Genomic DNA, 56,014 nt, shown 5'->3' with positions numbered 1-56,014 from the left:
GGGCCCGTTCCACCTGGCCGAACGGACGCCCGGCATCTGGTTCAGCGCATCGACGCACAGTCCCGAATCGTCCGCGAGAGTGACCAGACCGCTGCGCTCGGCACCGGCATGCGCCTTGATCAACGCGTTGCCCTCGAACGTCCACTCGGTTTCGGGCGGTTCGGGATAGGGATCCACGTCGGCCAGGCTGAGAATCTCGATGCCGAGCCCCTGCTCGGCGGTGATCCGGCGCAATTCCTTCAGCTTCTTGGCGTTATTGGTAGCCAGCAGCACTTGTGCGCCCGCCAAGCCGTTGCCCAGCACGTTCATCGAGTCACCGGCTGAGCGAGAGCCTCCGCCTGCATCCTGGTGAGATCAGCGCAGCCGGCCTGACCGAGATCGAGCAACTGATTGAGCAGATCGCGGTCAAAGGGCGCGCCCTCGGCCGTTCCCTGTACTTCGATGAATTCGCCGGTTCCCGAGCAGACGATATTCATGTCGACATCTGCGTGGGAGTCTTCCTCGTAACAAAGATCCAACATGGGCACTCCCCGCACCACGCCGACGCTGATCGCCGAGACCGAACCGGTCAACGGCTCCCCTGCCAGCAGTTTGCGGTCGCGCAACCACGACACCGCATCGCTCAGCGCCACATAGGCTCCGGTGATGGACGCGGTGCGGGTGCCGCCATCGGCCTGCAGCACATCGCAGTCGATGACGATGGTGTTCTCACCGAGCGCCTTGTAATCGATGATGCCGCGCAGCGATCGGCCGATCAGCCGGCTGATCTCATGGGTACGGCCACCGACGCGTCCCTTGCGCGATTCGCGATCACTACGGGTGTTGGTCGCCCTGGGCAGCATCTCATACTCGCTGGTCACCCAGCCGAGACCCGAACCCTTACGCCAGCGCGGCACTCCCTCGGTCACCGAAGCGGCCACCAGCACCCTGGTGCGTCCGAAACTCACCAGCACCGATCCCTCGGCATGGTCGAGCCAGCCCCGCTGAAATGTCACCGGCCGCATATCGGCCAATCCACGTCCATCAATTCGATCGCTCACGATCGTCAAACCTACCTGCTCGCTACGACAAGAAGCAGACGGTGCCAGGAACCGCTGATTCCCGGCACCGTCTGCCGTCCTTGTGATGTCCGGCGTCCCGTAATGCAGCCCGGGACGCGGGACTATCGCTCTGCTGCCTCAACCACGATCAAGCGTCGTCCACCACGATCACGTACAACCGGCGCGGCCCGTGCACTCCATCGACACGCGACAGCTCGATGTCGCTGGTCGCCGATCCGCCTGAGATCCAGGTCAACGGGTGCCCGGCATGCACGGCAGGCTTCACGACCTGCATCGCCTCGGGCACATCCGATACCACCTGGTTTGCCCGAACAACACACACATGGCCGTCGGGCACCAATGAGATCGCCCGGCGCCCCTGGTCCTCGACATGGGTCAGCACGATGGTTCCGGTGTCGGCAACCCCGCTGGCGGCCGCAGTCACCACGGCCTCGGTTCGGTTGAGCTCCTGGTGACTGAGCTGCGGATCATCAACCCTGGCGTCGATACCGGCATCGGTGATCGCCTTGACCCAGGTCTTGTCCAGCCCGGCAGGCACCACGGCACTGTGCTCGGCGCCGATTGCCTTCAGCCCCTCAACGACAGCCTTGGCAACCTGGGATTCCTTTACCCGCACCACGGTGGCCGAATAGTCGATGACCTTTTGGACGAAGGTGCCGACCACATCGTCCATCGCAATGCCCGTGCCGTACTCCCAATCGATGGGCACATCGGTCTCGGGATTCTTGTCGGTGATGTCTGCGGTCGCCCGGCGGATCCTGGCGAGGATCTCGGTACGCGCGGCATCATCTCGCACGCTGCTCTTCATCACTTGGCCTCCTTCCGGTTCTTCTTCCACCAGCTACGGAAGGTGTCAGTCGGCGGCGCTGGAACGTCGCGGTATCTCAGCCAGCGTTCGGCCACCGGCACCGGAATCGGCCCGAGCGGCTTACCCCGCAACAACCCGCCGGCACCCCGAGTGGCCGCCTGCACCGTCTCGAAGCGGCGAGCGTCTCCGAAGAGCCAACCCGCGGTCTTCATCAGGTTCCGTTCAACGGTTCCTTCGGCATCGGCACCGAATCGGTCGGCCTTCTCGGCCTCGGCCACCCTGTTGCGCAGGTGCAGGATGATGTCGGTGAACGGAATCTTCACCGGACACACCTCGTTGCACGCGCCGCACAGCGAGCAGGCATACGGCATGCCGCGGTCGACCGGATCGTCCACGCCGCGCAACTGCGGGGTGAGGGTGATGCCGATCGGCCCCGGATAGACCGAACCGTAGGCATGCCCGCCGGCCCGCTCATACACCGGGCAGGTGTTGATGCACGATGCGCAGCGGATGCAGCGCAGCACCTCGCGTCCGACCTTGTCGGCGAGCACATCGGTGCGGCCGTTGTCCATGAAGATGACGTGCTGCTCTTGCGGGCCGTCGCCATCGGTGACCCCACTCCACACCGAGTTGTACGGATTCATTCGCTCACCGGTCGCCGACCTCGGCAACAGCTTGAGGAAGACCTCAAGGTCGTCGAAGCTCGGCAGGATCTTCTCGATGCCGACCATCGAGATCAGAGTCTCGGGCAAGGTGAGGCACATCCGGCCATTGCCCTCGGACTCGACGATCACCAGCGAGCCGGTGTCGGCGCAGATGAAGTTGCCGCCCGAAACGGCCACCTTTGCCCGCAAGAACTTCTCGCGCAGGTGAAGCCTGGCCGCGTCGGCCAACTCCGGTGGGTTGGACGAGACATCGGTAGGCGCGGGCCGGCCATAGTTCTTCATCTCGCGCAGGAAGATCTCGCGGATCTCTGCCCGGTTACGGTGAATGGCCGGCACCACGATGTGGGAGGGACGATCATGGCCGAGCTGGACGATCAGTTCCGCCAGATCGGTCTCCCATGCTGCGATGCCCTGCTCTTCCAGGTACTCGTTGAGGTCGGTCTCCTGGGTGGTGATCGACTTGATCTTCACCACCTCATCGACGCCCTTGGCTTGGGCGATTTCGGCGACGATCTGGTTGGCCTCCTGGGCGTCCCGGGCCCAATGCACCTGGACGCCGTTGGCGGTGAGGTTCTTCTCCGCCTCTTGAAGGTAGTAATCCAAGTGCCTGGACACCCGGTTCTTGATGGCCGTGGCAGCCTCGCGCAGATCCTCCCAGTCGGGCGATTCTGAGACCCGCAGCGCTCGTTTGTTGCGGATCGTCGTGGTGGCATTGCGCATGTTCTTGCGCTGGACGCTCAACTCGAGCTCTGTCTTGACCGCCTTCTGAAACTTCGGCATTCCCAAGAAGGTGCCGGGCTTGTCCGGCGCCGGGGTCAACCGCGCGACTCCGTGATTGCCCTCGGTGATCCGACGAAGCTCGGTGCTGGTGGTTGAGGTTTCTGCTCCCACAGTTGTGCTCATCGCTCAGTCCTCCTCGGTGCTCGCCAAGATCTCGGCCAAGTGAATGGCCTTGACCCCGGAGTTCTGCCGAGACAACACCCCGCCGATGTTCATCAGACAGGAGTTGTCACCGGCCACCACGTACTCGGCGTCCGTCTCGCGAATGTGCCGCGCCTTGTCGTTGGCCATCGCCGCGCTCATATCCGAGTTCTTGATGCAGAAGGTGCCACCGAACCCGCAGCACTGCTCTTCGGCGGGCAGCGGCACCATCGTCATGCCACGCACCTTGCTCAGCAGCCGGTAGGGCTTGTCGCCGAGCTTCAGCATGCGACGACCGTGGCAGGAGGGATGATAAGTGACCCGGTGCGGGAAATATGCTCCGAGGTCGTCCACCCCCAGCACATCGATCAAAAACTCCGGCAGATCGTAGATCTGGGTGCTGACCCGATCGACGTCCCTGATCAACCCGGGGTCACCGGTATGGCGAGCGAGCATGGGATGCTGCTCGCGAACAGCACCGGTGCATGATCCCGACGGAGCCACCACATAATCATAACCGGCGAACGCCTTGACATACTGCTTGACGCTCGGGATCGACTCGTCGAAGTACCCGCTGTTCGTGGTCATCTGACCGCAACAGGTCTGCGCCCGGGGAAACTCGACCGTGCAGCCGAGTTTCTCCAGGATCGTGACGACGGCCTGCCCCGTCTGGGGGAACATGACGTCGTTGATGCAGGTGATGAACAGCCCGACGGTTTTACCCAGTCCTGGTTGAGAAGCCACCGCGGTGGCATGAGCCGTAGTAGTTGTCATGACTTTTACCTCCAGTAGTTGTCAATCTCAGGGCAGGATCCAGGACAGCACAGGCGTGGACATTAGACCGGCGAGAATGCACATCAGCACCAGCAGCAGCACCGAGTACTTGAGCACCTTGCGCAAGATAACCGACTCGCTGCCGATCAGGCCGATCGCGGTGGCCGCTACGGTCAGCGACTGCGGGGAGATCATCTTGCCCACCACGCCGCCAGCGGCACCGGTGCCGACCAGCAGATGCCGCATCCCCTCCACGCCCAGCGCGCTCCCCTGGCCGATCTGCTGAGCGACCGTCGATTGCAGATTGGAGAAGAGAATATTGGCCGAGGTGTCCGAGCCCGTGACGTAGGTTCCGATGTAACCGAGCATTGGAGCAAGGAATGGATAGATCGCGCCGGCGCCAGCGATGAACAGACCCAGAGCCAGCGTCTGGCCGGAGTCTCCCATCACGTAGGCGAGCGCGACGACCATGCCGATGGTGAGGGCCGAGAACTTCATCTTCTTGATGTTGACCCACAGTTCTTTCAGGATTGCCCCGATCGACAGCTTGTAGATCAATCCGACCAGGATCGCGACGATGGCCAGCAGGAAACCGGGCTGAGACAACCAAGGCCAGGTGTAAACCTGATGACCGGCCGGATCGCCCGAAGCCGTCAAGAGGTTGCCGGAAAGCAGCGGCCAGTTCATCTTGACGTCGGCACTGCCGAGGAAGGCCTTGACCGGTGGAAGCGCAGCGATAGCGAAGATGACGATGACCAGCACATAAGGCACCAGGGCCATCACGATCCGGGGCGCGGTCAGCGTGGAGGTGTCGACCTTCTCGGCCTTAACGGGATCGGTCTCGATCGACGCATCAACCGGAATGCCGATGCGCTGCGCAGCGGCTTCACCACCGACGGGCTTCCAGAACTTGAGGAACAGCATCGCCAGAACGACCGTGATGATCGCGGCGAAGATCTCTGTCAGGTTGTACAGCGGTGTGGACGCCACAATCCACTTGGTGGCACCGAAGACGATGCCGCAGAACAGGCCAAACGGCCAGACCTGTTTGACACCCTTCGACCCGTCCATGATCTGCAACATCAAGAATGGGACGACGATGCAGAGCATCGCGCAGATCCGAGCGCTCACCGGAGCGACATCAAGCGGATCCAGTCCGGCGGTCTTCGCGGCTTGCAACACAGGGAGCCCAACGGCACCGAACGCGACCGGCACAGTGTTGGCCACCAGGGCGGTGAGAGCAGCACGCAACTTGCCGAACCCGATTCCGATCAACATTGCCGCAGCGATCGCGACCGGCGCACCGAATCCGGCGAGCGCTTCCAGCAGGCCGCCGAAGCAAAAGGCGATGAGGATACCCAGCACTCGCGGATCGTCGCTGATAAGGAAGAACGTCTTGCGCAGATCGTCGAATCGCCCTGAGATAACGGTGATTTGATACATCCATATTGCCGCTACCAGGATCCACACGATCGGGAAGATGCCGTAGAGGAACCCTTGGGCACTACTGGCCAAGGCCAGCGCGGGTGACATCTTGAACGCCAGAATTGCCACCAGCAAAGCGACAGCCCAGGAGAAGATGGCTGCCCAGTAGGCCTTCCAGCGCAGGGCACCCAGTGTGATCAGCATTGCCAGCACTGGAAGGAAGGCGACCAAGGCGGATAGCCACTGGTGCCCCAAAGGGTTGGTGTCAGGCGTAAATACTTCAAGGAAGACCATCGAAACTCCGTCGTTTCCGCCACTCGATAACGATTAGAAGACTCGGCACGGCCAAATCCCCCTGGCGTAGAAGGATTGGTCTTACCAAACCGTCACGTTAAATTGCTGAGCCTTGGAGCGTCAAGTGAGCACGAGGCCGTCGCACCCCAAGTAGGGCTAGGCTCGCCTAAGCTCAGACTGAGCCACGCGGGCGTCAGATCCCCAATGACCAGCGCAGGCGACCCGGGCGGCTATGTGATCAACGATTTCTTCGTGCAATATCCGCTTGCCTCCGCAAAGCTGAGCGGCCGATGATGGCCAAGTGAAAGCGTACGAAGTAGTCCGTCAGCAACTGGAGCGGCAGATCCTCACCGGAGAGCTGTCCGTCGGCTCGTTGCTTCCTGCCGAGCGGGAGATGGCGACCGAATTCGGGGTCAGCCGGGCAGCGGTCCGGGAGGCGCTGCGGGCGATGTCGGCTCAAGGCCTCATCACTTCTCATGTGGGCGCGGGCCCCAACTCCGGCACCCGCATCACCGCGCAGAATGGCCCGGCACTTGGCCATCTACTTCAATTGCACGTTGCTCTGTCGCAATTCCCCATCGACGACGTGGTCGAGGCCAGAATCATGCTGGAGCGCTACTCCGCCAAGCTCGCCGCCGACAACGCCACCCCCGAGAAGCTCACCGGCCTGGATCAGCTGCTGACCAAGATGGAGGCGGAGTTCATGGAGCTGGAGGAGTTCAATGAACTCGACACCCAGTACCACATCGCGATATCTCAACTGGCGGATAATCAACTCATCACCACTCTCACCACCGCGGTAAGGCAAGCCTTGGCTCTACCAATCCGTAAGGCCAGCCAGAATCTTCCCGATTACCAGAGTTTCCGGCGTGACTTGAACAAACAGCACAGAAGGGTGTTCTGCGCCATTGCCGAAAACGACCGTGAAGGTGCCGCTAAGTTGATCGAAGAGCACATCAGAACCGCCTATGCGATCCTGCCGATGGGTGGCAGTGGCGACTGAATGAGGTATGGTCCTACCATATTACGACAAAGGAGTCCAGCACCTATGTCTGTCATCAGTTCACGAACACACTTGACCGAAGCACCCCAAAAGTACGTTGACGAGCTCGCCGCCGCACTCGGCGATGGCGTCGAAGTCACCACCCGGGCACTCGATCGCTTCGCCGTCGCGGTCGACGCCTCGCACTACCTGTCCACACCTCAGGCTTTGGCCCGGCCACGCACCGCGGGCCAGGTCGGCATGGCCATGGCGATCGCCGTGCGCGCCGGCTGGCCGCTCAGCCTGCGCGGAGGCGGCACCAGTCTGTCGGGTCAGTCCTTCTCCACCGGGCTCACCGTCGATGTGCGCCGGCACTTCCGCGACATGGAGGTGCTCGACCACGGGGCGCGGGTGCGCGTCCAACCCGGATTGACGGTCCGCCAGGTCAACGCGCGCCTCGCCAAATACCACACCAAACTCGGTCCTGATCCGGCCAGCGAGATCGCCTGCACGATCGGCGGCATGATCGCCAACAACTCGTCCGGCATGACCTGCGGCACCACCGCCAATACCTATCGGACCCTCGAATCCATGGTGATCGTGCTGCCCTCGGGCACCGTCATCGACACTGCGAGTCCACGCGCAAACGAGATCCTCGCCCTTCAAGAGCCACAGCTCTTCGAGGTACTGGGGCAGCTTCATGATCAGCTCGGGCGTCCCGAAATGCGCACCGATTTGCAGCGCCGCTACGCGATGAAGAACACCATGGGCTATGGCCTCAACTCGTTCATCGACTTCGAGGAACCGGTGAAGATCCTCGAGCACCTGATGATCGGCAGCGAGGGGACGCTCGGATTCGTCGCCGAAGCCACGCTCAGAACGGTGCCGATTCATTCGAAGACCGCGACAGGCTTCTTGCTGTTCAATTCGTTGGACGCCGCCACGCAGGCCCTGCCGACCATCGTCGACAGCGGAGCCGATGTGGTCGAGCTGATTGATTCGGCAGCCATCCTCGCGATGGGCGAAGAAGCCGCTCCGGTGCTTCCGAAGAGTTTCCAGGTCGGCTCCGAAGCCATCCTGCTGGTCGAATACCAGGGCGATTCGGACGACGAGCTCGCCGAGCGATCGGCCGTCGGCAAGGACAGGTTCTCCTCCTTCGATCTGTACGCGGCACCGGAACTCACTCAGGACGCCGGACGCCGCGAGCAGATGTGGTCGCTGCGCAAGGGTCTCTACACCAAGGTGGCGCGCAATCGTCCGAAGGGCACCGCCGCGCTGCTCGAAGACATTGCCGTGCCGATCATGGATCTGGGCAAGGTCTGCAGCGACCTGCAGATGCTCTTCGACAAGCACAATTACGAAGGCGGCGTGATCTTCGGCCACGCCAAGGACGGCAACATCCACTTCCTGGTCACCGAGGACTTCGACGGCCCGGTCTCCATGAAGCGCTACGAAGAGTTCACCGAGGACATGGTCTCACTGGTGCTCGCCAAGCAGGGCACGCTGAAGGCCGAGCACGGCACCGGACGCATCATGGCCCCGTTCGTGCACCGGCAATACGGTGACGAACTCTACGACGCGATGTGGCAGGTCAAGAAGGCGTGCGACCCGGCACACGTCCTCAATCCGGACGCAGTTCTCACCGAGGACCCGAAGCTGCATCTGTCGAACATCAAGCACACCGCTCCGGTTCGTCCGATTCTCGACGATTGCGTGGAATGCGGATACTGCGAGCCGGTGTGCCCCAGCCAGCATCTCACCACCACCCCACGTCAGCGGATCGTCATTCAGCGGGCCATCGCGCACGCCGAAGACGAGCATGACGAGGCCCTGGTCGCCGAGCTGAAGCGTGATGAACGCTATTCGGTGATCGACACCTGCGCGGTCGACGGCATGTGCCAGACGGCCTGCCCGGTGCAGATCAACACCGGCCAACTGATCCGTGATCTCAGGGCAGAGCTTGCACCGACCTGGCTGGACGCCACGTGGCACGGTGCCGCCAAGGTCTGGGGTCCGTTCTTGAGGGTCGCGTCTGCGGGCATGACGGTGGTCGATCATGTGCCGAATGCACCGGTGCGGGCGGTTACCGGGGCCATTCGCAAGGTGGTCGGCGAAGACGTCATGTACACGCTTTCGGACGACCTGCCGGGCGGCGGCCCTGCCAGGCACCCGCATCATGCACCGCATCCGCAGATCGTGTTCATGCCTGCCTGCGTGGGCACCATGTTCGGCACCGGTGCGAGCTGCGGCAAGGGATCGTCGGACGCCTTCCGGCGGCTGTGTGAGCTGGCCGGTATCCGGGTCGAGATCCCCGACGAGATCGAATCGCTGTGCTGCGCCACCCCATGGAAGTCGAAAGGCATGAAACGCGGCGGCAACCTGATGGGCGAGCGGTTGGCCACGGCGTTGGGCAAGGCCAGTAACAACTGGGAGTTGCCGATCGTCTGCGACGCAGCCTCCTGCACGGAGGGCATGGCGGTCGCGCTGGAGCATCAGGGCGTGACCAACGCGAAGATCGTCGACGCCGTCCAGTTCACGGCCGAACACATTGCGCCCAAGCTGCCGCAGTTACCCAAGGAGCATCTGGCGGTGCTGCATCCGACCTGCTCCAGCACTCACCTGGGTCTCAACGACGCGCTGATCATGCTGGCCGGGCTGGTTGCCGACGAGGTCATGGTGCCGAACAGCTGGCGATGCTGTGCTTTCGCCGGCGACCGTGGCATGCTGCACCCCGAGCTGACGGCCACCTCGACCAAGGACGAGGCGGCGGAGGCGAAGGCCGCGAACGCCGACCTCTATATCTCGCTCAACCGCACCTGCGAGATCGGGATGACCAGGGCAACCGGCAAGACCTACACGCACGTGCTGGAGGAGCTCGCGAATCGGGCCGCCCCGACGCGGGTCTGAATCGTGTCGTGGCGCGCAGGGGCCGGCCGGTGTCTGCCTCTGCGCGCCAGGTTGCGGCCGGCCGGGGTTGCCGACGCGAACCGAGAAAACAAAGGATAGGTTCGCTTTCCGGCAACCTTCCCCGTCCGCTCTGCCGAATTGCTCGATGAGCAGATCAGCCGAAGGTGCTACACCGTGACGCCGAGATCAATCTGTTCGACATCGCGAACGAAACCACCCATCAGTCGCCGGCCCAGGCCTTCGAACTCGGCTGGATCGCCGGTGGTGGTGAAGCGGCGAACCGCCTGGTTATTGTCGCTGCGCAGCAGGCCCTTGCGTTTCAGTGTGCCGAATGTCGAGCGGGCGCATTCGTCCGCACTACTGACGAGTGCTACATCGTCGCCCATGATGAAGCTGATTACACCCGACAACAGCGGATAGTGCGTGCAGCCGAGGATGAGTGTGTCGACCTGCTGGTGCTTCAGCGGTTCGAGATACCCGGTCGCGACCTCGATCAATGAATCGCCGGTGGTGATGCCTGCCTCGACGTAGGGCACGAACTTGGGACACACCTGGGTGATGACATTCACCGGGGAGGCCGCAAGTGCGTCGTTGTAGCTGCGGGAGTTGGCGGTGGCCGCGGTGCAGATCACACCGATTCGGCCGTTGCGGGTGATGCCGGCGGCCTTGCGGGCCGCGGGCAGAATGACCTCGATGATCGGGAGGTCGGGATAGCGTTCCCGGGCGTCGCGAAGGGCAGCGGACGAACCGGTGTTGCAGGCGATCACCAGGGCTTTGACGCCCTGACCGATCAACCAGTCGAGGCTTTGCAGAGTGAATTCCCGCACCTGGGCGAGCGGACGCGGGCCATAGGGGGTGCGGGCGGTGTCTCCCAGATAGAGAATGTCCTCGCTGGGCAACAGATCGACGATGGCCCGGGCGACGGTGAGTCCACCGAAACCCGAATCGAAGATGCCAATGGGCGCACAGGACTCGTCATTCACGACGGCAAGTTTACTTACTCCTGAGCCGCCAATAGAGATTCCTGCACCCAGCCGAGCCATTCATAGATGGAGAAGGTCCAGCTGCGCGGGTCGTCGTCCGGCAGTTCATTGATAGCGTCGGCGTCGTCGGCATCGCGGATACCCAGCCGCACCGCGAGGGCCAACCGCAGATTCGTCAAGGTCTTCAGCCATCCTGCCGAGTGGGTCGTGCACACGGCACAGCGTCCCTCGTCCTGGATCTCTTCGAGATCGGCGAGCATGACACGTGCCGCGTCCACCTTGTCGTCGAGTTGCACGGTGCGGGTGAACCGCTGAAAGTCGAAGCCCGCTTGGGGATCGTCCGGATAGGGGTTCGGGAACAGGCGTTGAATCACCGGATCGGAGGAGGCTTCGAAGCTGAAGTCGTCCTCGGTTGTCATTTCGCGTTCGAGGCGGGCAAAAAGTTCATCTTCCTCATCGGGGGTGCTCGAGGTCTCCGGTTCGTCCGGCAGCCAGCTGGTGCCCGGCCCGCCGGCCGGCGCCGTGGAATCCAGCAAGAGTTCAATGAGCTGACCGATCAATCCACTCAACAAGCTGATCTCGGCAGGCTCGAACTGGCAGACCATTTCATCGTCGACTCTGCGGAAAGCCAGCATCATTCTGCCTTGTCCAAGGTCGCCCACAGGCCATAGCTGTGCATGGCCTGCACATCGCGCTCCATACAGTCGCGCCCCCCTGAGCTGACGATCGCGCGCCCTTCCATATGAACCTGCATCATCAGACGTTCAGAGCGGTCCCGGGGGTAATGAAAATAGGTCGAGAAGACATGGGTCACGTAGCTCATCAAGTTCACCGGATCATCCCACACGATGGTGACCCAGGGCTGGAGGGTCTGAGTTTCTTCGGACACGAGCTCCTCGACGGCTGTGCCGCCCACCGTTGCCGCGGATGTCGATTCGCCTGCCATGAGCCCATTCTTCCCCATCCAGCCAAGGCGACAAGGCCTACAGCCGGATTACCTGCCGACTGCCGGGACGCTCCGATGCGTGCGTGTCTGATCCCCGCTACCGGCCGAAGAGAGGTACGGCCGGGTAGTGGCGGTTCGGGCGGGAATGGTTCGCGCCACCAACGCGGGTTCGACGATCCACACCACGAGTCGAGTGCCCGGCGAGACGAGCCGGGGCATAGGCTCGATCCATGACCTCGACAGCATTGCTGACCGACATGTACGAGCTGACCATGATCAAGGCAGCGATGCATGCCGGAGTGGCTTTTCGCCGCTGCACCTTTGACCTCTTTCCCCGCAGGTTGCCCACCGGACGCAGCTATGGTGTGGTGGCCGGCACCGGCCGGGCACTCGAGGGTTTGAAAGATTTCCGGTTCGGACCCGATGAGATCGCTTTCTTGACCGAGCGTGGGGTTGCGGACGACATGCTCGCCGAGTGGCTCGCCGACTATCGATTCTCCGGGACGATCCGCGGCTACCGCGAAGGCGAATTGTTCTTCTCAGGCTCGCCCGTGATGGTGGTCGAGGGAAGCTTCGCCGAGGTCGTCGTGTTGGAGACCTTGCTGCTGTCGATCTTCAACCACGATTCCGCCGTGGCCTCGGCCGCCTCCCGGATGACCTTGGCCGCCGAAGGGCGTCCGATCATCGAGATGGGTGGACGCCGTACTCACGAGTGGGCCGCGGTCGCGTCGGCCCGTGCGGCCTGGATCGCCGGGTTCGGGCCGAGTTCGGATCTGGAGGCGGGCCGCAGCTGGGGAATCCCGGTCAGCGGCACGGCAGCGCACGCCTTCACGATGCTCTTCGACTCCGAAGAAGAGGCGTTCGAAGCGCAACTGGAGACGATGGGCGAAGACACCACGCTGCTGGTCGACACCTACGACGTGGACGAGGCCATCCGCAAGGCAGTCGAGCTCACCGATGGACGCATCGGTGCCATCCGTATCGACTCCGGCGATCTGACCGTCGAGGTGCGCCGGGTCCGCAAGCTGCTCGATTCGCTGGGAGCCACCAAGACCCGGATCATCGTCACCAATGACCTGGACGAATACCAGATCGCGGCGTTGCGTGGCGCTCCGGTGGACGGCTTCGGAGTCGGGACGTCGGTGGTGACCGGCTCGGGGCATCCGACCTGCGGCATGGTCTACAAGATGGTCAGCCGGGCCAACTCGGACGACCCCGATGCCGAGCAGCATCCGGTGGCGAAGAAGTCGCAGAACAAGGGGACGATCGGTGGCCGCAAGACCGTGATGCGCCAGATCGACGAGCACGGTGTGGCCGTCGCCGAGGTCATCGGCGTGGATGTCGCGCCGCGGGCCGACAGCAATGACCGGATGGTGATGGACGATCTGGTGCGTGACGGCGAGATCGTCGGCACCGAGCCGCTTTCGGCGGCCCGCGACCGGCACGCGAAATCACGCGCCGAGTTGCCGCTGTCGGGCCAAAAGATCAGCCGCGCCGAGCAGGCCATCCCGACCGTCTACGTCAGCCAACGAGGCGAGAGCCAAGAGAACATCTACCTGATCGGCGAAGCGCCTGCCAATCTTTAGGATCGCGACGGAGTTGCTGAACTACCCTCGGCTTGATTCGGATTGTTAGGCGGACGATGCGCGCTCTTCGCCATGAGCCCTCGCAAGTACGCAGCGACAATAGCCTCCTCGTTGACGGGTGCTGCACGAATCACTCGCTGCATCAGGAGGCCATCAACGAGGCCAGCAAAATCGTGGGCATTCGTACTCGGCTGACTCACACCGAGAAGCCGCAGCATAACCGTAGCCGTATCGATAAAGGTAGCGCGGACCGTAGGGCGTGTGCTCAGCGCCGCGTGTAATTCCGGATCGCTGCGGCACTCCAGCAGGAGAAGAAGCCGAGCACGATGGTCTTCGGCACGACGCATAGTGGTTTCGAGCCCGGCGACCACTATCGAGGCTGCCGCCTGGGGAGTCAGATCCTGAGGAATCGTCTGCGCCGCGAGGTCATCGGTAACGCGATTCGCCAGGCGATCGATGATCAAGCTGATGAGATCTCGGCGGGAGCGTGCGTAGTAGGACGTCGACCCTGGCGCCAGCTCGAGTTCGCGATCGATATTCAAGTGGGTGAGCGCACGCGCACCTCGCGTAGCCAGGATTCGGATGCCCGCTTCTGCGATCTGCGCCCGGCGATCTGCCACGTGTTACCCCTTCTCGCACCATCAACCTCTCTACGAGTATAGAGTGACGTCATGACCTCTACGGCCATAGAGGACGAGAGCCGCGGACAGATGGTCGTTTGGCTCGAAGAAATCACCGCTGGTGACACGGCAAGGGTGGGCGGCAAAGGGGCAAACTTGGGTGAGTGCGCGCGGGCAGGACTACCTGTGCCGCCGGGCTTCTGCGTCACCGCTGCCGCCTACGCCGAAGCAACCGCCTCCGTCACGAGCCAGCTCGTCGCAGATGCATCGCAAGGTGCTGCATCAGCCGCTCGGCAACGAGTCTTGGCCCTTTCCCTTCCGGAGTCTATGCAGGCGGCAATCTGCGCGGCCTACGCCAACCTTGGCGGGGTACCGGTAGCGGTCCGGTCCTCTGCCACGGCGGAAGACCTGGCAGACGCGAGCTTCGCAGGCCAACAAGATACCTACCTCGGCGTAAGCGGGGCCGATGCGGTTCTGGACGCGGTACGTCGTTGCTGGGGTTCACTGTGGACTGACCGCGCAGTCGAGTACCGTCGGCAGCAAGGCGTCGCGGATGATGGTCTTGCGCTAGCAGTAGTGGTTCAAGCGATGGTGGCTTCAGATACGGCCGGGGTACTGTTCACCCGAAATCCGGTCACGGGCGATGAGACTTCGATGCTGGCGAGTTCCGCTTACGGGCTGGGTGAGTCAGTAGTAGCGGCGCTCGTAACGCCAGATACCTTCACTCTCTCTCGCACTCCATCCGGTGTCGTCTCTCGAGAGATCGGATCGAAGCTGACTCGTATTGATGTGGCCGCTGATGGCGGAACGACACATCTGAGGTACCTATCAATGATCAGGCCAGGCAGAGCCTCCGGGATGATCAACTTCAACGCCTCGTCGAGCTAGGTAAAAGGGTCGAGTCTCACTATGGGAGCGGGCAAGACATTGAATGGGCCTTCGTAGGAGACGAACTGTATCTCCTCCAGGCCCGTCCGATCACCACTAACGCAGAAATCACCGAAGGGCACGCCCCTGCCAACGGACGGCTGGAACGTGCCTTACGCGATGACTTAATCGAACACTTTCCCGCGCCGTTTCCCCTGGATCTTTACGCAGTTCACCGAGTGCAAGACGCCATCCAGGACCTCATGGCAACCGCTGGTCTTAACGCCGTCAGCGCCTCATCACTTACTCAAGGCGATGACGAGGGAATTATCCGGATCACGATCACGAAGCCCCGTCCCACAATGGCGATCGTCACGCACCTACCAACCTTATTCATCAGCGGAATGAGACATGATCCGTCCAGATGGCCCAGCGAAGAAGGTCTCTACTGCCGCCAACTCGACGAACTAGCACACAAGGCCAGCGAACGCGGTTCAGCTAGCGATAGGGACGTAGTCGCGCTGGTGCGAGACGCCGTGGCACACGCAGCGACGATCACCGCCGAGCGATTCGTACGCTACAACGCCCCAATGATCGTTAATCGGGCACTTGCTTCCGGAATCATGAAGCTCACGCACCATAGGAGCCAGATAACTCCGGAAGACCTTTATGCGGGAGTCCCGTACAAGACCGCCGAGATCACGTCCGCGATCAACGAACTCGCCGCTACCGCCCGTGAGACGGGTGTCGCCTCATTGGTCACCGAAGCAGCACAAGGGGCCGTTGATGACGCTCTTTCATCCTCGCAGCCAGGTCGCGACTTTTTGACCCTGACCGATCAGTTCTTGTCCAGCTATGGTGCCCGAACGGCCCGCCTTTACCTTCCTTTCTCCAACCGGTCCTGGCGCGAAGACCGCGAAGCTTTCTATGCATTGCTAGCCGCAACCCTTCGAGGGACCCCTCACGACCAGAGTTACACCGCTAACGCTGCTGAACGCATCGAGAACCAGCTTCCACGAGTTCTGCGCCGCCGGTGGCGAATCAACACCGCACGATTACAAGCACAGCACATCGGTCGCGAAGGTACCCTATATCTGATTGAAGAATTTTTCTGTACGGCCCGTACCGGCATTGATGAGATCGCCGATCGGCTCGTTTCTCGCCAGCAACTTGACCGGACTGACGACATTCGTTTTCTCTACCTCGAGGAGATCGAAACCGCCCTCAGAGACAAGAAGGATCGACTGCAATCGATTGTCGTACGTCGACGCCGCAAGCGTGGTGCAGCAGAGGCTGTCTGGTGGGACCGCGGACAGGTCATTGAGAATAGGGATGTTCTACGAGGGCTCCCAGCGAGCAGCGGACGCGCGGCCGGAACGGCTCGGGCGATTCGCTCACCCGATGAATTCCACCGCCTGCAGCCTGGGGACATACTGATCTGCCCTTATACTGATCCCACTTGGACGCCGCTGTTTACCCTGGCAGCAGCCGTGGTCGCTGATTCCGGCGGACCCTTATCACACGCTGCCATCGTCGCCCGCGAATACGGCATACCCGCAGTCCTCGGGACCGGGAACGCGACCAGCCTCCCCGACGGCGCGCAGCTCATGGTGGACGGTACCAACGGCACCGTCACGATCGACGATCGCCACGACTCATGAATAGCCCAAGCCAAGACTGGAGTTCGTCTCGGAAAAGGCTCTGTGCGTTGACCGTGCTGCTCGCCACTGCGGCATCGAGTCTTATGCAGACTTTTCTGACAGTGAGCCTGCCCACCGCCACCGGAGAACTCGATGCCGTGGCCTGGTATCGGAGAACTCGATGCCGTGGCCTGGTATGGCTGGGTCTCTGGCAGCTATCTGATTTCTTCTACGCTGTTCATCCCCCCTTGGGCGATCTTGTCTGACCGCGTGGGACCTCGCGTGGTACACGTCACGGGCATGCTCGTCTGGGCGCTCGGCACCGCAGCTGTTTCGCTCGCGACTTCTGTCCCTATGCTCCTCGCGGCTCGCGCAGCCCAAGGTATAGGTGCGGCAGCTGTGGTACCGGCTGGCTTTGCAGCGGTTACCGCCGTTTACCGTGATCATTACGGCAGACTCATTGGCATCATGGGCGCGGTACAAGCCACCGTGACCTTGGCAGGCGGCCCCCTCGGGGGCTGGCTCGGCACGTGGTTTGGGTGGCGCCATTCCCTGCTATTGGCTGCCGCATTAGCCGTTCCGCCGATTCTGCTCGGCCTGTTTACCCTCCCAAATAAAAGCACGATCGGGTCTCCATCAACCGAGCCACCTCGTCTACTCCGAGCCCCCGCAGTTCGACGCGCCGTTGCCCAGACGATGCTGCTCGCTGCCCTAGCTTTCGGAGTGTCCAACTACCTACCGCTATTACTCCAAGCTCACTTCCAACTCGACCTCGGCCGAACTGCCCTTCTTGCGACTCCCGCCCTCCTCGGTGTCGCTGTGGGATCAGCTATCGGAGGCCTCGTCTCGGAGCGACACGACACAACCGGCATAGCGTGGGCGATTGTTCTCATCGGTTTACTCCTGGCTTGGACGCCCCTCGTCGCGGCCGCGACTATCGGGAGCGCAATGGCAGCCGCAGGCGTGGGAATCGGACTTCCTTCACAACTCATCGCTGTCGAGCAGATAGCAATATCAGCGCACGCATCCAAAGCAGGCGGCATCATCCAGGCCTCACGCAACATCGGTGGGGCAATCGGTGTCGCCTTCCTCGGTATACCTCTCCAGCTGAACGCAGCTCCTGAAGTTGGGGCCCGATACGCCTTCAGTTTGATGCTCGGCACGGCAATCCTTGCCTCAACGGTTACGGCAATTTTGCGCCGCCATAAGTCATGAGACTACGCACGAGTTCTTACCATTGCAGCGCTGGTTAATCCCATCCGGCTAGGCGATATTCACGAGAACGCGTGTCTGCCGGCCAACGTAAGCAAAGTCCAGCCGGAACACGAGAGTGCTTGATCGGCACGTGGGACCTTCTCCGTCTGGTACTGCAGTGGTCTGACTCCCCGGGCCACTGCAGTACCTGAGTCACTTCCGTATCTATCGATCAGGGGCTACTTCCACAGCTGATAGAAATGGTGCACCGGGCCGTGCCCGTGACCGATGCGCAGCTCGTCCGCGTGTTCGAGGGCCCCGGTGATCCACTCCTTGGCGGCTTCCGCGGTGGACGGCCAGTCGAGGTTGCGGGGACGCAGGGCCGCCAGCGCTGAGCTGAGTGTGCAACCGGTGCCGTGAGTGTTGTTGGTGTGGACGACGTGGGTCGAAATCTCGTGAATTCCGTCGGGGCCGGCCAGCACATCGGTGGCGCGGTCGGTCAAATGATGTCCGCCTTTGACCAGCACCCAGTCGGAGCCAAGTTCCCGCAGCCTGGACGCCTGGGCATGCATCTGGTCGAGGTCGGTCGCCTCGGGCTCGCCCAGCAGGACCGCGGCCTCGGGCAGGTTCGGGGTGATGATCTCGGCCTTGGCTACCAGCCTGCGGATGGCGGCGACCGCGTCGTCGTCCAGCAGCCGGTCACCGGAGGTGGCGACCATCACCGGATCGAGCACGACCGGCACGCTGAGTTCGCCGAGCAACCGGCCGACCTCGTCCGCGAGTTCGGCGGTGGCGAGCATGCCGATCTTGACCGCGTCGATGCGCACATCGGCGATCAGCGTTTCGAACTGGGACCGGACGAACTCCACCGGCACGACATGCACGCCCGCGACGCCCTGGGTGTTCTGCGCGGTGAGCGCGGTGATCACGCTGGTGCCGAAGGCGCCGAGCGCCGAGAAGGTCTTCAGGTCGGCCTGGATTCCGGCACCACCGGACGGGTCACTGCCCGCGATCGTCAACGCGACCGCTGGCTCGGCGGCGGCCGTCCAAGCGTCCACGAGTTCGCGGGTAGCGGCGCCGGCGTCGGGCTGCCCGCAGATCGCGCTGATCACCGAGACCCCTGCGAAGCCGGAGCGCCTGACCGCCGCGGTGTCGGCCGCCTTCACTCCTCCGATCACCACGGACGGCCAGGGGCTGCGGTCTGCAAGGGGGATGAGCTTGCGCATTCCTGTGGCCGGCACATGTCCCGGTTTCGATGCGGTCGGACGCACCGGGCCGAGCCCGATGTAGTCCATCGCGTCCCGGGGAATGTTGGCGATGGCCCACTCGAGCTGTTCAGCGGTCTCCACCGTCAATCCGAGAATGGCGTCCGATCCGAGTATCTCGCGAGCCTGAGCCACCGGCATGTCGTGCTGGCCGACATGCGCACCATCAGCACCGGCCGGGCCGACCAGGTGCACCCGGTCGTCCAGCAGCACGGGCACACCGGTGCCGCGCGCCACCTCGACGACCTGGCGGGCAAGGGTGAGAAACTCGTCATCGCTCGCATCGGGGTCGCGCACCTGCACCAGCGTGGCGCCCGCCGCTATCGCCTGCCGGACGGTCTCGGCAACGCCGAGCGACCCGCACTGCGCAGTGTCGGTAACCAGATAGATCGAGAGATCGAGATTGTCGCGCACGCTCACGACAGCTTCACCCGGTCTGCCGCCTGCTCGGGAGTGAGCGCGTCGAGGGCGTCCAGCAGCCCGACCACGAAGCTGCCCGGGCCTTTCGCTTCGGACGCGGAGACCTCCGCGGCGATGTTGAGGTGGGACGTCGCAGCGATCGCGGCGTCCAATGGATTGGTGACCGATGCGTAGGCGGCCATCACCGCGCCCAGCGAACAGCCCACGCCGGTGACCTTGGCCAGCATCGGGCTGCCGTTTGCCAGCTTCACCACGTCGTCGCCGTCGGTAATGACGTCGACCGGCCCGCTGACTGCCACCACACAGCGGTACCGCCTCGCCAACTCTCGGGCGGCGTCGATGGCATCGAGCGTGCTGTCGATGGCCTCGACTCCCCTGCCACCCGAGGTGGTGCCGAGGAATCCCAAGATCTCGGACGCGTTGCCGCGCAGGATGGTGGCGGGGTTCGCCTCCATCATCTTCTTGACTTCGCCCGTGCGCCACAACAAACCTCCGGCGCCGACCGGGTCGAGCACCCAGGGCTTGCCGGCAGCGACCGCCGCCGCCGAGGCCAGCCGCATGCCTTCCATCTGTTCGGCGGACGGGGTCCCGTCGTTGACGAGCACACCGGAGGCGACATGGGTGGCGAAATCTGCCGCCTCTTCGGGGTTGTCGCACATCGCAGGTGAGGCACCGACCGCGTACAAAATATTGGCGGTGAAGTTCATCACCACCTGGTTGGTCAGGCATTGCACGAGCGGCGTCTGCGTCCGCAACGCGCTGATGCTCTCATTGAGAGCCGAAACATGAGAACTGAGGGTCATCGCTGACGTCCCTTCGCTAGCACTACCTAGATCAGGTAACTACGGGTCTGGTCTCAGCCGGTACCTTCCCCGGCACCCCGCGTCTGAAAATGAGATTAGCACCCTGTATCGGCACAGCCGCGCCCCGAATCGACGGCCGCGCCCGAGATACCTGGCGCGGATGTCGATTTCGAGCGCGTTTGTGTTGGGCACGGCGCGGTTGGCGTCAACTACGACTCAAAATCACATCCAGTCGCCGGTCGCGTGCTCGATCTCGGCACCGATGGTCGTGTCAGCGCCGTGGCCGGTGTGCACGACGGTGTCGGCGGGTAGCACGAACAGCTTCTCCTTGATGGAGCGCTCGATCTGTTCGCGCGAGCTGAACGAGCGTCCGGTTGCCCCAGGGCCGCCTTCGAAGAGGGTGTCTCCGCTGAACAGCACTCCCACGGCGGGCACATAGAAGCAGGTCGACCCCGGCGTATGGCCCGGTGTCACTATTGCCCGGATCTCGGCCCCACCTACGGTGAAGGTGTCGCCGTCGGCGATGTCGTCGTCCCATTCGATGCCCGGCAGGGTGAGGTCCCAGACGGGCTTATCGGCCGGGTTGAGCAAGACCGGGGCGTCAAAGACCGCCGCGAGGTCCGGAACATAGCGGATGTGGTCGTCGTGGGCATGCGTGAGCAGCATGCCGATGCATTCCCGCTCGCCCACCAGATCACGAACCGCGTCGATGCTGTGGGGCGCATCGAAGACAACGCACTGTGTCTCGTCGCCGAGCACCCAGACGTTGTTCTCGACATCGTAAGTTTCGCCATCCAGGCTGAAGGTGCCCTCGGCGATTGCATGATCGACCCGAATGCTCATTGTTGTCCCCTCCTGTTGTCGGCAAATTCGGATGAGGCGGCTGCGCTGCCCGCCTCCGATAGTGGCCTGTCGTGCCCGCGGGATCGGCAATACCGAGATTGCCTGCCACGAGCCCTGCGGTTGCCGAGGGCGGTCACGAGTTCACCACCACCGTTCTCAGCACGTTGCCGTCGTGCAGATTCGACATCGCCCGGTCGGCACCGGCCAGGTCGGTCGTGCCGGTCACGAACCGGTCGAGCGGGAGCCGGCCCTGCAGATAGAGGTCGACCAGGTAGGGGAAGTCGCGCTCGGGCAGGCAGTCGCCATACCACGACGACTTGGTGGCACCCCCGCGCGAAAAAACATCGGCCAGCGGCAATCGCAGTTCGGCGCTCGGCGCGGGCACGCCCACCAGGACCACGCGTCCGGCCAGGTCACGAGCGTAGAAGGCGGTCTCAAAGGTGGCCGGGATGCCGACGGCGTCGATCACCACGTCCGCCCCGAAGCCGCCGGTCAGCTCTTGCACCTTGGCGACGATCTCATCTCGGCCGAGCCCCCTGGAGTCGATCAGATCGGTGGCTCCCAGGTCGCCGGCGGCCTGCAGCTTCTTCGCATCGATATCGATCGCGATGACCTTCGTTGCGCCTGCCAGTACCGCCCCTGCCACGGCGGCACAGCCGACCCCGCCCAGACCGATGACCGCCACGGACTCCCCTCGCTGCACGGCACCGGTGTTCAACGCCGCGCCCAAACCTGCCATCACTCCGCAGCCGAGCAGGCCGGCCACCTCGGGCCTGGCGTCCTCGTTCACCTTGGTGCATTGCAATTCGTGGACGACGGTCTGCTCACAAAAAGCCCCGATTCCCAAGGCCGGAGTGAGTTCGGTGCCGTCGGGCAAGGTCATTTTCACCGATGCGTTGAACGTGTTGAAGCAGTATTGCGGCTGGCCCTTCTTGCAGGCCCGGCATTCGCCACACACCGCGCGCCAGTTCAGCACGACATAGTCGCCGACCCCCACATGGGTCACCTCACTGCCCACCTCGACAACGCGTCCGGCCGCCTCGTGACCGAGCAGGAACGGGTAATCGTCGGTGATATCGCCTTCCCGGTACGCCAGGTCGGTGTGGCAGACGCCGCAGGCCTCGACCCGGACGACGACATCGCGCGCCCCAGGGCCGGGGATGACGATATCGGTCAGCTCGGCGAGCTGCTTCGCCTGCCTGGAAACGACGCCTTTGACGGTACGCGGCATGAATCGGACCTCCTGGTTACGGCTGCTTGCCCACCTGGTTTCGGCTATTCGACCACCATAACGGTGAGCTGCGACAAAAGAACGCATGATCGCCAGACTTCCGGCAGCGCAATCGCCTGAGGCCGAAGTACCGATCCGCCGATCACGTCGCGGGCTTCACAACCTTCGTAGTGACAAAAGCGCGAAGCTACGCGCCGGGCGTCGTGAGTGCCCTCTTCGTATCCGGTGCTCATGAACGAGGAACACCCCTCGGATACCACTCGCCGCAGCGCTCATCGGCGGATTCAGGCTGGCCTAGCGTCCGTCGGAACCGAACGGGCTCGGCACCCAGGAGTATCCGTTCAGCACCGACGCCAGCCGCATCGGACGCTCCATCCGGTACAGATCCTCAAGGGTGATGGGCTCGCCATGCGGTCCCGACAGCGGGATCTGCCAATTGGGGTATTCCCGCCAGGTGCCCGGCTGATTCTGAATCCGATAGTCACCGACCGCGTCCACCAAGGCCACATTGAGCACCTTGGCGTCGGTGATCGTCAGGTAGCGGTACAGCGCAAGAACCTTCGCCTCGGTGTCATCGTCCACATCGTCGGTGAACAGGCCGCGTTCGTCCAGCCGCCCGATCCAAGCTTCTTGCTCGCGCTCGGCGTCGGCCTCTTCTTTCTCGTAGGATTCGGTGAGCAACCCGAGTTCGTGGCGCAGCCGCACATGTTCCTTGTCCAGGTACCCGGCCGTGGGCGGCAGATCATGGGTGGTCACCGAAGCCATCACATATTCACGCCATCTGTCGGCCGGCGCGGGATTGCCGTCTTGATCGTGTTCGAACCACAACACCGAGGTGCCGAGGATGCCACGCTCGGCGAGATAACCGCGCACCCACGGCTCCACCGTGCCGAGGTCTTCGCCGATCACGAATGCTCCGGCCCGCTGGGCCTCCAGCATGATGATGCCGACCAGCGCGTCGTGGTCGTAGCGCACATAGGTGCCTTCTCTGGGCGAGCCGCCCTCAGGGATCCACCACAGCCGGAACATGCCCAGGATGTGATCGATCCGCACTCCGCCCGCGTGGCCGAGAGCTGTCTGCAGCATGCTGCGGAACGGCGCGTAGGCGGTGTCGGCGAGCCGGTCGGGACGCCACGGCGGCTGCCCCCAATCCTGGCCCATCTGGTTGTATCCGTCCGGGGGTGCTCCGACGCTGATGTCTTGCGCGTAGACGTCACGCATCATCCAGGTGTCCGCGGACGCCCCGCTCACCCCGACCGCCAGATCGGTGATGATGCCCACCGACATTCCGGCGTCCTGCGCGGCCTGCTGGGCGTCGCTAAGCTGCGTCCAGGAGATCCACTGCAGCCACTCGTTGAAGGTGATCTCGTCCAGATAGTCGTTGCGTAGTCTCGCCACCCGTGGCGAGCTCGGACGCCGCAGATCCTCATCCCACAGCCGCCAGTCGTTGCCGTAGTGCTCACACAGGACGCACCACAAAACGAAGTCACGAAGCGCACGGCCCTGACGGCGTTTGAAATCGTCGAATGCCATCTGCCGTGCCGAACGCAGCCCCGCCTGGTAGATGATGCGCAATGCTTCGCGCTTGAAGCGCCACGAGGTGTCGCGGTCGATCAACTGCTCGCCGGCCAACTCGGCGTCCAACTTCTGGTGCAGCTCGCTCACCCGGTCGCGGTCTGCCTGACTCAATATCGCGTATTCGGGTATGGCCTCGGGACGCAGATACATGGGGTTGATGAACAGTCTGGAGCTCGGCAGATACGGTGAGACATCCATCGGCGGCACCGGCTGGGCGGCATGCAACGGATTGATCAGCACGTACTCACTGAATTGCTGGGTCGCCGACCACACCGCCAGATCAGACAGGTCCATGAAGTCGCCGATGCCCCACGAGTTCTTCGATCGGACGCTGTACAGCTGCGCGGCGTAACCCCAGATTCTGCGGTCACCCAGATTTGCCGGTAGCCCGAGAAAACGTGGCGTGATGATCAAGGTCGAATCGGACTGCCGATCGTCGGACAGAAGCTCGAGGCGATGGTAGCCGGTCGGCAGATCCGAGGGGATGGCGAAGCTGGCCTCACCGATCAGCACTCCGTCGACATCGCGTGGCTCCACCATGTGATGGCGCTGCCCCAGGTAGCGCACTTCGCCGTTCTCGAGCCGCAGCCTGATCTGTGCCGGATGGCCATGTGCCACATGCGCCTCGACATGGGCCGAGTCGCCCTCGCTGACCACCACCACCGGCGGCAAGCCACGGCGCCAGGGCTTGAGTTCCAGCTCGGCGAGAGCGGCTTCAGCGCTCTCGCCGGTGGCCGCGTCCACCCCCATGGCGGCCATCACCGCGACGATGGTGTGCTCGGATACCGGAGTGTGCCGCCCCTTCCAATCCCAGAAATCGGTGGCAATACCGAGTTTCTCGGCAAGAATCCGCAGGGACGACTCGTGACTCATTCTGCCTAGTCCTTTTGGGTGTGGGCTGGTGTGCACCCACACCCTAACTTATTCCTCAGCGAATCTTGACAACCTGGGTGCGGGCGATCATGTCGTGCAATGCCTGCTTCTTCGTGTTAGCCAACGGAAGCAGAACATTGATGAGGAAAAGGATGCTGATCAGCCCCAATCCGTAATAGGCGACATTGCGCAGCAGAGCGGTACCGATGCTCAGACCGTTGTGCTGCTGGCCCTGGCCGGTGCGGGCCACCCGCAATCCGATGGCCAGCTGCCCCAGCGTGCCGCCCTTCCAGACGAGCATCCCGGTGGCGTAGGCGATGCTGATCGCCACATTGATAAACGAGATCGTCCGCATCGGGCCCGCCAGACCGTATTGCGGATCCGTATAGTCGGGTATCGCCGATGCGCCCGTCTGGGCGGCCAGCACCATGTCTTCGAACCACGCGTTGAAACCGGTTATCAACGTATCGGCGAAGGGCAGCATCACCAAGGCAGCAACGATCGTGAGGATCAAGCTGTCGAGGATTGCCGCGCCGACCCGCGCCCACCAGCCGGCCAGCGGGACACCGTCGGCGGTCGTCGGCCCGTAATAGCCGGCACCCTGATATTGCGAGTAGCCCTGCTGGGGCGGGTAGCTCGGTTGGTATGCCTGCTGATGACCCTGGGCGGGTTGGTAGCTGCCGGCCTGAGGCCCGTAGCCGGTCTGGCCGGTGGCGGTCACGCCTGCGAAGCCTGGCTGCCCGAATCCGGGTGTTGTGGTGACCTGTCCCGTCTGCCCGGGCTGTCCCGGCGTGGCGATCGGACGCATTCTGGTCGTCCACCGCGTACCGTCCCAATAGCGTTCCTGACCCTCATTGGCAGGATCGGGATACCAGTCGGCAGGTGGCAGTTGCTGGGCGGGATCGTATTGCTGGCTCACTCCTCCAGCATCCCACAGGAGCGGGAACGCTCAACAAGCCTCACGCGCCCATTCCTGAATGAGTTGCCTCGCACCGAGGTACGCGGGCTTCAGGCGTCCGGGGCACAGCGACCAGTGGGGTCTACCGGCAGTCGTGCAAAACCTTCCGCGATTGACGGTCGCGTACCCAGCACCGAGCACACACCACAAGCGATCGGCCCCGATCACGGAAGAATTCGCACGCCGACAATGAGCGCCTCACTCAAAAAATCGCCTCGACGAGAAGGGTGAACGCCGAAATCGTGGACAAGGCGAGAACGCCGATCTTGAAACCGCGCCTGCCGATGTGCTTGCGCAGCCGGCGGGCGATCAGCAGTCCGGCCACCGCGGTCGGCGCCATCACCGCACCGACGACCACCGAATTGGTGTGCAGGGTTCCACTCGCCGCGAAGCCGGCGAGTGAGACCGCCGAGCCGAAGAGGAAGGCCGCTGCCAGGGTCGCTCGCACCCGCGCCGGTTCGTCGTGCGACAACACGATGGCGATCGGTGGCCCACCGATGCCCGAGGAGCCTCCGGTCACCCCCGCCAAGAATCCGCTGCCGAACAGGGTTCCGCGGTTACGGGGAATGGCGATGCGAACGGATTCGAGAAGCACCATCACGAGCACCACCACGCCGATCAGCATCTGCAACGCCGAAACCGGCAGTATCAGGACGAGGTAGATGCCCAGCATGGTGGCGGGCACTCTGCCCAGCATGATCCAGCCCAGGGCACGCCAATCCAGCTCACGGCCTTCGTCGATCAAAGTGACCACCGGCATCAGCGATGCTGCCATCACCACCGAAACCGGCACCAGTTCGGGATAGACCAGCGCCAGGATGGGTGAGGCCACCACGCCCATTCCGAAGCCGATCACCCCTTGAATCAGACCTCCGGCCAGCGCGAGCAGAACCGCCACGATGAAGATTCCCACCGGCACATCCATGACTGTGTCAAGTCCTCCTCGACTCATTTCGTTCGGCCTGACCGGACGTGTTCAACACTCTCGCTCCCCGACCAATGGGGCGGCGCACATCCCATTGGAGCACATGTCGGCCGGTGCTGGGCCGCTCACGCCGCAAACCACGACGGGGACGCACAGCAGGCGAAAACCGGCGGACTGGGCTCAGCCCACACCCGACGACTCGTTGCGGACCGGACCGATGCGCAGCGCCACCATCAAGGTCAAGATGCTCGCGATCAGACATAGCGCGTAGAGCGGCCCGAAAGTCGCCGCCGGCGACACCTTCTCGAACAGGGCGGCGAAGATGGTGCCTGCCAGCCCGGTGACCAAGGCGTTGCCGAGGCCCTCTCCGACCTGAAGCGACGAGGTATTGCGTCCGATCAGCCGGGGTTCGCTCAGCTGCATATTGATCAACGAGGTGCTGCTCACCACGAAGCCCATGCCCAGCCCCAGCATCACGAAGCCGACCGCGAAGAGCCACCAGGGCAGCACCAGCCAGGCAGCAACCGTCATCATCACCGTGGCGATGACCAGGCAGAGGCCGCCGAGCTGGACGATCTGATCGCGACGCATTTTCAGTCCGCTCCATGCCTGGACGAACGACCCGAGCGTCCATCCGGTGGCGCCCAGAGCCAGAAAGAACCCGGCGCCGCGCAATGAAAAGCCATAGAGCTGAGTGAGCACCACCGGAATGAAGCTCTCGCCCGCGAAGTAGGCCCCGGCGGCCAGGGTGCGCGTCCACATCGCCGAGGAAAGCCCTCCGGCGAATCGCATGAAACCGGGCGTCATCAACCTGGGCAACGCAACGACGAGGATCATCAGACCGACGGCTCCCAGACCCAGTGCGACGGCGTCCAGTTGTTGGCCCGCGAACTGAATCAACGCCGTGCCGCATGCGGCCAGCAGCGCCGCCCAGACCGGCACCGGGTTGGTCGCTTTGACCGGCTCGTGGCGCAGCTGCGGCAGCCTGGTCAACGGCCGCCACCCCATGGCCGCGACGATCACCAGGAGCGGCACGATGACCAGAAAAGCCCAGTGCCAGCTCCAGGTGGTGGTGATCCACGCGGAGACGGGCGGGCCGACGAAGCTCGGCAGCATCCAACAGAACGACAGGACGCTCATCATCCAGGCCCGCTGCGATTTGCCGTAGGCCTGCGCCACCACGACCATCATGGCCAGATTGAGGGCGCCACCGCCGAAGCCTTGCAGCGCGCGGAAACCGAGCAGCATCGGCATGTTGACCGACATTCCGGCGCCGAGCAAACCGCCGCCGAAAATCGCCATGCCGACCGCCAAGGGCAGCACCGGGCCGATACGGTCGACCAGCCGGCCGGCGAGCACGATCGCGAGCACCTGAGAGATCACGAACGCGGTGAACGCCCACGCGTACAGATCCAACCTGCCAAGGTCCCCGGCTGCGTCCGGCATCGCCGTCAAGGTGCCATATGCCTCAAATGCGACACAGAGAGTGCCGCCGATGATGGCGATGGTGAAGACGAGGGGCGGACTACCGATCTCCTCCGGGGTTGGTTGGCTCACCGATCCATCCTGCCATGGCATTCAAGAATGCAGCTGGTCCGGATCAGCACCGAGAGCAGCGAGAAAGTAGACACAGTTGGACCGGGCGCGGCGATCGCTTTCCCCCGGCTGCCGATGCGATGGAACCTGGTGCGGGCCCAGGCGTTCAAGCCGAGAGCAGAAAGCCGCACGCCCACCACCCGCTGAACCAGGAATCAAAGCGTGTCACACTTGAGGCATGAGTCAATTGGCGCCGGGGTCGGAAACCGTAACCAAGGAACGTGTCGAAGAACGCTATGAAGAAGGCGACGAGGAGCGGTTCAGCCACTATGTGCCGAAAGCCAAGCTGACCGAGGCGCAGGTGATGGGCACTCCGGTGGTCGCCCTGTGTGGAAAGGTGTGGGTGCCCACCCGCAACCCGGAGCGATTTCCCGTCTGCCCGATGTGCAAGGAGATCTGGGAATCGCTGAAGTCCGGCAAGGACAAGGGCAAGGATCGCTGATCGGGCACTCGCCCGCCCGGTCCATGGACGGGCAATACTGCAAAAGGCGCGACCACGCGGTGAACACCATGGTCGCGCCTTTCGTGCGCTGAGGCCCGTATGCAGTCAGGCCAGTACCGATAGTCAGGACGCTGCTTGGGCCGATAGTCGGAAGCCCTGGCCAGCATCAGCAGCTACGAGCCGGGTCAGTACCGGTAGCTGTCCGCCTTGAAGGGCCCCTCGACGGTGATGCCGAGGTAGTCGGCCTGCTTTTGGCTGAGGGTGCTCAGCTCGGCGCCCAAGGCATCCAGATGCAGCCGGGCAACTTCTTCGTCCAGCAGTTTCGGCAGCACGTGCACGCCCAGCGGGTAGGCGTCCCGGTTGCAGAACAGTTCTATCTGCGCGAGCACCTGATTCGCGAATGAGTTGCTCATCACAAAGCTGGGGTGCCCGGTGGCGTTGCCCAGGTTCAGCAGGCGTCCTTCCGATAGGACGAGCACTCCGTGCCCGTCGGGATAACGCCACAGATCAACCTGAGGCTTGATGGTGACCCGCTCGATGCCCGGCCACGATTCCAGCCCGGCCATGTCGATCTCGTTGTCGAAGTGGCCGATATTGCCCACCACCGCCTGGTGCTTCATCTTGGAGATCTGCTCGGCGCTGATCACATCGCAGCATCCGGTAGCGGTGATGAAGAGGTCGGCGCTTTCCACCACATCATCCAGCCGGACGACCTGGTAGCCGTCCATCGCGGCCTGCAGTGCGCAGATCGGGTCGATCTCGGTCACCAGCACCCGGGCGCCCTGGCCGCGCAGCGACTGCGCGCAGCCCTTGCCGACGTCGCCGTATCCGCAGACCACGGCCGTCTTGCCGCCGATCAGCATGTCCGTGCCGCGATTGATGCCGTCGATCAGCGAGTGCCGGATGCCATAGATGTTGTCGAACTTCTGCTTGGTCACCGAATCATTGACGTTGATGGCCGGGAAGCGCAGGGTTCCGGTCGCGGCCATCTGCACCAACCTGTGTACACCGGTGGTGGTCTCCTCGGTCACGCCGAGCAGACCTGCGGCGATGGCTTCCCAGTCCACGTCGGTGGTCGCACGCAGCTGGTTCAACAGGACGCCGAACTCGTGCGAATCCTCCGGGCCGGGCGTGGGCACGTCCGCCCCGAATTCGGCTCCCTTGTGCACCAGCAGGGTCGCGTCGCCACCGTCGTCCAGAATCATGGTGGGCAGTTCGCCGCCGGGCCAGCGGAAGATCTCGGTGGTGCACGCCCAGTAGTCCTCGAGGGTTTCGCCCTTCCAGGCGAAAACCGGGATGTCCGCTGCCGCGATCGCTGCCGCAGCATGATCCTGAGTCGAGAAGATGTTGCAGGACGCCCAGCGCACCTTCGCGCCCAACGCCACCAGGGTCTCGATCAGGACCGCGGTCTGCACCGTCATGTGAATCGAGCCGGCGATCCGCGCCCCGGCGAGTGGCTGTGCAGGGGCGTAGCGTTCCCGAACGGCCATCAGGCCCGGCATCTCATGCTCGGCGAGGGTGATCTCACGGCGGCCGAAGTCGGCCAGATCAATGTCAGCGACGCGATAATCCATGCTGAGCAGTCTAGAGGTTCGTCTCGTGCAAGGCCTATCGCCTCTCGTCCCCCAGAAGGCCTCACCTATTCAGCGACGACCCGCCGAACGTTAAAACACCCCACGAGACACAACAGCTAGCCCTCCAGCCCGATCTCCAGATACACCGCGCCATAGAGGCCCTGCATCAGCAAGGTGATGTACCGGTCGATCTCACTGCCCTGGCCGGCGCTGAGTTCGCAGACTCGTACCCCGGCCGCAACGGCCGCATCGCGTAAGGCATCCCCGGCTCGAGCGCTGGCCTCGTCGGCCTGTTCGTCGTCGAGGATGACCAGCACGCTGCGGCGTTCCTCACCATCGGTGAAGGGGTCGGCAAAGGTGTCGCGGGGCTTGGCGTGGCTCAGCACTTCCATGATCTCGCCGACCCCGGCCGACAGTGCGTGCCTGCCGGACGCCGCCCGGATTGCTTCGGCGAGTCTGCGGCTGGCCCTGGCAGCCAGCACCGACCCACCCCACAGCAGAGGGTCGGCGTCCGCGAGCCCGCAGGCCAGATCCTTCGCCGGATTGGACGAAAAGTCCCGATGCGGGCTCGATGCCTCGGCCACCATGTCCGCCGCTTCGGCCGCACTCTCGGTGGTGACCACGGGCCCCAGACCTGCCTCGTGCAGCCGCGCCAGGACGGCCACTGCCGCCGCCGTCGGATCCGCAGTGCGGGTCAGGACTCTGATCGCCCGAGCCGACGCCATCTCGGCCACAGGAGTGTTATCGGGCGCCGCCAGCATCACCTGGGAACCCCGCCTGGTCGCTTCCGCGACGGTCGCGACCAGTTCGGCGCCGGCGTAGGCCCCGGGCTCGCTCGCCAGCACCACTACCAGGTCCAGCGGCCCCACCCAGCCGGGCAGCCCTTGCAGTGGCCACGCGATCAACGGCACCGGGCACACCGGCTCCAGCACGGCGCGGATCAAACGTGCCTCCGCGCCCGCCACTATCACGCCGCGCGGGGTCATGGTCAAGTCGACGGGAACCCGCACATCCAACGCCTCACTGCGGATCCTCGCGCCCGCCATCGCCAGATAGCGCAGCTGCTCATCGTGGGCGGCCAGCACATCCGGGTCGTCCAGCCGGGCCTCATCGAATTCGCTGAACATCGCGGTCACCTCGTGCTGCGGGCCTGGTCGACCAGCAAAACCGGAATTCCGTCACGCACCGGATAGGCCAGCGCGCAGTCGGCATTCACGCAGATCAGTTCCGCTCGTTCGTAGTCGACGGCGAACCCGCTGTGACAGGCCGGGCAGGCGGCGATCTCCAGGAATTGCCTGGTCAGACCGAGTTCGTCCACAGAATTGTCGATATTCATCCGGCTAATCTCCCTTGGCTGACAGTTGCTCGATGAGCCCGCGTACATAGTGTTCGGTGTCGTCGGGGCCGCTCACCGCATGGCAGGGAACCCCCAGCTCCTTCACCGGATAGTCATTTCCGCCGGGCATCAGCCTGTCGCCGACGAAAAGCATCTCGGTGAGCGGAATGCCGGTCTGCCGCGCCAGGCTGTTCATGCCGTACGCCTTGTCGATACCGCGCCGGGTGACATCGATCGAGGTCGACCCTCCGGCGCGCACCTCGAGATCGGGCAGCTCGACCGCGACCGCGGTGCGTAGTCTCTCGCGCTTCGTCCCATCGGGATCCCACGCCTTCTTGTCGTCCACCCGGGCGGCCTGGCCCAACGCCGAATAGGTGATCTGAGATCCCCGGTCTTCGATGCGGGGGCCGGTGACCTTCTCGTCCGGTTCCCACAGCCCCAGCTGCTTGGCGCTGGTCTCGAGCGCGTCGATAGCCGCCTGCTTTTGCACCTGAGACAGCACGTGTGCATAGACCTCGTGCCACAAGCCCTCGTAGAACCGCAGATAGCGGGTACCGCAGGTCGGCATCAAATGCAGGTCGCCGAGGTTGGCGTCGGTGGGCAGTTGCGCCAGCACCTGTGTGTCGAATTGCTGAAACTGCCCTCCCGAGATGATGCACACCGCCGATACCGCGAGCAGGTCGGCGAGGGTGCGCGCCATCTCCGGGCTCAGCGGTGACTTCGATTCGGCCAGGGTGTCGTCCAGGTCGAACGCGACCATATTGATGTGGGCAGGCTGATTCACCCGGCCAGCTTACAAGCCCGGATCGTGGCTGTCTTCAGACGTTCCGCTGGGCGTCCTGAATCACCCGCAGGTGCCCTCGGCGTCCCAATTCGACCACGGACGACGGGTCGCCCGCCAGGTTGCTTGCCGGATTATCGGAGAAACCGACCTCGCGAACCGCATTCGCCAAGGCCAGCAGATCGTCCTCGTCCGGCTCGGGAACCAACGACTCCGGATCGGCCAGCCGGATGATTTCCCAGCCCTGCGGCGCAGTCATCTTGGATGCGTGAGTGGCGCACAGGTCGTAGCAGCCCGGGGTTGCCTGCAAAGCCAGCGGGCCCAGCACCGCAGTGGAGTCTGCGTACGCATATGTCAACGTTGCTACAGCCCGGCCTTTGCAGCCGCTACGCGTGCATTGCCTGTTCATCACGGTCCCCACGCTAACCTGTGGCGCGCGATGTGGCCAGATGGGCCGCGGTGGCGCGGCGCGTTTCTCAACCCGAGGTTCAGCTCTGAGCACGCTCGCGCGCATCGTGATCGTGATCGTGGGGACTGGCTAGAGTTTCGGTATGACTGACCGACGTGACCGGCATGGGCGGGGCATGCGTGGTCCGCTCGCGCTTCCCAATCCGCTCACCGGGGCACCGGTTCGTATCCCCGGTCATCTCAGCGCAGCGGAGTTCTTCGTTCAGGCCGTCACCGAATCTGTCTCCCGCCTGATGGAGACGGCACCCGATGCGCTCGTCGGGGTCGACATCGGTGTCGAGGACGTGCCGAGCGCGACCTTTGACTGGGCGTATCTCGATCGGGTTCCGCTGGCGGCGGCGATCGATGCGACCACCACCCGGCCGGCTCGTATCGTGATCTTCCGGCGGCCCTTGGAGCGCCGCGCCGCCGACCGGGAGGATCTCTACGATCTGGTGCATATCACCTTGGTGGAACAGCTTTCGGCGCTCACGGGGCGTTCCATGCACGACCTCGATCCCGAGGTGGACGACGACTGAATCGCATTCGATTGGATGGTGCTCGGGCTGGGCTGATCCGGACGGCGCGCTCGTTCGCCGCGCTGGGACCTCGTGAGCGTCCGGATAACTATCGGAAAGCCGGTCGAGTGCTCATCCCTCGCACGCGGCCGGTGACCAGCTATACGGCGCGCTTCTTCAGCTGGCGGCGTTCGCGCTCCGACAATCCTCCCCAGATGCCGAATCGCTCATCGTTCGCCAGGGCGTAGTCGAGGCATTCGGAGCGGACTTCGCAGTTCTGGCAGACCCGTTTGGCTTCGCGGGTGGAGCCGCCCTTCTCCGGGAAAAACGCCTCGGGGTCGGTTTGGGCGCACAAAGCCTGTTCCTGCCAAGCCAGCGCACCATCGTCACTTTCTTCGCTGTCGAAGAGTGCCTGCAACGGCTGCATTCTCACTCCTTCCGACTGGACCAACGGGACAAAACCTACATGCATGAAATTACACGCATGTGGTTTAGGGCGTGTCAAGATTGAAAACCTTAGCATCATGATTATTCTCAGCGCGAATCCTGATTCTGCCAGGATGAGTGCCGCAGCACTTACCAGCTTTGATGGAACCCTGTGCGGCACCGGTGTCGCACTTATGCAGGCCCTCCGCCCCGCACCGACGCGCCGAGTCAGAATCGCCGCGCGCTTGTGGGCGGCGCGACATTTGCGACCCTATTCACGACTGTGGCCGGATCCGCGCCGCCGTCGAAATTCGGATCCTTGCGGGATCACTCGGGACGCGGCGTAGGCGTCCAATCGGGTGCGGGACGCCCACTTTGCCCGGTTGGTGGGCGTTGAGAGTCGTCCGGAGGCCGGGTCTCGGACTGCGAGGCCGGCTGCTGCTCATCGCCGGACGGCAGGGCCTCGGCGGGTATTCCGCCTCGCGACCACAGTTGGCGAGGTTTCGCGGGCGCTGCCGGCGGTTCGGGGACCGCATCCGGGGTGGCGTGCAGTGCCGGCGGGGCCGCACCGGTAGCGGCGTCGCCCGCCCGGTTCCACTGCAGGCCGACCGCCTCGGGGGCATCCCAGGCCGGCCGCTGTCCGGATTCGGAGGTGGGCTCGCCGGCCTGTGCCGAGGTTGGGTCTGCCGAATCTGACGGTCTGTCCACCGGCCAGCGCAGCAGCCGCCATAGGGCGACCGAGCAGGCCGCCTTGACCAGGGTTTCGACCAGACCACCCAGAGTGGCCAGCCACGCGCCCACCCCGAAATCGCCGAACAGGCCCATGATCCAGAAAATCAGTGCCGCCGCCGTTGCGCCGCTCACCACGATTGCCGAGGCACGGATGAGCTGCGCGATCTTCGCCACCGGAGGATTGCTCAGCAGGCAGATCAGCACGAGCGCAACCGCAGTGAAGATCCAGACCAGGGAGACCGTGTCCGAGCCGGCCTGACGCGCAGCGTCCGCAATGTAGGTGCCGCCGCTCAGCAGGACAATGAAATAGACGACGGCGACGGCAACATAGACACAGATAACTGCCAGCACACCAATCGTTGCCGGCACCCGGAGTTTTTTCGCGTATTCGATCATGACTGTCCTGTTTTAAGCCCACCCTTATTTTAGGGACCCTCTCAATGATTATCGCTGCGTGGCGCGCTCATTCTTCGTCACGCTTCAAGTAGTGATCCCTCACCGGGCCGTGCTCCTCGCCTCGCTCGCCGGGCGGCCGGATTCACGCCAATTCTTCGGACGCCTCGGCCGCGACCCGGTCGGCCAATGCCTTGACCTGCTGACTGGCAGACAAAGAACCGGCCACGGTGGCGTCGGCGGTGTGCACGATGAACAGGTCGTGCACACCGACCACACCCAGCACCGTTCCCGGCCGGTTGTTGATCAGCAGATTTCCGGACGCATCGTCCGCGACGACCGTGCCCACGATGGCATTCCCGGAATCGTCATGATCCAGGACCTCGTGCAACGCAGCGAAGCTGCCGACGTCGGCCCAGTCGATCTGCAGGGCAACCGCAGCGATATGGGCGCTCGTCCGGCCGTGCGAGACCGGCTCCATGATGGCGTAATCGACGGAGATCTTGGTGAGCCGGGGATAGATGGCGTCCAGTTTGTCGGGATGGGTCGCGAGCTCGGTGACCTGCTCATAGGTTTGCGGCATCAGCACCCGCAATTGCTCCAGCAAAGTCTGCGCCCTCCAGACGAACATGCCGGCATTCCACCAGTAGCGTCCCGAGGCGAGGTAGTTCTCGGCGGTCGCCAGATCGGGCTTTTCCTTGAACTCGACGATCTCGCTCGCCGTTCCATAGCCGGGGATATCGGCGCCTCGCTGCAGGTATCCATAGCCGGTGTGCGGGCTGGTCGGGACGACCCCGAAGGCAACCAAAGCTGCCGGGTCGTCGGATGCCAGCCGGAAGCCGTCGTCCATCGCTTGCGCGAAGACATCGACGGGGGTGATCAACTGATCGGCGGTCACCACGGCCACCACAGCATCGGCATCGCGGCGCGCCAGCACCGCGGCAGGCCAGGCCACCGCGTTCAATGAGTCGCGGCCCTCCGGCTCGCCGAGAATATTCTCGGGGGCGAGATCGGGCAGCTGATGCGCCACGACATCGGCATAGGCCGCGCCGGCGCAGACCAGCACGTGATCGGCGGGCACCACCTGCCGCACCCGCTCATAGGCCAACTGCAACAAGCTTCTGCCCTCGAACAGCGGCAGCAACTGCTTGGGCTCACCCTGCCGGGACAGCGGCCATAGCCGCTTGCCAGAACCACCGGCCATGATCACTACGTAGCGCACACCGCTAATTTAGCCGAATCGCATCCGATGGGATCGTTCGGCCGGGCGCGCGAGGTCGCTCTCCTGCAATACCATGGACCAATGGCTTTACCCGCGAACACCTTGGAACCGGGCGACCTGTCGGCTGTGCTTGAACACCGGGTTGCCACGCTCGGCGCGGCTCCGCTGATCACGTGGTACGACCTCGGTGCCGGGTCGCGCACCGAGCTGTCGGGTAAGACGTTCGCGAACTGGGTCGACAAATCGGCGAACCTGCTGGTGTCGATGGATGTCGAAGATCTGCCGCGGGTCGCCAACACGCTCATCATCACCGATCCCGGGCACTGGGTGGGACTGGTGTGGACGATGGCGATCTGGCAGCTGGGTGGGCAGGTGGTCGCGTCGCCCCGTGAGCAGTTGGCCTCGATCGATCTTCTGGACGCCGCCGTCATCGGCCCGCAGACCCCGCATCCGGTCCCCGGGGTCGAGACCATCGCATGCTCCCTGCACCCCCTTGGCGCAGGGTTTGCGGATCGTCCGGCCGGAGTCACCGACTACGCGGAAGTACTCAGTCAGCCCGATGTGCATTGGCGCGTGGCGCCGGAGAGCCCGATCTGCTTCGAGGCGGGCGACTGCCAAAAGAATTGGGACGAGTTGACGGCGGTCCCACCGTCGAGCGAACGACAGTTGATCGTTCCCGGTGCAGATCCGTGGACGACCCTCTGCCAGACCTTGATAGCCCCGGTTCTGGGCGGGGGCTCCAGCGTGATAGCAGTCGGCGGAACGGTCGATCAACTCGACTCGCTGGCCACTCAGGAACGGGCGACGCTTAGTCGGCAGGCATACGCTGACTGACATGACTGACGACGGTGACCGGCAGGCAGACCTCGATTGGCTCTACGGCCGATCATCATCTGGCAACTCGTCTTCACCATCCGACAACGGCGATTCCACCCCGGCCGCCGACGATTCCGGACGTCCGCGGGTCTCTCCACCGTCCTATGACGTGTCCGAGTTCAACGCAAAGGTCGAGGCCGACGAATACGTCCACAGGCCAGAACCGGTAGCGGCGCCGCCCCGCCATCAGACCGGGTCCGGGCAGCCGGGGCGGTCCCCCGGCGGTCGGCACCAAGGTTCTCGAGCCGACCGACCCGGCCGCCCGCCGCGTCCAGCCAAGGTTCGCAGGCGCCATCGCTTCCGGCTCGGCCGCACCATACTCGTGCTGCTCATCGCGTTCGTCGTGTGGCTGGTGGCGGTACCGGTACATGCACTCAACAAGATGGGGTCGATCGAAGAGTCCACCGCCGAGATGGCGACCCAGCCCGGAACCGCGGTCTTGCTGGTCGGCTCCGACTCCAGGGAGGGCGTCGACGGAGCACGGGCCGACACCATGCTGATCCTCTATCGTCCCCTCAGGGGGCAGTCGGTGCTGATCAGCTTGCCCCGAGATTCCTACGTCACGATTCCCGGATACGGCGAAGACAAGCTGAACGCCGCCTACTCCTACGGCGGCGCCGCGCTGCTGGAGGACACCGTCGAGCAGGCCACAGGTGTGCAGCTCGACGGCTATCTGGAGATCGGTTTCGACGGGTTCACCGATCTGGTGGACGCGGTCGGCGGCATCGAGGTCTGCGTCGACGAGGCCGTGCAGGACGACTTTTCGGGCCTCGACCTGCCGGCCGGCTGCTCCGATATCGACGGAACCATGGCGCTCGCCTATGTGCGGATGCGTTATGCGGACCCGGAGGGCGACATCGGGCGGGCCAAGCGGCAACGCGAAGTGATCGGCAAGGTCGTCAAGAAGGCAGCGACCCCGGCCACCATCCTCAACCCGATCCGGTATTGGAACACCACCATGGCCGTTTCGGACATGCTCGCCAAAGGCGATCAGACCGGCATCGGTGATCTGGCCGGCGCCGGCTTGGCCTTGATGAGCGTGTCGGGCGACAGCGGCCTGTCGTTGGTGGTGCCGATCGCCAGCACCGAGGGCTGGACAGATGATGGCGCCTCGGTGGTGATGTGGGATGACGCGGCCGCGTCCGAGATGTTCGCTCAGATCGCGGCCGGCAACACCGACGGCCTGGAGCGCTTCACAAGCTAGGGCTATGGCGGCGCCCCCGCTAGTGACCCCCATGTTCCCGCCCCGGGACCTCACCATGGCATCTACTGATACGCGCGATATCGGCTATTTTCAGACGGGACGGCCATTCCATGACCGCGCCGAACATCCCGAATTGCGGAGGCTCTCAGGCCGGCGTTGTCTATCGTGGCAGCACGGCCGCACACCGACCGAGAGGAGCAATCCGCATGCTTGAGGTAGACCACCTGGTCCGAACCTTCGGCCAGCTGAGAGCCGTCGACGACATCTCCTTCACCGTGCCGGCGGGGCAGATGATCGGTTTCGTCGGCGGCAATGGCGCAGGCAAGACCACCACGATGCGCATGATCATGGGGCTGCTGGCGCCCGATGGCGGTGCCGTCAGGTGGGATGGCCGTCCGATAACTCAGAACGATCGTTCACGCTTCGGTTATATGCCCGAAGAACGTGGGCTGTACGCCAAGCAGCCGATAGGCCGGCAACTGATCTACCTGGCCAGGCTGAAGGGCATGAGCAGCCAGGCGGCCGAGGCCGAGGCGTCCGAATTGATGGAGCGTTTCGGGCTGGGCGACAGGCTGAAGGACAAACTCGAGAAGCTCAGCCTGGGCAACCAGCAGCGCGTCCAGATCGCGGCGGCGGTGATGGCACGCCCGATCGGATTGATCTTGGACGAGCCGTTCAGCGGCCTGGACCCGAAAGCCGTCGACCAGATGGCCGCACTGCTGGCCGAACGGGCCGCCGGCGGAGTGCCGGTGTTGTTCAGCAGCCATCAACTCGACCTGATCGACCGGCTTTGCGACGGCCTGGTGATCCTGGCAAATGGACGAGTGGTGGCCGCGGGCAGCAAGGACGAACTCGAATCACGCGGGCCCACCAGGCATCGGCTGGTCACCGACACCGACGCTTCCTGGGTACGCGACGTGCCGGGCCTGAGGGTGGACGAGGTCGCCGGCGGCACGGCCGTGATCGAGATCCTTGATCCCGGCGCCGCCGACGAACTGCTGGCTCAGGCACTTCAGCGTGGCCATGTCATCGAGTTCGCAAAGGTACGCCAGACCCTGTCCGAGATCTACCGGGAGGTGGCCTCATGACCCCGACCCCTGAATCGACAAACAACTCCGGACGCCGGCCGGCCTGGCTGCTCGTCACGATCCGCGAGATCGTGGTCAAGGTCACCGACAAAGCGTTCATCATCGGAACGTTGACCACCTTGGGCATCATCGTCGCCGGATTCGCGGTCGGTTTCCTGATCAGCGGGCGCGCCGACACCACCGATGTCGTCGTCACCACACCCGAAGCAGCCGCGGTCGCCACCGCGATGGACACCCAGCTGCAGCAGTCCGGCTCCGATGACGCCATCGTGGTCACCGAACTGGACAGCGCGGATCAAGCCACCTCGCAGGTGATGGCCGGGGACGCCGACGTCTATCTGCATCATGACGACTCCGGGTGGGTCACCACCTGGGAATCCGAGCCCGACGACACCTTCGTCAGCCAGCTGACCGAGACATTGCGCGCCCAGACGATCGCCGAGCTGGCCGAGCAGGCCGGCGTCACTACCGCGCAGGTCGAGGCGCAGACCCGGGTCGATGTCGACCTGCTGACCGTATCCAGCACAGCCGGCCCGGCCGCCTATATAGCCGCGGTGGTCTTCGGTGTGCTGTTCATGATGAGCTCGATGACCTACGGCATGCAGATCGCCACCTCGGTGATCGAGGAGAAACAATCTCGCATCGTCGAGATTCTCGTCGCGGTCATCCCGGTCCGCCAGTTGCTGGCCGGCAAAGTTATCGGCAATACGCTGATCGCCTTCGCACAGGTCCTTTTCCTGCTGGCCGCAGGGCTGATCGGCGTGGCCTTCACCCCGGCCCGGGATTTCCTCCCGGATTTCGTGACCGCGTCGGCCTGGTTCCTGATCTTCTTCCTGGCCGGCTTCTTGGCGCTCGCCTGCATCTGGGCAGCCGCCGGGGCACTGGGCACCCGAAGCGAAGACCTGAATCAGACCTCGACTCCGCTGATGTGGCTGATCATGGCGGTCTATCTCGCTGCCTTCGCCGCTTCGGGAACCGTCCGCATCGTGCTCAGCTTCGTACCCATCGTCTCGGCCGTGTTGATGCCGTCCCGGCTGCTCGAAGGCTCCGTCAGCTGGTGGGAGCCGCTGCTGGCGCTGGTGGCCAACCTGGTCTTCGCCGCCCTGATGGTGCTGCTAGGCGAGCGGATCTACCGCCGGGCGTTGCTGCGCACCGGTGGACGGCTGAATTGGCGGCAGGGTCTGACGCTCGCCGACTGAGGACGCAGCAATCGTCCGGTGCTCCACAGCACCACGTTGTGGCACCCCGAATATTCACGAGAAAAGGTGAACCCGGGCACCGAAACCGACGTTTCGCACGTTTAGCGCTCGGGCTTGCTTGAGGTGACTACTGCTTCAATTGCGCTCGGCCTTCCTCGAGGTGCCGATTGCCGAGCGCACCCGCAGCAGGCCGACCCCGATCGCCAGCAGCGAGATCAGGACGGCACTGATGATCGCGACAACCACGCTGTTCGAGATCGTCACCAGGCCGAGCACGGCGACAGCCATCACCAGGGTTGCCTCACGTACCTCCGCCAGCAGCTTGTGCCGACGGCTCGGACGCACCCGGACCGCTGCCAGCCGGTGTGGTCCGAGGTTCAGCTTGGTGCGGGTGGCGGAGTCCATCAACACCATCGGCAGATCGGGGTAGACGCCCAAAGCCGACTCGGGGGAAGCATAGAGCGCGTCCAATCCGCCCTCGCTGAGCGCCTCTCGGCGGAGCAGCACGTCCTCGGGAATCATGCCGACCCGCATCTGCGCCACGCCTACCTTGCCGTCGGGCCCGGGCATCCCCTCATAAACCACATGGTCGCCGTCCGACAGGCCCAGATACGTCATGATCACCGGATGCAGCAAGGTCAGATCGGTCTCCCCGTGGGAATGCTCGGCCGCCTGCACGCGAACCGTCGCATAACGCCGACCCACCAGCGCGTCGGCGAGAGGATCGTCCGGAACCGTCGCGGGTTCGATCGTCACCCACTCCTGCAGATCCAGGCCGAGACCATCTCGTAGGAGCTGGTCGACTTCGATCTCGTCGGGATCGATATCGGGGCTGACGATCAGCTTGCCGAGCACCCCCGGGCGTCCCAGACGCAGATTCGGCGCCGGCCTGAGCACCGCGTGCGACCCGAAGCCGGTCGCCCGGCTCGGGTGGACGAGAATGCAGTTCTCACCGTTGCGTTCGATGTCGTCACGAGTCGGCTGAATTCGCATCGCGTTCTCGATGTTCTCGGGCGCCACAAATCCGAGGGACGAGCTGTAGGTCACCCGCGAAGGGCTGTCTGATTCGTCCACGCCCTTCAACCGACGCCGGCCGATCAGGCCTGCTTCGGCGAGCCTGGCCACGAATTCATCTTGATGCTCGGGAATCTTCAGCCACTCCAGTACCTCGCTGGTGGGGCGTCCGAATTCGTCCGCGAATTGCGGAACCTGGGCCATCGTCTGATAGAAGTCCTGCTGGCTGCCCAGCCGGGTCGGCTCGCCCCCGATCTCGATCACGCCGGAATCGGCCTCGTAGACGTAGTAACTGGTGATGGGCTCCCCGCCGGGCATGTCGACGACCAGCGGATAGTCGGCCGAGGCCAGCCTGGTGCACGAATATCCGGGCTCGGTCGAATCCAGCGCGGCAAGCTGATCGTCGTCAAACCAGGACGCCCACAGCACGGTCTGTTCGCCCGGTGCGTGAATCGGGGTGGCCGGCACATAGCCGCGTGGCGCGACGAAGGGCATATAGCCGACGGCCAGGTTGCTGACCCTGCAACGCACGAACGGCAACGTCAGCGGGGTATTGAAACCACGCCGCCGGAACTTGTTGCGCATCACCTCGGGAGAGGCATTCGACCCCACCGCGAGCACGACGTGGCGTCCGCGCATCGGAGTCTGAGCGTGCGCGGCGAGGTAGCTGCTCAAGCCCTTGGTGTGATAGCCGTCCGACATCAACAACCGCGCCTTGCCGAGCCGGCGTCCGGTCATGATGGTCATCGGCAGATAGCCGTGGTCGTTGGTCGGGACCATCAACCCGTTGTCGCGGGGAGGCGACCACGGGTATGCGAGCGGGTCGAGATCGGATTCGATCGGAGCCTTGGCCAGGTCCATCAGGTTAGCTTCAAGGTTGTGATGCAGGTAGCGTCCTGGTCACCGGTCGAGAACGGGACGCTGCCCGTCTTGCCGTCCTGACTGATGGTGATGGTGCCCGAGCTCCCGGCCGGAACCCAGAAACCGACGAAACCGTTCGCGTAGGTGGTGACGTCCTCGTCGAGGATCACCGAGCCGTCGGCGCCGGTGACGTTGAGGTGCACGGGCTGATCGGCGAGTTCGCCTTGGCAGGTGCCGGTGTTATGGAAGAAGCAGTCGTGGGTGCGGCTGAGATAGGGCGCGACCGAGATGTAGAACTGGTCCGACGGCATCTCCAGGGAGACCTGCTCCTCGCCATCGCTGAGCAGCAACTCGGTCGGCTTGACCGACCCCATCAATTCGGTCGGGCGCTGCTCGTCGGATTGGTCGAGCTGTTCGACGATCTCGTCGGTGCTCAGTGAGGCGAGTCCGTAGCGCTCCAGCAGGCCGGACGCCGCGTCCGCGCTTTGCCCGCTGTTTGGTGACCCCGAGCACCCGCTCAATACCAGAACGAGAGCTAACAGGGAGACGATCAACCTGGCGGTTTTCTTCACTGGGGACCTTTCGATGTGCTCGTTGCTTCGCAATTCAACCTCTTCCTTGGCCTCGGCAATACGAGCAAGCTCAATTGCTCTCGCCCTTCGTCGATGTGTTTGTTGCTTCGTAACTCGACATCGTCCTTGGCCTCGGCAGATGAGCGAGCTCATTTGCCCTCGGCCTTCGTCGATGTGTTTGTTGCTTCGCGGACACGCTCCCCTTTGGCCAGCGCACTGTCACGCAGGCTCTGTTGGAACTGCACCATCTGCTCGGCGAGTTCCGGGTCGCTGGCACCCAGAATACGGACCGCGAGCAGCCCGGCGTTACGCGCACCCCCGATAGCGACCGTGGCCACAGGAACTCCGGCAGGCATCTGGACGATGGACAGAAGCGAATCCATGCCATCCAGGTACTTCAGTGGCACCGGCACACCGATCACCGGCAGCGGCGTCAGCGCGGCTAGCATCCCCGGCAGATGGGCCGCTCCCCCGGCGCCGGCGATGATGCACCGGAGCCCGCGCTGGTGTGCCTCGCGTCCGTAGCGGACCATTTCTTCGGGCATCCGGTGTGCCGAGACAACGTCGGCTTCGTAGCCGATACCGAACTCCTCGAGGGCCTCGGCGGCCGGTTTCATCGTCGGCCAATCCGAGTCGGAGCCCATCACGATTCCCACCTGTGCTGTCATCTCTCGCCTTTCATGCCGATCTCACCCATCAGGTAGCGCGCGGCGTGCTCGGCGCGGCCCCGCACCTCGTCCAGGTCATCGCCGTAGCAGTTGACGTGCCCCACTTTTCGTCCCGGACGCACCTGCTTGCCGTACAACTCGACTCGCAGCTTCGGATCCCGGGCGAAGCAATGCAGCAGCTCGCTGGGCAGATCCTCGTGGCTGCCGCCGAGCACGTTGACCATCACGCACCATGGGTCGCGTGCCCGTGGATCGCCCAGCGGCAGGTCGAGCACCGCGCGCAGGTGGTTCTCGAACTGACTGGTGTGCGCGCCGTCGATCGTCCAATGGCCGGTGTTGTGCGGACGCATGGCCAACTCGTTGACCACCACCGAGCCGTCACGGCGCTGCATCAACTCGACCGCGAGCACGCCGGTGATCTGGAGTTCGTCGGCGATATCCAGCCCGAGCTTGGTGATCCGGGTGGCCTGTTCGTCACTCAGGCCGGGAGCGGGAGTGATGGTCTCACGGCACACCCCGGCCTTCTGAATGGTCTCCGACACCGGATAGCAGACGGCCTGGCCCGATGGGGAGCGCACCACGATCACCGAGAGCTCGCGGGCGAAATCGACGAATTCCTCGCCGATGATCTCCACCTTTTCGCCCGCCGACCTGCTCAGCGCCTCGGCGAACGGGATACTCGCCTGGTCGGAGGTCTCGATCTTCCACACTCCGTGGCCGTCGTAACCGCCTCGGCTGGCCTTCGCGATGATCGGGAACCCGATCCGCTCGCCGAACGCCTTCAGCTCATCGGCATCGGCACAGGCCTGCCACACCGGAGCCGGGGCGTCCAGGCTCGTGGTCAGGCGTTCGCGCATCAGGAGCTTGTCCTGGGCGTATTGCAAAGCATCCGGGCCCGGACGCACCAGTTTTCCGTCCGATTCCAGATGCCGCAGGATCGAGGTGGGCACGTGCTCGTGGTCGAAGGTGATGATGTCGCATTCGGACGCGAAGTCGCGCACGGTCTGTTCATCGGTGTAGTCCCCGACCGTCACATGCTTGAAGACCCTCGCTGCGCCGACATCTGGCCCTTCGGCCAGCAGGCGCAGGTCAATGCCCAGTTTGATGGCCGGCGCGTACATCATGCGGGCCAGTTGCCCGCCCCCGATAACTCCGATGGTGCTGCGACTCACCCGCTCAGACTATCGCCCGTGCCATGATGGGCCTATGACCACGCACATCGTGACCATGGGTGGCGGCGGATTCTCGATGTCCGACAACAATGCCCCCACGAATCTCGACAGGTATTTGCTCGAATTGACCGGCCGGCGCTCACCGCTGGTCTGTTTCGTGCCGACGGCTTCGGCCGACGACCCGACCTATGTACGCAAGTTCCTGTCCGGTTACGCCTCGCTGGGTGTGCGCACCATGGTCCTCACCCTGTGGCAGGACGCCAAGGCGTCGCTGGCGAGGCTGCCGCAGGCCGATCTCGTGCTGGTCGGGGCCGGGTCGACGGTCAATCTGCTCGCGCTGTGGCGAGCCCACGGAGTCGACCGCGTCCTTGCCGAGATGATGAACCGCGACCAAGACCTGGTGCTCGGCGGATTGTCCGCCGGTGCCGCCTGCTGGTATTCGGGTTGTGTCACCGACTCGTTCGGCGATCTGCGTGCCTGGCCGGATGGCCTGCGGATGCTGCCCCACAGTTTCTGCCCACACTGGGACGGCGAGCGTGGCCGGCAACCGATCTTCACCGAGGCGATCGCGTCCGGCATGCTCGCGGACGGCTATGCGGCGGACGACGGCGCCGCAGTGCACTGGGTCAATGGCGTGTTCTCCGGCGCGGTGGCCGAACGCGAAGGTGCGCGGGTGGCCCGCTTCACGGCCAGCGACGAGCCGGGAGCCGGTGGACTGTCGATCGAGCAACTGCCGGTTGAGCTGTTGTAAGCCGTTCACAAATTGGCGAGTGCGTCCGACACCTCGGCGAATAGTTGATCGTGGTCGACCCCTGACGCGGTGTTGACCAGCCACCTGGGCTCGGACCCCCACGATTCGGATTCGGCGTATTTCACCACGACTTCGTCGAAGCCGATCCGCTGAATCCCGGGCGGCAGCGGCCTGGTGGCCAACCGCTCGGCGTGCACGGCCAGGTCGGTGCACACCACCTCAACGAAAAGCAGCGGGACGTTGTATTCCCTGGCCAGCGAGGTCCACATATCGCGCGCGTAGCTCGCCGAATTGGCGGCGTCCACGATGACGGTGCTGCCCAATCCGAGATTGGCGCGGGCGACCTGCTCGGCCACCAGATAGCTCGCCAGCCCGGTCGCGAAGGATCGCTCGAACTCGGCCTTGACCAAAGAGGACTCGACATCGTCCACATTGACGAGGACGCCGCCGAAGTGCTCCGCGAGACCTTTGGCGACCGTCGTCTTGCCCACGCCGGGCAGCCCAGCCATTGCGATCAACGCCATCTGTTGCTCCATTCGTCGTTGTCGTCAGGGCAGATAGCCGGGAATCCATCTGCTTCTCAGCGCGGTCGCCCGCGGTTATGCCCTCGGACAAAACCATCGCCCGCCACACTCACGACCGGACTCGGCCCGCAAGGAGCAGCTCCCTCAGTGCCAATACTCGTCCTGGCCGGCATCGGGTCCCCACGGTTCGGGGTCCGCCCAGGAATCGTAGCCGCCCCATGGTTGTGGCTGCGCCTCGTTCGACAGTTCGCTGACCGCCGCGCACATCGCCTTGATCCGGGGCAAATGGGCCAATCTCAGCTGCTGACCTCCCATGGTGGTGAGCAGCAGGGTGCCCGATCCGAATCCGAGGTCGCCGGCCGACCGGCTGATCGTGACCTCGACGACCCGGTTGAGTGGCACCTGCCGATCGTCGCGCCGCACGATGCCGGTCCGGATGATCAGCCGCTGTGTCGTCAGGGTCACACTCGTTGCCGCCCAGCGGACGATCGGTCGCAGCACGACGAAGACCGTCGCCAAGGCGCCCGCACCGATCACGATCTGTTCTCCCAGCTCGTCGAATCGAGCACCGAGGATTGCTATTCCGACCCCGGTCAGGGCGGAGATCACGAATAGTCCGAGCACCGGCCCGAATAGCGTCCGAACGTGGGGCCTGGTCACAGTGACCAATTCCTCCCCCGGATACAGTTCGAGCGCCATGGTTCCCATTGTCCCGCGACGAGCAATGGGAGCCGCTATTCCATGCCCTGATCACTCCCCGAAGTGTCTAAGGCTAAGGACCCACCAATAAATTCCCGCTGCGTGTCGCTTCCTGGATCGGGCGCCTGAGGTTCGGGTGTGCCGGTTGCCGGAAAGCGAACCTATCTTTGCTTTTTCGGTTTCGCGGCGGCAACCGGTCTCCCGGACCGACCAGAACAGCCGACCCGGAACAAGCACGGGGCCAACCCAATCAGCGCAGGTGAACGACGTCCCCCGCAGCGAATGCCTCCACCCGATCGCCCAGCTCGACGAGCAGTTCGCCGTGCTCTCCGATGCCGACCGCCTGGCCCGTCACCGAGGGGCTGTCGGGCGATTCGGCGTCGAGGTGCACGCGTACCGAGCGTCCGACAGTGGCGCAACCCGCGGCGTATTCGGCGCTCAGGTCTTCGCCGGCGTCCCATCTGGCAAACAAATCACCTAGCCGGCCTAGCACCGCAGCCGAGACCAGGTCTTTGTCGGTGGGCAGTCCAGCGAGCAGCAGACTCGTCGCCTGCGGCACCGGAAGCTCGGACTCATCGAGGGAGACGTTGATACCCCAACCGCAAATCGCCGCATTGCCCCATTCGGTGGTCACGACCTCCGACAAGATTCCGCAGACCTTCTTGCCGTCGATCAAGGCATCGTTGGGCCACTTCAACTGGACGCGATCGCCGCCGCCAAGAGCGCGCAGGCCGTCGGTCACCGCCAGCCCGATCAGCAGCGACAGCCATCCCCAAACGAAGGGTTCGCGGCGCGGCCGAAGCAGCACCGAGGTCGAGATGGACGATCCGGGCGGCGACTGCCACACGCGCTCGAAACGGCCGCGTCCAGCAGCTTGATGCTCGGCGATCAACACCTCGCCGCTGCCGGCACCCTGGCGGGCCAGATCCGCGAGATCCTCATTGGTGGATCCGGTCACCTCAATCGTCCTGATCCGCCAGAAGGACTTAGCGCCCAACAGATCGGAGATACGTTCGGCATTTGCGGCAGGCGTTCGAGGCACGCCCACGATTATGCCCGGAACAGGTTATCTTGAGGATATGGAGGTCAACAGCACTGCCGGCAAACTCGCCGATCTCGGCTTACGTATCGACGACGCGATCCATGCGTCCGGCCCGCAAGCCGTCGAGAAGCAGCACGCACGCGGCAAGATGACTGCCCGCGAACGCGTTCTCGCTCTGGTCGATGAGGGCAGCTTCACCGAGATGGACCAGTTCGCCCGGCATCGCACCACCGCTTTCGGCATGGACGCCAAACGCCCCTACGGCGACGGCGTGATCATCGGAGTCGGCGAGATTCACGGACGTCAGGTCTGTGTGTTCAGCCAGGATGTCGGGGTGTTCGGCGGTTCGCTCGGCGAGGTGTACGGATCGAAGATCGCCAAGATCCAGGACTTCGCGATCAGCACCGGGTGCCCGCTGATCGGCATCAACGAGGGCGGCGGCGCGCGCATTCAAGAAGGGGTTTCGTCGCTGGGCGCCTACGGCGACATCTTCTTGCGCAATGTGCAGGCGTCCGGGGTGATCCCGCAGGTCAGCATCATCATGGGCGCCGCGGCCGGTGGTCACGTCTACTCCCCGGCGCTGACCGATTTCATCGTGATGGTCGATCAAACCAGCCAGATGTTCATCACCGGTCCGGAGGTCATCAAGACCGTCACCGGCGAGGACGTCTCGATGGAAGACCTCGGCGGTGGCCGCACCCACAACACCAAATCGGGAAATGCCCACTACCTGGCGGTGGACGAATCGGATGCGCTCGAATACGTGCGCGAGCTGATCACCTATCTGCCGCAGAACAATCTCGAGGACGCTCCGATCTACGAGTTCGCCGAGACCGCCGACCTCGATTTCACCGACCGCGACCGCACGCTCGACCAGCTGGTGCCCGACAACCCGGCACATGCCTACGACATGCGCGAAGTGATTCGCACCGTGCTCGACGAGGACGAGTTCTTGGAGGTCATGGAGCTTTATGCCCCGAATGTCATCTGTGGGTTCGGACGCGTAGAGGGCCGCAGCATCGGTATCGTCGCCAACCAGCCGAACGTGTTGGCCGGCTGTTTGGATACCAAGGCATCCGAGAAAGCAGCCCGGTTCGTCCGCACCTGTGATGGATTCAACATTCCGGTGCTGACCTTCGTCGACGTGCCGGGGTTCTTGCCCGGCGTCGAGCAGGAGTACGACGGCATCATCCGGCGCGGCGCGAAACTGATCTACGCCTACGCCGAGGCGACGGTGCCGCTGATGACCGTCATCACCCGCAAGGCCTACGGCGGCGCGTACATCGTGATGGGCTCCAAGCATCTGGGCGCCGACGTCAATCTGGCCTGGCCGACCGCTCAGATCGCAGTGATGGGCGCCGAGGGCGCGGTCAAGATTCTCTACCGCAAGGAGCTCACCGGCGCCGACGACCCCGCCGCGAAATCCGATGAGCTCGTCGATAGATACAACCAGACGCTGGCGAATCCCTATGTGGCCGCCGAGCGGGGCTTCATCGATCAGGTGATTTACCCGCACGAGACCCGGGCCCAGGTGATCCGTTTCCTGCGTGCCCTGCGTACCAAACGCGAGGCGATGCCGCCCAAGAAGCACGGGAACATCCCGCTATGAGTGACTACCAGGTCGTCCGCGGCAACCCGACCGACGAGGAACTCGCCGCAGCGGTCGTGGTGCTGGCTGCCCAGCTGGCCGAGCCGGCACCTGCGCGCGCCAACCAAGACCGCCCGATCGCCGGCGGCTGGAACTCGTATTGGCGCAAGGTCCGCCAGCCGTTCGTCTCCGGTCCGGAGGCCTGGCGCGGCAGTCTGCGGTAGGCGATTAGGCTGGACGCGTGCCGAATGCTACTTCTGTGCCGCAGCCTCGCCGGGTCGTCCTCGGGTCGAGTTCTCCTGCCCGTCTGATGACCTTGCAGCAGGCAGGCATCGAGCCGGACGTGGTGGCTCCCGATGTGGACGAGTCACAGGTGCAGCGAAGCGCGGGCGGTGAACTGACGTCCGAGCTGGCGAGGCTCAAGGGCGAGGCGGTGCTCGCGAAACTGGGGGCGTCCGGCGGGCTGGACGAGCCATTGGTGTTGCTGGCTTGCGATTCGATGCTGGAGATCGAGGGCCGGGTATACGGCAAACCAGGAACGCAGGAGGCCGCGATCGTCCGCTGGTATCGGATGCGGGCCAGGCAAGGGCTATTTTTCACCGGGCATTTTGTGGCCCTGGTCGCGGGGCCGGAAGACATCCGTAGCCAAGTCAGAGTTGCCGAGACCGGCGTCACCTTCGCCGATCTGACAGACGCCGAGATCGCCGCCTACGCCGCGACCGGGGAACCGCAGAAGGTGGCCGGTGGGTTCACCATCGACGGCATCGGCGGCCCGTTCGTCACGTCGATCACCGGCGACCCACACAACGTGGTCGGCATCTCGCTGCCGCTGGTCCGTCAGATGCTCCTCGACCTGGGCGTCCAATGGCAAAGCCTGTGGGATCTGGGCTGACCTTCACGCCACGAATTCGATCAGTGACGACAATGCTCACCAACTATTTTCGCTCGGCACAGTCAGCGATGGAGCCATCGTCTTGACACACAAGAGGAGCATCAAGCTCCACCGTTTCGCGGTGGCCGGGGACACCTGAAACCACTCCGCAGGCCCTGCCGTGCGACCAGCCTCTGTCAACAATCAGATAAAGAAGCCTGCGACGCTGTTCCGGACTAACGGTGCTTTCGCGTGAGTCATGAGAGGCCTCCAGCTCGTTTGGGTGCGAATAGTGGTGACCCGCATCCTGCCGGAGGCCTCTCCCTACCTCACCCCAACCCGCTGTTCACAACGTTCCGGGGAAAATACAACCTAGACGACCTATAGCCACTGCGTTCCACACTCGATCGCATTCGACGACTGACTCTTGCAGTATCTTGGCCAAGATGCGTCACCAGTACTTGGCCCTTCAGCCACGCCATAACCTGAGCCATACGACACCATGCTGCCACTTGACGTTCGCGCCCAAGTCTCGATCAGGACTGATGGTGATTGCCCATATGCCAAGGAGTTGCCCGGAAGTGAGGGACCGCCTTTTGTCTCTCCGCCAGCCACTATTCCACAGAAATAGCGATTAGCAACTTGCTGGGTCCCACACCAATCAGCGTTTGGCTGCCATGAAGCGCCAGTATCAGGATCAGCGTTCGCAGTCGACACACTCATCGCACCCACCAGGGCCAATGCCAGCGACACTCCAGCTAGATTCGATTTAATGCTCATGATCCCTGCTCCTTGAGAATTTCGTTACTATTTTTACAAATGCCCTCATTTAGAAATAAATTTATGCGCAGTATCTCACACCTTCGGGAAACGTAAATTCGCTAGCATCACCCCCTTCCACTTCCACGGATCTCTTGCCGTCGAAAGAGCGAGCCGTGAATGACTCGTGGCCTGTGGGGTTCACGATTGTCGCCATATTACTTTCAACCAGACAAAAGAGGCCATCGTTCGATTCAACGTAATCAAGCCCGTCCTGCACAACGATATATGCTGTCAATTCTCGCCCTTCACCGGCGTAGAAAGCCGCATATTGTGGAAGATCCGCCACAGTCCTACCGCAATTCATGAAGGCGCGCTCGCTTCCATACTCGGCTACCGTGCAAACAATGCCGTCCTGATTAAGCCCAAGATAGATCCTGCCTTCAGGAATTTCGCCCACCCAGCGCCACTCATCCGGCAGTCCACCGCCAAACGATTCCGGTAGCCGAGATTGAGGGTCATCAAATTCGTTATGCGGGCGATCCAGAACAGAGAGTCTGTTCTCGGCCGAGCATGCGCCAAAGGTACCGAGTCCGGCCACCAGGCAGAGGAAAAGGAACATTCGACCTATTGCACGAACAGCTTGACGCATCGAAGCTCCTGGGAGGGAAGTCGACTGTGACTACCTGGTTAAGGCCAGCATGGGACATGCCAGCGTACAAGTCAACAGCTAACGCGAAATTCCTTCACGGGATCCCTTATCCCTGATGCCGAGCACATGACAGGGAGCGGGTGCGGCATGGGTGTCGTTTCATACGCCCGACCGAGTTCAGGGTCGGACGGGCCGCCTCCGATAATACGCACGGTATGCGTCAGCGCGGCAGGCCTTCCAGCACCACATCGGCGGGGTTGGTGACCGCAACCTGGATCCTCGCGAGATCGGATTCCGGAATCGACTCGGGCAAGGCGTCCAGCCGGAACCAGCCGACATCCACCGACTCGTCGTCCCCCACAATCGGCTCACCCGACACCCAGCGCGCCCGAACCGTGTGATCCAGGTAGTCGGTGACATCGCCATTCGAGTAGCGCACCGGGCCGTGTACTCCCACCGACACCAAACGGTCGATCTCGATCACCACGCCGGTCTCTTCCAGGCATTCTCGCTTGGCGGCCCCGGCAACGGATTCGGCGGGCTCCATGATGCCTTTCACCGGCGTCCAGTTGCCGTCGTCCGAGCGGCGAACCAGCAGCACCTCCTCGGGAGCAGCCAAGGGACGCAAGACAACCGCCGTCACCCCCGACAGCCACAACCGATCGTGACCGATTTTTGACCGAAGAGCAGCAACGAACTCGGGAATAGGCATGGGATAAGTAGACTCCGGATCATGACGATCACCAAGCTGCTGGTGGCCAACCGCGGAGAGATCGCGGTTCGTGTCATCCGGGCTGCACGCGACGCAGGCATTGCCTCGGTCGCTGTTTATGCCGATTCAGATTCCGCATCGCTGTTCGTAGAGCTCGCGGACGAGGCCTTTGCGCTCAACGGCGCGACCCCGGCCGAGACCTATCTCAACATCGGCAAGTTGCTCGACATCGCCGAGCGTAGCGGCGCCGATGCCGTACATCCCGGCTACGGGTTTCTCTCCGAGAACGCCGACTTCGCGCAAGCCGTCATCGACGCGGGCCTCACCTGGATCGGCCCTCCCCCGTCCGCGATTGATGCCCTCGGCGACAAGGTGCAGGCCCGCCACATCGCGCAGAAGGTCGGCGCCCCCTTGGTGCCGGGCACCTCCGATCCGGTGACGGACGCCGACGAAATCCTCGCCTTCGCCGATGAGCATGGTCTGCCGATCGCGATCAAGGCCGCCTACGGCGGTGGCGGCCGTGGCCTCAAGGTGGCCCGGCAGCGCTCCGAGATCAAGCCGATGTTCGAGTCGGCCACCCGCGAGGCGATCACCGCCTTCGGACGCGGCGAATGCTTCGTGGAGCGCTATCTCGATCGTCCGCGGCATGTGGAGACCCAGTGCCTGGCCGACCAGCACGGCCAGGTCGTGGTGGTGTCGACCCGTGACTGCTCGCTGCAGCGCCGTCACCAGAAACTTGTCGAAGAGGCGCCGGCGCCCTTCCTCAGCGACGAGCAGCTGACCAGGCTCTACGAGTCGTCCAAGGCGATCTTGCGCGAGGCAGGCTACGTGGGTGCCGGCACCTGCGAGTTCCTGGTCGGTGTCGACGGCACGATCAGTTTTCTCGAGGTCAACACCCGGCTGCAGGTCGAGCATCCGGTCAGCGAGCAGGTCACCGGATGGGATCTGGTGCGCTGGCAGTTCGCGATCGCCGACGGCGCGCGGCTGCCCGATTCCGATCCGGTGATCAGCGGCCACTCCTTCGAGTTCCGAATCAATGCCGAAGACGCCGGACGCGGATTCATGCCAGGGCCCGGCACCCTGACCAGGTGGCGTCCCCCGTGCGGGCCGGGCGTGCGGATGGACGAAGGCTACCGGCGTGGCATGACGGTGCCCGGAGCTTTCGATTCACTGCTCGGCAAGCTGGTGGTCACCGGCGCCACCCGCGACGAAGCCCTGGCCAGAGCTCGCCGAGCCACCGATGAGTTCTTGATCGAGGGCATGCCGACCGTGCTGCCCTTCCATCAGGCAGTTTTGAACGATCCGGCTTTCACCGCTGCCGACGGCATATTCGGCGTCTACACCGATTGGATCGAGACCGGGTTCACCGGCCACATCGAGCCCTACACCGGTGAGCTGGGCGAGCCCGACACCGACGTGCCGTCCAAGGCTGTGGTGGTCGAGGTCAATGGACGCCGCATGGAGGTCAAGGTGCCGGCCAATCTCGGCGGTGGCACCGGGCCCGTCAAGCCGAAGAAGCCGACCCGTAGGGCACGCTCGGCCGCCCCGGCCGATCTCTCGGACGCGCTGACCTCGCCGATGCAGGGCACTATCGCCAAGACGGCCGTGGCCGAAGGCGACACCGTGGCCGAAGGCGACCTGATCGTGGTGCTGGAGGCGATGAAGATGGAGCAGCCGATCAGCGCGCACCGCTCAGGTGTGGTGCGTGATCTCGTCGAGATCGGCACCTCGCTCACCTCAGGCGAGATGATCTGCCAGATCGTCGAGGAGTGACCGACCTCGCGGGCTGGCCCGGGCATGCGGTTCTGCAGATACCGGTGCCGGAGATGGAAGACTGGATCGTCGATCGGACCCGGTTCTACGACACCGCGTTTCTGAGCGACGATCCCGGCTTCCACCACGCGCACATCACTGTGCTCGCACCGATCACCACCTGGAACCTGGACGCGATAGCCGACCTCGCGGCGTCCAGTTCACCTTTCGATTTCGAGCTTGCTGATATCGCCGTGTTCCCCGGCGGCACGATCTATCTGCGCGCGGACCCGGTGCGGCAGTTCAAGAGGCTCATTCACACGGCCTGGCGGGCGCATGCCGATGTGCACCCGTATGGCGGCGATGATCCGCTACCTCACTTGACTTTGGACCGGCTGTCGGAGACGGTCAGTGTCGCATCCACCCGTAAGTTGATCACCCGGCCGCTGCCCGTTCATGGACGCGCGAACTCGCTCGAATTGGTTTGGTATCGCGCCAACGAATGCCACCTGATCGAGCGGTGGACGCTGGGAGCATAAAAAGTGGGCCTGCAACCTCATGGCGCAGGCCCACGTGTGGCCTCCCGAGGTCAGGCGTCGAGATCCTTCTCGATGAGCGCTGCGATTGCGTCCACGGCCTCGGCATTGTCGGACTCTACGGTGACCTCACTGCCGTGTTCGGCGCCCAAGGTCATGATGAGCAGCACTGAGGATGCATCCACCGGATCGCCGTCAGCGAGAGCGATCGTGATCTCATCGTCATACTCGCCTGCGGCTGCCGCAACGGTTGCCGCGGGGCGGGCGTGCAGTCCAACCGACGAGCCAACAACGACGGTCTTCTTGGCCATGGCATATCTCCTTTGAATCGGCTTCACGAGACCGCCCCGCTGCTCGCGATCTATCACGAAGCCACTAGCGCAATCTCTGATTGGCCAGAATCTTACGGCGTCGGGCCACAGCCTGTCAGCTTGGCCGCGAATCACGTCCGCGGTCTTTGAATTGGCGTCGCAACTCTCCGCCGGTCAGATTCTCGCGTTCCAGTTTTTCCTTGATCCACAATGAGGAAGGCCGAGCGCAGCCGAGCTTGCTCGAGCTGCCGAGGCCGACGAAATTGTTGACGAGCGCGAAGCGCGAGGAGCACCAGTCGGGGTCACCAACCCATTTCAAGTGCAGAGGTTGGCCTTTGCCTGGCAGATGATCGAACTCTCCCCGCTCGGTCGCCTCGCGGACCAGCCGGTCAATAAATGATTCGTAGCGCGGCGCCGGATCCTCAGCCATGGTTTCAACGTTAGCTCGCCCATCCCTGAATCGACGATGCCGCCGAAGAGTGGGTTGATCACAAGGACGAGGTGATGACCTTCATGTACTGGGCCCGCTCGAACTGGCCCGGGTCGGGCACGTTTGCCGCGCTCATTGAGCCCTGCAGTTGCTTCACCGACTCGTAGTCGTGCTCGTCCAACCAGGCGTCCAGTTCATGCAGCATCACCTTGAGGTGCCCCGGGCCGTTGTGCAGCAGCGCGGACGCCGTGCACGCCACATTGGCACCGACCAGCAACGCCTTCAGTGCGTCCAAACCACTGTGCACGCCGGAGGTGGCCGCCAGCGACAAGCCCGGACGTTGGGCCCGCAGGATCCCTATCCAGCGCAGCACGAAACGCAACTCCTCGGGAGAGGACAATGCCAACCGACTTTCTAAGGCAAGCGAATCCAGATTGATTTCGGCGCCGTAGAAGCGGTTGAAGAGCACCAGTCCGTCGGCGCCGGCCTCGTCGGCTCGCCGGGCAAATGCGCTCAAGCCGGTGAAATGTTGAGACAGCTTGACCGCCAACGGCACCTCGATGCGTCCACGGACCGACTCGATGATCTCCAGGTACCGCGCCTCGACCTCGGCCGACGACTCGCCGGGATCCGCATTCACCGAATACAGGTTGAGTTCGATCGCGTCGGCCCCGGCCTCCGCCATCAGCCGCGCATA

55 protein-coding genes, 3 pseudogenes and 1 riboswitch (2 of these 59 only partly in view) are annotated in these 56,014 nt (G+C 63.7%); of the genes and pseudogenes, 19 read left to right on the top strand and 39 right to left on the bottom strand.

Annotated elements, in window-relative coordinates:
• The 6 genes from rdgB to QQ658_RS03000 all read right to left on the bottom strand — a co-directional run.
• A protein-coding gene (gene rdgB, locus QQ658_RS03025; protein WP_286026206.1) for an RdgB/HAM1 family non-canonical purine NTP pyrophosphatase crosses the window boundary here: on the bottom strand, positions 1 to 309 show its start. The gene continues 345 nt to the left of window position 1, outside the view; 309 of the gene's 654 nt are visible here — the first part of the coding sequence; the start codon lies at positions 307 to 309; the stop codon falls past the left edge of the window.
• A complete protein-coding gene (gene rph / locus QQ658_RS03020; protein WP_502928943.1) occupies positions 306 to 1,088 on the bottom strand; it encodes a ribonuclease PH in 783 nt (260 codons plus the stop codon). The genes rdgB and rph overlap by 4 nt, the downstream gene beginning before the upstream one ends.
• A gap of 100 nt (positions 1,089 to 1,188) precedes the next feature.
• Positions 1,189 to 1,869, bottom strand: coding sequence for a LutC/YkgG family protein (locus QQ658_RS03015; protein ID WP_286026204.1), 681 nt, complete (start codon positions 1,867 to 1,869; stop codon positions 1,189 to 1,191).
• Positions 1,869 to 3,437, bottom strand: a complete 1,569-nt coding sequence (locus tag QQ658_RS03010) for a LutB/LldF family L-lactate oxidation iron-sulfur protein (RefSeq protein ID WP_286026203.1) — start codon at positions 3,435 to 3,437, stop codon at positions 1,869 to 1,871. The genes QQ658_RS03015 and QQ658_RS03010 overlap by 1 nt, the downstream gene beginning before the upstream one ends.
• A gap of 3 nt (positions 3,438 to 3,440) precedes the next feature.
• Complete coding sequence (locus QQ658_RS03005) at positions 3,441 to 4,244, bottom strand: (Fe-S)-binding protein (protein WP_286027020.1); 804 nt, start codon at positions 4,242 to 4,244, stop codon at positions 3,441 to 3,443.
• Positions 4,245 to 4,256: 12 nt separating this feature from the next.
• On the bottom strand, positions 4,257 to 5,948 hold the full coding sequence (locus QQ658_RS03000; RefSeq protein WP_286026202.1) for an L-lactate permease: 1,692 nt from the start codon (positions 5,946 to 5,948) through the stop codon (positions 4,257 to 4,259).
• Between the two features lie 301 nt (positions 5,949 to 6,249).
• On the opposite strand from QQ658_RS03000, the gene QQ658_RS02995 reads away from it, so the two are divergent.
• Both QQ658_RS02995 and QQ658_RS02990 read left to right on the top strand, forming a co-directional pair.
• Complete coding sequence (locus QQ658_RS02995) at positions 6,250 to 6,951, top strand: FadR/GntR family transcriptional regulator (RefSeq protein WP_286026201.1); 702 nt, start codon at positions 6,250 to 6,252, stop codon at positions 6,949 to 6,951.
• A 45-nt stretch (positions 6,952 to 6,996) separates the two neighbouring features.
• Positions 6,997 to 9,837 (top strand): FAD-binding and (Fe-S)-binding domain-containing protein, encoded by a 2,841-nt coding sequence (locus QQ658_RS02990; RefSeq protein ID WP_286026200.1) that lies wholly within the window; start codon positions 6,997 to 6,999, stop codon positions 9,835 to 9,837.
• Positions 9,838 to 10,004: 167 nt separating this feature from the next.
• Here QQ658_RS02990 and murI read toward each other — a convergent pair whose 3' ends face one another.
• The 3 genes from murI to clpS are packed head-to-tail and all read right to left on the bottom strand — an operon-like array spanning position 10,005 to position 11,766.
• The gene (gene murI, locus QQ658_RS02985; RefSeq protein WP_286026199.1) at positions 10,005 to 10,820 is read right to left on the bottom strand and encodes a glutamate racemase; all 816 of its coding nucleotides are present in this window, start codon (positions 10,818 to 10,820) and stop codon (positions 10,005 to 10,007) included.
• Positions 10,821 to 10,834: 14 nt separating this feature from the next.
• Positions 10,835 to 11,458, bottom strand: coding sequence for a DUF2017 domain-containing protein (locus QQ658_RS02980; RefSeq protein WP_286026198.1), 624 nt, complete (start codon positions 11,456 to 11,458; stop codon positions 10,835 to 10,837).
• Positions 11,455 to 11,766 carry an ATP-dependent Clp protease adapter ClpS gene (gene clpS, locus QQ658_RS02975; RefSeq protein ID WP_286026197.1) on the bottom strand — a complete coding sequence of 104 codons (312 nt, stop codon included), beginning with the start codon at positions 11,764 to 11,766 and terminating at the stop codon, positions 11,455 to 11,457. Before clpS ends, QQ658_RS02980 begins: the two co-directional genes overlap by 4 nt.
• Positions 11,767 to 11,996: 230 nt before the next feature.
• On the opposite strand from clpS, the gene QQ658_RS02970 reads away from it, so the two are divergent.
• Complete coding sequence (locus QQ658_RS02970) at positions 11,997 to 13,352, top strand: nicotinate phosphoribosyltransferase (RefSeq protein ID WP_286026196.1); 1,356 nt, start codon at positions 11,997 to 11,999, stop codon at positions 13,350 to 13,352.
• Here QQ658_RS02970 and QQ658_RS02965 read toward each other — a convergent pair.
• The gene (locus tag QQ658_RS02965; RefSeq protein ID WP_286026195.1) at positions 13,349 to 13,972 is read right to left on the bottom strand and encodes a TetR/AcrR family transcriptional regulator; all 624 of its coding nucleotides are present in this window, start codon (positions 13,970 to 13,972) and stop codon (positions 13,349 to 13,351) included. The genes QQ658_RS02970 and QQ658_RS02965 overlap by 4 nt on opposite strands.
• A gap of 51 nt (positions 13,973 to 14,023) precedes the next feature.
• On the opposite strand from QQ658_RS02965, the gene QQ658_RS02960 reads away from it, so the two are divergent.
• The 4 genes and pseudogenes from QQ658_RS02960 to QQ658_RS15335 all read left to right on the top strand — a co-directional run bounded on the left by QQ658_RS02960 (position 14,024) and on the right by QQ658_RS15335 (position 17,694).
• A complete protein-coding gene (locus tag QQ658_RS02960) occupies positions 14,024 to 14,860 on the top strand; it encodes a PEP/pyruvate-binding domain-containing protein (RefSeq protein ID WP_286026194.1) in 837 nt (278 codons plus the stop codon).
• Positions 14,800 to 14,931: pseudogene (locus QQ658_RS15340) on the top strand (PEP/pyruvate-binding domain-containing protein); the annotation flags it as partial. The gene QQ658_RS02960 and the pseudogene QQ658_RS15340, both read left to right, overlap by 61 nt.
• A gap of 171 nt (positions 14,932 to 15,102) precedes the next feature.
• On the top strand, positions 15,103 to 16,500 hold the full coding sequence (locus QQ658_RS02955; protein WP_286026193.1) for a PEP-utilizing enzyme: 1,398 nt from the start codon (positions 15,103 to 15,105) through the stop codon (positions 16,498 to 16,500).
• A gap of 132 nt (positions 16,501 to 16,632) precedes the next feature.
• Positions 16,633 to 17,694: an MFS transporter gene (locus QQ658_RS15335; protein WP_353057937.1), complete on the top strand. Its 1,062-nt coding sequence runs from the start codon at positions 16,633 to 16,635 to the stop codon at positions 17,692 to 17,694.
• A 218-nt stretch (positions 17,695 to 17,912) separates the two neighbouring features.
• Here the strand turns inward: QQ658_RS15335 and thiD are convergent.
• From thiD to QQ658_RS02915, 9 genes and pseudogenes are all read right to left on the bottom strand, one after another.
• Positions 17,913 to 18,683, bottom strand: a pseudogene (gene thiD / locus QQ658_RS15495) (bifunctional hydroxymethylpyrimidine kinase/phosphomethylpyrimidine kinase); the annotation flags it as partial.
• Between the two features lie 21 nt (positions 18,684 to 18,704).
• Positions 18,705 to 19,352, bottom strand: a pseudogene (thiE, locus tag QQ658_RS15490) (thiamine phosphate synthase); the annotation flags it as partial.
• Positions 19,353 to 19,354: 2 nt separating this feature from the next.
• Positions 19,355 to 20,161, bottom strand: a complete 807-nt coding sequence (gene thiM / locus QQ658_RS02945; protein ID WP_286026191.1) for a hydroxyethylthiazole kinase — start codon at positions 20,159 to 20,161, stop codon at positions 19,355 to 19,357.
• Positions 20,153 to 20,251: riboswitch (TPP riboswitch) on the bottom strand. (Overlaps the previous gene by 9 nt.)
• A 132-nt stretch (positions 20,252 to 20,383) precedes the next feature.
• Positions 20,384 to 21,004, bottom strand: coding sequence for an MBL fold metallo-hydrolase (locus QQ658_RS02940; RefSeq protein WP_286026190.1), 621 nt, complete (start codon positions 21,002 to 21,004; stop codon positions 20,384 to 20,386).
• A 133-nt stretch (positions 21,005 to 21,137) separates the two neighbouring features.
• Positions 21,138 to 22,235 carry an S-(hydroxymethyl)mycothiol dehydrogenase gene (locus QQ658_RS02935; RefSeq protein ID WP_286026189.1) on the bottom strand — a complete coding sequence of 366 codons (1,098 nt, stop codon included), beginning with the start codon at positions 22,233 to 22,235 and terminating at the stop codon, positions 21,138 to 21,140.
• A 294-nt stretch (positions 22,236 to 22,529) separates the two neighbouring features.
• On the bottom strand, positions 22,530 to 24,686 hold the full coding sequence (gene malQ, locus QQ658_RS02930; protein ID WP_286026188.1) for a 4-alpha-glucanotransferase: 2,157 nt from the start codon (positions 24,684 to 24,686) through the stop codon (positions 22,530 to 22,532).
• 55 nt (positions 24,687 to 24,741) lie between these two features.
• Entirely contained in the window at positions 24,742 to 25,605 is an 864-nt protein-coding gene (locus QQ658_RS02925; protein WP_286026187.1) for an RDD family protein, read from the bottom strand.
• Positions 25,606 to 25,846: 241 nt separating this feature from the next.
• On the bottom strand, positions 25,847 to 26,557 hold the full coding sequence (locus QQ658_RS02920) for a sulfite exporter TauE/SafE family protein (protein WP_286026186.1): 711 nt from the start codon (positions 26,555 to 26,557) through the stop codon (positions 25,847 to 25,849).
• A 192-nt stretch (positions 26,558 to 26,749) separates the two neighbouring features.
• A complete protein-coding gene (locus QQ658_RS02915) occupies positions 26,750 to 28,126 on the bottom strand; it encodes an MFS transporter (RefSeq protein ID WP_286026185.1) in 1,377 nt (458 codons plus the stop codon).
• A 217-nt stretch (positions 28,127 to 28,343) separates the two neighbouring features.
• Between QQ658_RS02915 and QQ658_RS02910 the strand changes: the two genes are divergently transcribed.
• On the top strand, positions 28,344 to 28,607 hold the full coding sequence (locus QQ658_RS02910) for a DUF3039 domain-containing protein (RefSeq protein ID WP_286026184.1): 264 nt from the start codon (positions 28,344 to 28,346) through the stop codon (positions 28,605 to 28,607).
• 185 nt (positions 28,608 to 28,792) lie between these two features.
• Here QQ658_RS02910 and ahcY read toward each other — a convergent pair whose 3' ends face one another.
• The 5 genes from ahcY to QQ658_RS02885 all read right to left on the bottom strand — a co-directional run bounded on the left by ahcY (position 28,793) and on the right by QQ658_RS02885 (position 32,707).
• Positions 28,793 to 30,181: an adenosylhomocysteinase gene (gene ahcY, locus QQ658_RS02905; RefSeq protein ID WP_286026183.1), complete on the bottom strand. Its 1,389-nt coding sequence runs from the start codon at positions 30,179 to 30,181 to the stop codon at positions 28,793 to 28,795.
• A 116-nt stretch (positions 30,182 to 30,297) separates the two neighbouring features.
• Positions 30,298 to 31,308, bottom strand: a complete 1,011-nt coding sequence (locus QQ658_RS02900; protein ID WP_286026182.1) for an SIS domain-containing protein — start codon at positions 31,306 to 31,308, stop codon at positions 30,298 to 30,300.
• Between the two features lie 5 nt (positions 31,309 to 31,313).
• Positions 31,314 to 31,517, bottom strand: a complete 204-nt coding sequence (locus tag QQ658_RS02895; RefSeq protein WP_286026181.1) for a Trm112 family protein — start codon at positions 31,515 to 31,517, stop codon at positions 31,314 to 31,316.
• A gap of 4 nt (positions 31,518 to 31,521) precedes the next feature.
• The gene (locus QQ658_RS02890) at positions 31,522 to 32,277 is read right to left on the bottom strand and encodes an HAD-IIB family hydrolase (protein ID WP_286027019.1); all 756 of its coding nucleotides are present in this window, start codon (positions 32,275 to 32,277) and stop codon (positions 31,522 to 31,524) included.
• A gap of 58 nt (positions 32,278 to 32,335) precedes the next feature.
• Entirely contained in the window at positions 32,336 to 32,707 is a 372-nt protein-coding gene (locus QQ658_RS02885; RefSeq protein WP_286027018.1) for a DUF3499 domain-containing protein, read from the bottom strand.
• A gap of 142 nt (positions 32,708 to 32,849) precedes the next feature.
• Here QQ658_RS02885 and QQ658_RS02880 point away from each other — a divergent pair, with 142 nt between their 5' ends.
• Positions 32,850 to 33,284, top strand: coding sequence for a metallopeptidase family protein (locus QQ658_RS02880; RefSeq protein ID WP_286026180.1), 435 nt, complete (start codon positions 32,850 to 32,852; stop codon positions 33,282 to 33,284).
• 139 nt (positions 33,285 to 33,423) lie between these two features.
• Here QQ658_RS02880 and QQ658_RS02875 read toward each other — a convergent pair whose 3' ends face one another.
• The 3 genes from QQ658_RS02875 to QQ658_RS02865 all read right to left on the bottom strand — a co-directional run bounded on the left by QQ658_RS02875 (position 33,424) and on the right by QQ658_RS02865 (position 36,036).
• Positions 33,424 to 33,690, bottom strand: coding sequence for a WhiB family transcriptional regulator (locus QQ658_RS02875; RefSeq protein ID WP_286026179.1), 267 nt, complete (start codon positions 33,688 to 33,690; stop codon positions 33,424 to 33,426).
• A 326-nt stretch (positions 33,691 to 34,016) separates the two neighbouring features.
• Entirely contained in the window at positions 34,017 to 34,790 is a 774-nt protein-coding gene (locus QQ658_RS02870) for a hypothetical protein (RefSeq protein ID WP_286026178.1), read from the bottom strand.
• A 169-nt stretch (positions 34,791 to 34,959) separates the two neighbouring features.
• Positions 34,960 to 36,036, bottom strand: coding sequence for a mannose-1-phosphate guanylyltransferase (locus tag QQ658_RS02865; RefSeq protein WP_286026177.1), 1,077 nt, complete (start codon positions 36,034 to 36,036; stop codon positions 34,960 to 34,962).
• An 81-nt stretch (positions 36,037 to 36,117) separates the two neighbouring features.
• On the opposite strand from QQ658_RS02865, the gene QQ658_RS02860 reads away from it, so the two are divergent.
• From QQ658_RS02860 to QQ658_RS02845, 4 genes are all read left to right on the top strand, one after another.
• A complete protein-coding gene (locus tag QQ658_RS02860) occupies positions 36,118 to 36,870 on the top strand; it encodes a TIGR03089 family protein (RefSeq protein WP_286026176.1) in 753 nt (250 codons plus the stop codon).
• 1 nt (position 36,871) lies between these two features.
• The gene (locus QQ658_RS02855) at positions 36,872 to 38,116 is read left to right on the top strand and encodes an LCP family protein (RefSeq protein ID WP_286026175.1); all 1,245 of its coding nucleotides are present in this window, start codon (positions 36,872 to 36,874) and stop codon (positions 38,114 to 38,116) included.
• Positions 38,117 to 38,322: 206 nt separating this feature from the next.
• The gene (locus QQ658_RS02850; protein WP_286026174.1) at positions 38,323 to 39,204 is read left to right on the top strand and encodes an ABC transporter ATP-binding protein; all 882 of its coding nucleotides are present in this window, start codon (positions 38,323 to 38,325) and stop codon (positions 39,202 to 39,204) included.
• Entirely contained in the window at positions 39,201 to 40,403 is a 1,203-nt protein-coding gene (locus tag QQ658_RS02845; protein ID WP_286026173.1) for an ABC transporter permease, read from the top strand. Before QQ658_RS02850 ends, QQ658_RS02845 begins: the two co-directional genes overlap by 4 nt.
• 135 nt (positions 40,404 to 40,538) lie before the next feature.
• Here the strand turns inward: QQ658_RS02845 and QQ658_RS02840 are convergent, their stop codons facing one another.
• From QQ658_RS02840 to QQ658_RS02825, 4 genes are all read right to left on the bottom strand, one after another.
• Entirely contained in the window at positions 40,539 to 42,278 is a 1,740-nt protein-coding gene (locus tag QQ658_RS02840) for a hypothetical protein (RefSeq protein WP_286026172.1), read from the bottom strand.
• Positions 42,278 to 42,850 carry a CueP family metal-binding protein gene (locus QQ658_RS02835; RefSeq protein ID WP_286026171.1) on the bottom strand — a complete coding sequence of 191 codons (573 nt, stop codon included), beginning with the start codon at positions 42,848 to 42,850 and terminating at the stop codon, positions 42,278 to 42,280. The genes QQ658_RS02840 and QQ658_RS02835 overlap by 1 nt, the downstream gene beginning before the upstream one ends.
• Positions 42,851 to 42,999: 149 nt before the next feature.
• Complete coding sequence (purE, locus tag QQ658_RS02830; protein ID WP_286026170.1) at positions 43,000 to 43,518, bottom strand: 5-(carboxyamino)imidazole ribonucleotide mutase; 519 nt, start codon at positions 43,516 to 43,518, stop codon at positions 43,000 to 43,002.
• Complete coding sequence (locus QQ658_RS02825; RefSeq protein WP_286026169.1) at positions 43,515 to 44,690, bottom strand: 5-(carboxyamino)imidazole ribonucleotide synthase; 1,176 nt, start codon at positions 44,688 to 44,690, stop codon at positions 43,515 to 43,517. Before QQ658_RS02825 ends, purE begins: the two co-directional genes overlap by 4 nt.
• A gap of 34 nt (positions 44,691 to 44,724) precedes the next feature.
• On the opposite strand from QQ658_RS02825, the gene QQ658_RS02820 reads away from it, so the two are divergent.
• A complete protein-coding gene (locus QQ658_RS02820; RefSeq protein WP_286026168.1) occupies positions 44,725 to 45,441 on the top strand; it encodes a Type 1 glutamine amidotransferase-like domain-containing protein in 717 nt (238 codons plus the stop codon).
• A gap of 5 nt (positions 45,442 to 45,446) precedes the next feature.
• Here QQ658_RS02820 and QQ658_RS02815 read toward each other — a convergent pair whose 3' ends face one another.
• The 3 genes from QQ658_RS02815 to QQ658_RS02805 all read right to left on the bottom strand — a co-directional run bounded on the left by QQ658_RS02815 (position 45,447) and on the right by QQ658_RS02805 (position 47,706).
• Positions 45,447 to 45,965, bottom strand: coding sequence for a P-loop nucleotide/nucleoside kinase family protein (locus tag QQ658_RS02815; protein ID WP_286026167.1), 519 nt, complete (start codon positions 45,963 to 45,965; stop codon positions 45,447 to 45,449).
• Positions 45,966 to 46,109: 144 nt separating this feature from the next.
• Positions 46,110 to 46,664 (bottom strand): PH domain-containing protein, encoded by a 555-nt coding sequence (locus tag QQ658_RS02810; RefSeq protein ID WP_286026166.1) that lies wholly within the window; start codon positions 46,662 to 46,664, stop codon positions 46,110 to 46,112.
• Positions 46,665 to 46,914: 250 nt separating this feature from the next.
• A complete protein-coding gene (locus QQ658_RS02805) occupies positions 46,915 to 47,706 on the bottom strand; it encodes a biotin--[acetyl-CoA-carboxylase] ligase (protein WP_286026165.1) in 792 nt (263 codons plus the stop codon).
• Positions 47,707 to 47,743: 37 nt separating this feature from the next.
• Here QQ658_RS02805 and QQ658_RS02800 point away from each other — a divergent pair, with 37 nt between their 5' ends.
• The 3 genes from QQ658_RS02800 to QQ658_RS02790 are packed head-to-tail and all read left to right on the top strand — an operon-like array spanning position 47,744 to position 50,186.
• Positions 47,744 to 49,315, top strand: a complete 1,572-nt coding sequence (locus QQ658_RS02800; RefSeq protein WP_502928928.1) for an acyl-CoA carboxylase subunit beta — start codon at positions 47,744 to 47,746, stop codon at positions 49,313 to 49,315.
• On the top strand, positions 49,312 to 49,518 hold the full coding sequence (locus QQ658_RS02795) for an acyl-CoA carboxylase subunit epsilon (protein ID WP_286026163.1): 207 nt from the start codon (positions 49,312 to 49,314) through the stop codon (positions 49,516 to 49,518). Before QQ658_RS02800 ends, QQ658_RS02795 begins: the two co-directional genes overlap by 4 nt.
• A gap of 17 nt (positions 49,519 to 49,535) precedes the next feature.
• Positions 49,536 to 50,186 (top strand): Maf family protein, encoded by a 651-nt coding sequence (locus tag QQ658_RS02790; protein ID WP_286026162.1) that lies wholly within the window; start codon positions 49,536 to 49,538, stop codon positions 50,184 to 50,186.
• Positions 50,187 to 51,006: 820 nt separating this feature from the next.
• On the opposite strand, the gene QQ658_RS02785 is transcribed toward QQ658_RS02790, so the two are convergent.
• On the bottom strand, positions 51,007 to 51,576 hold the full coding sequence (locus QQ658_RS02785; protein WP_286026161.1) for a hypothetical protein: 570 nt from the start codon (positions 51,574 to 51,576) through the stop codon (positions 51,007 to 51,009).
• A 220-nt stretch (positions 51,577 to 51,796) separates the two neighbouring features.
• On the bottom strand, positions 51,797 to 52,288 hold the full coding sequence (locus QQ658_RS02780; RefSeq protein WP_286026160.1) for an NUDIX hydrolase: 492 nt from the start codon (positions 52,286 to 52,288) through the stop codon (positions 51,797 to 51,799).
• 21 nt (positions 52,289 to 52,309) lie between these two features.
• Here QQ658_RS02780 and QQ658_RS02775 point away from each other — a divergent pair, with 21 nt between their 5' ends.
• A complete protein-coding gene (locus tag QQ658_RS02775) occupies positions 52,310 to 54,061 on the top strand; it encodes an acetyl/propionyl/methylcrotonyl-CoA carboxylase subunit alpha (protein ID WP_286026159.1) in 1,752 nt (583 codons plus the stop codon).
• Positions 54,058 to 54,579: a 2'-5' RNA ligase family protein gene (locus QQ658_RS02770; RefSeq protein WP_286026158.1), complete on the top strand. Its 522-nt coding sequence runs from the start codon at positions 54,058 to 54,060 to the stop codon at positions 54,577 to 54,579. The genes QQ658_RS02775 and QQ658_RS02770 overlap by 4 nt, the downstream gene beginning before the upstream one ends.
• A 50-nt stretch (positions 54,580 to 54,629) precedes the next feature.
• Here QQ658_RS02770 and QQ658_RS02765 read toward each other — a convergent pair whose 3' ends face one another.
• The 3 genes from QQ658_RS02765 to QQ658_RS02755 all read right to left on the bottom strand — a co-directional run.
• Positions 54,630 to 54,887: an HPr family phosphocarrier protein gene (locus tag QQ658_RS02765; protein ID WP_286026157.1), complete on the bottom strand. Its 258-nt coding sequence runs from the start codon at positions 54,885 to 54,887 to the stop codon at positions 54,630 to 54,632.
• A gap of 115 nt (positions 54,888 to 55,002) precedes the next feature.
• Positions 55,003 to 55,317 carry a DnaJ family domain-containing protein gene (locus QQ658_RS02760; protein WP_286026156.1) on the bottom strand — a complete coding sequence of 105 codons (315 nt, stop codon included), beginning with the start codon at positions 55,315 to 55,317 and terminating at the stop codon, positions 55,003 to 55,005.
• Positions 55,318 to 55,375: 58 nt separating this feature from the next.
• On the bottom strand, positions 55,376 to 56,014 hold the 3' portion of the coding sequence (locus QQ658_RS02755; RefSeq protein ID WP_286026155.1) for a dihydroorotate dehydrogenase-like protein. The gene runs 357 nt beyond the window's last position; 639 of the gene's 996 nt are visible here — the last part of the coding sequence; its start codon lies off the right edge, out of view; it ends in the stop codon at positions 55,376 to 55,378.

Source organism: Propionimicrobium sp. PCR01-08-3 (assembly GCF_030286045.1).
Classification (GTDB): Bacteria; Actinomycetota; Actinomycetes; order Propionibacteriales; family Propionibacteriaceae; genus Brooklawnia.
Note: the sequence above shows the minus strand (reverse complement) of the source record. Positions and strands in the feature narration are given on the sequence as shown.

What these genes read in the sequence shown, in the direction of transcription:
- QQ658_RS03015 (WP_286026204.1), bottom strand. Translation starts at nt 1,869, where the DNA reads ATGAAGAGCAGCGTGCGAGATGATGCCGCGCGTACCGAGATCCTCGCC.
- QQ658_RS03010 (WP_286026203.1), bottom strand. Translation starts at nt 3,437, where the DNA reads ATGAGCACAACTGTGGGAGCAGAAACCTCAACCACCAGCACCGAGCTT.
- QQ658_RS03000 (WP_286026202.1), bottom strand. Translation starts at nt 5,948, where the DNA reads ATGGTCTTCCTTGAAGTATTTACGCCTGACACCAACCCTTTGGGGCAC.
- QQ658_RS02990 (WP_286026200.1), top strand. Translation starts at nt 6,997, where the DNA reads ATGTCTGTCATCAGTTCACGAACACACTTGACCGAAGCACCCCAAAAG.
- QQ658_RS02980 (WP_286026198.1), bottom strand. Translation starts at nt 11,458, where the DNA reads ATGATGCTGGCTTTCCGCAGAGTCGACGATGAAATGGTCTGCCAGTTC.
- clpS (WP_286026197.1), bottom strand. Translation starts at nt 11,766, where the DNA reads ATGGCAGGCGAATCGACATCCGCGGCAACGGTGGGCGGCACAGCCGTC.
- QQ658_RS02970 (WP_286026196.1), top strand. Translation starts at nt 11,997, where the DNA reads ATGACCTCGACAGCATTGCTGACCGACATGTACGAGCTGACCATGATC.
- QQ658_RS02960 (WP_286026194.1), top strand. Translation starts at nt 14,024, where the DNA reads ATGACCTCTACGGCCATAGAGGACGAGAGCCGCGGACAGATGGTCGTT.
- QQ658_RS02955 (WP_286026193.1), top strand. Translation starts at nt 15,103, where the DNA reads ATGGCAACCGCTGGTCTTAACGCCGTCAGCGCCTCATCACTTACTCAA.
- QQ658_RS15335 (WP_353057937.1), top strand. Translation starts at nt 16,633, where the DNA reads ATGCCGTGGCCTGGTATCGGAGAACTCGATGCCGTGGCCTGGTATGGC.
- thiM (WP_286026191.1), bottom strand. Translation starts at nt 20,161, where the DNA reads ATGACCCTCAGTTCTCATGTTTCGGCTCTCAATGAGAGCATCAGCGCG.
- QQ658_RS02940 (WP_286026190.1), bottom strand. Translation starts at nt 21,004, where the DNA reads ATGAGCATTCGGGTCGATCATGCAATCGCCGAGGGCACCTTCAGCCTG.
- QQ658_RS02935 (WP_286026189.1), bottom strand. Translation starts at nt 22,235, where the DNA reads ATGCCGCGTACCGTCAAAGGCGTCGTTTCCAGGCAGGCGAAGCAGCTC.
- malQ (WP_286026188.1), bottom strand. Translation starts at nt 24,686, where the DNA reads ATGAGTCACGAGTCGTCCCTGCGGATTCTTGCCGAGAAACTCGGTATT.
- QQ658_RS02910 (WP_286026184.1), top strand. Translation starts at nt 28,344, where the DNA reads ATGAGTCAATTGGCGCCGGGGTCGGAAACCGTAACCAAGGAACGTGTC.
- ahcY (WP_286026183.1), bottom strand. Translation starts at nt 30,181, where the DNA reads ATGGATTATCGCGTCGCTGACATTGATCTGGCCGACTTCGGCCGCCGT.
- QQ658_RS02900 (WP_286026182.1), bottom strand. Translation starts at nt 31,308, where the DNA reads ATGTTCAGCGAATTCGATGAGGCCCGGCTGGACGACCCGGATGTGCTG.
- QQ658_RS02895 (WP_286026181.1), bottom strand. Translation starts at nt 31,517, where the DNA reads ATGAATATCGACAATTCTGTGGACGAACTCGGTCTGACCAGGCAATTC.
- QQ658_RS02890 (WP_286027019.1), bottom strand. Translation starts at nt 32,277, where the DNA reads ATGGTCGCGTTCGACCTGGACGACACCCTGGCCGAATCGAAGTCACCG.
- QQ658_RS02885 (WP_286027018.1), bottom strand. Translation starts at nt 32,707, where the DNA reads ATGAACAGGCAATGCACGCGTAGCGGCTGCAAAGGCCGGGCTGTAGCA.
- QQ658_RS02880 (WP_286026180.1), top strand. Translation starts at nt 32,850, where the DNA reads ATGACTGACCGACGTGACCGGCATGGGCGGGGCATGCGTGGTCCGCTC.
- QQ658_RS02875 (WP_286026179.1), bottom strand. Translation starts at nt 33,690, where the DNA reads ATGCAGCCGTTGCAGGCACTCTTCGACAGCGAAGAAAGTGACGATGGT.
- QQ658_RS02860 (WP_286026176.1), top strand. Translation starts at nt 36,118, where the DNA reads ATGGCTTTACCCGCGAACACCTTGGAACCGGGCGACCTGTCGGCTGTG.
- QQ658_RS02855 (WP_286026175.1), top strand. Translation starts at nt 36,872, where the DNA reads ATGACTGACGACGGTGACCGGCAGGCAGACCTCGATTGGCTCTACGGC.
- QQ658_RS02850 (WP_286026174.1), top strand. Translation starts at nt 38,323, where the DNA reads ATGCTTGAGGTAGACCACCTGGTCCGAACCTTCGGCCAGCTGAGAGCC.
- QQ658_RS02845 (WP_286026173.1), top strand. Translation starts at nt 39,201, where the DNA reads ATGACCCCGACCCCTGAATCGACAAACAACTCCGGACGCCGGCCGGCC.
- QQ658_RS02840 (WP_286026172.1), bottom strand. Translation starts at nt 42,278, where the DNA reads ATGGACCTGGCCAAGGCTCCGATCGAATCCGATCTCGACCCGCTCGCA.
- purE (WP_286026170.1), bottom strand. Translation starts at nt 43,518, where the DNA reads ATGACAGCACAGGTGGGAATCGTGATGGGCTCCGACTCGGATTGGCCG.
- QQ658_RS02820 (WP_286026168.1), top strand. Translation starts at nt 44,725, where the DNA reads ATGACCACGCACATCGTGACCATGGGTGGCGGCGGATTCTCGATGTCC.
- QQ658_RS02815 (WP_286026167.1), bottom strand. Translation starts at nt 45,965, where the DNA reads ATGGCGTTGATCGCAATGGCTGGGCTGCCCGGCGTGGGCAAGACGACG.
- QQ658_RS02810 (WP_286026166.1), bottom strand. Translation starts at nt 46,664, where the DNA reads ATGGCGCTCGAACTGTATCCGGGGGAGGAATTGGTCACTGTGACCAGG.
- QQ658_RS02800 (WP_502928928.1), top strand. Translation starts at nt 47,744, where the DNA reads ATGGAGGTCAACAGCACTGCCGGCAAACTCGCCGATCTCGGCTTACGT.
- QQ658_RS02795 (WP_286026163.1), top strand. Translation starts at nt 49,312, where the DNA reads ATGAGTGACTACCAGGTCGTCCGCGGCAACCCGACCGACGAGGAACTC.
- QQ658_RS02785 (WP_286026161.1), bottom strand. Translation starts at nt 51,576, where the DNA reads ATGCGTCAAGCTGTTCGTGCAATAGGTCGAATGTTCCTTTTCCTCTGC.
- QQ658_RS02780 (WP_286026160.1), bottom strand. Translation starts at nt 52,288, where the DNA reads ATGCCTATTCCCGAGTTCGTTGCTGCTCTTCGGTCAAAAATCGGTCAC.
- QQ658_RS02775 (WP_286026159.1), top strand. Translation starts at nt 52,310, where the DNA reads ATGACGATCACCAAGCTGCTGGTGGCCAACCGCGGAGAGATCGCGGTT.
- QQ658_RS02765 (WP_286026157.1), bottom strand. Translation starts at nt 54,887, where the DNA reads ATGGCCAAGAAGACCGTCGTTGTTGGCTCGTCGGTTGGACTGCACGCC.
- QQ658_RS02760 (WP_286026156.1), bottom strand. Translation starts at nt 55,317, where the DNA reads ATGGCTGAGGATCCGGCGCCGCGCTACGAATCATTTATTGACCGGCTG.